At 71.8% G+C, this 54,747-nt stretch carries 60 protein-coding genes and 2 tRNA genes (1 of these 62 running past the window's edge); 42 read left to right on the forward strand and 20 right to left on the reverse strand.

Going from position 1 to position 54,747, the window contains the following annotated elements:
- Positions 1-9: 9 nt before the first annotated feature.
- Positions 10-438, reverse strand: a complete 429-nt coding sequence (locus tag ASF38_RS11370) for a class F sortase (RefSeq protein ID WP_235493007.1) — start codon at positions 436-438, stop codon at positions 10-12.
- Between the two features lie 151 nt (positions 439-589).
- Positions 590-1,399: a CHRD domain-containing protein gene (locus ASF38_RS11375; protein WP_056576146.1), complete on the reverse strand. Its 810-nt coding sequence runs from the start codon at positions 1,397-1,399 to the stop codon at positions 590-592.
- 217 nt (positions 1,400-1,616) lie between these two features.
- Between ASF38_RS11375 and ASF38_RS11380 the strand changes: the two genes are divergently transcribed.
- The 3 genes from ASF38_RS11380 to ASF38_RS11390 all read left to right on the forward strand — a co-directional run bounded on the left by ASF38_RS11380 (position 1,617) and on the right by ASF38_RS11390 (position 3,350).
- Complete coding sequence (locus tag ASF38_RS11380) at positions 1,617-2,123, forward strand: sigma-70 family RNA polymerase sigma factor (RefSeq protein ID WP_200914507.1); 507 nt, start codon at positions 1,617-1,619, stop codon at positions 2,121-2,123.
- Positions 2,120-2,839 carry a hypothetical protein gene (locus ASF38_RS11385; RefSeq protein WP_055965405.1) on the forward strand — a complete coding sequence of 240 codons (720 nt, stop codon included), beginning with the start codon at positions 2,120-2,122 and terminating at the stop codon, positions 2,837-2,839. Before ASF38_RS11380 ends, ASF38_RS11385 begins: the two co-directional genes overlap by 4 nt.
- An 85-nt stretch (positions 2,840-2,924) precedes the next feature.
- Positions 2,925-3,350: a hypothetical protein gene (locus ASF38_RS11390; protein WP_056555399.1), complete on the forward strand. Its 426-nt coding sequence runs from the start codon at positions 2,925-2,927 to the stop codon at positions 3,348-3,350.
- A 7-nt stretch (positions 3,351-3,357) separates the two neighbouring features.
- On the opposite strand, the gene ASF38_RS11395 is transcribed toward ASF38_RS11390, so the two are convergent.
- A complete protein-coding gene (locus ASF38_RS11395; RefSeq protein ID WP_055965411.1) occupies positions 3,358-4,074 on the reverse strand; it encodes an IclR family transcriptional regulator in 717 nt (238 codons plus the stop codon).
- A gap of 85 nt (positions 4,075-4,159) precedes the next feature.
- Between ASF38_RS11395 and leuC the strand changes: the two genes are divergently transcribed.
- Genes leuC through ASF38_RS11415 form a run of 4 tightly spaced genes read left to right on the forward strand, consistent with a single transcriptional unit; the run spans position 4,160 to position 8,243 of the window.
- Entirely contained in the window at positions 4,160-5,584 is a 1,425-nt protein-coding gene (gene leuC / locus ASF38_RS11400) for a 3-isopropylmalate dehydratase large subunit (protein ID WP_055966407.1), read from the forward strand.
- A 5-nt stretch (positions 5,585-5,589) separates the two neighbouring features.
- On the forward strand, positions 5,590-6,189 hold the full coding sequence (gene leuD / locus ASF38_RS11405; protein ID WP_055965413.1) for a 3-isopropylmalate dehydratase small subunit: 600 nt from the start codon (positions 5,590-5,592) through the stop codon (positions 6,187-6,189).
- Positions 6,190-6,229: 40 nt separating this feature from the next.
- Entirely contained in the window at positions 6,230-7,753 is a 1,524-nt protein-coding gene (locus tag ASF38_RS11410; protein ID WP_156366903.1) for a hypothetical protein, read from the forward strand.
- A gap of 10 nt (positions 7,754-7,763) precedes the next feature.
- Positions 7,764-8,243 carry a hypothetical protein gene (locus tag ASF38_RS11415; protein ID WP_056576152.1) on the forward strand — a complete coding sequence of 160 codons (480 nt, stop codon included), beginning with the start codon at positions 7,764-7,766 and terminating at the stop codon, positions 8,241-8,243.
- On the opposite strand, the gene ASF38_RS11420 is transcribed toward ASF38_RS11415, so the two are convergent.
- Positions 8,240-8,518 (reverse strand): hypothetical protein, encoded by a 279-nt coding sequence (locus ASF38_RS11420; protein WP_056576155.1) that lies wholly within the window; start codon positions 8,516-8,518, stop codon positions 8,240-8,242. The two genes, ASF38_RS11415 and ASF38_RS11420, sit on opposite strands and share 4 nt — an antisense overlap.
- Before the next feature lie 107 nt (positions 8,519-8,625).
- On the opposite strand from ASF38_RS11420, the gene ASF38_RS11425 reads away from it, so the two are divergent.
- A complete protein-coding gene (locus tag ASF38_RS11425; RefSeq protein ID WP_082480700.1) occupies positions 8,626-9,465 on the forward strand; it encodes a 1-acyl-sn-glycerol-3-phosphate acyltransferase in 840 nt (279 codons plus the stop codon).
- Complete coding sequence (locus ASF38_RS11430) at positions 9,465-10,466, forward strand: NAD(P)H-dependent glycerol-3-phosphate dehydrogenase (RefSeq protein ID WP_055965428.1); 1,002 nt, start codon at positions 9,465-9,467, stop codon at positions 10,464-10,466. Before ASF38_RS11425 ends, ASF38_RS11430 begins: the two co-directional genes overlap by 1 nt.
- A gap of 21 nt (positions 10,467-10,487) precedes the next feature.
- Here ASF38_RS11430 and ASF38_RS11435 read toward each other — a convergent pair whose 3' ends face one another.
- Positions 10,488-11,552 carry a PLP-dependent aspartate aminotransferase family protein gene (locus ASF38_RS11435; RefSeq protein ID WP_055966410.1) on the reverse strand — a complete coding sequence of 355 codons (1,065 nt, stop codon included), beginning with the start codon at positions 11,550-11,552 and terminating at the stop codon, positions 10,488-10,490.
- Between the two features lie 111 nt (positions 11,553-11,663).
- Between ASF38_RS11435 and ASF38_RS11440 the strand changes: the two genes are divergently transcribed.
- A complete protein-coding gene (locus tag ASF38_RS11440; protein ID WP_055965431.1) occupies positions 11,664-12,755 on the forward strand; it encodes a D-alanine--D-alanine ligase family protein in 1,092 nt (363 codons plus the stop codon).
- Positions 12,756-12,959: 204 nt separating this feature from the next.
- On the opposite strand, the gene ASF38_RS18105 is transcribed toward ASF38_RS11440, so the two are convergent.
- Positions 12,960-13,427, reverse strand: a complete 468-nt coding sequence (locus ASF38_RS18105) for a DUF3515 domain-containing protein (RefSeq protein ID WP_055965434.1) — start codon at positions 13,425-13,427, stop codon at positions 12,960-12,962.
- A 2-nt stretch (positions 13,428-13,429) separates the two neighbouring features.
- On the reverse strand, positions 13,430-13,666 hold the full coding sequence (locus ASF38_RS18110; protein WP_055966413.1) for an Lrp/AsnC family transcriptional regulator: 237 nt from the start codon (positions 13,664-13,666) through the stop codon (positions 13,430-13,432).
- A gap of 81 nt (positions 13,667-13,747) precedes the next feature.
- Here ASF38_RS18110 and ASF38_RS11455 point away from each other — a divergent pair, with 81 nt between their 5' ends.
- On the forward strand, positions 13,748-14,737 hold the full coding sequence (locus ASF38_RS11455; RefSeq protein ID WP_056576159.1) for a thiamine-phosphate kinase: 990 nt from the start codon (positions 13,748-13,750) through the stop codon (positions 14,735-14,737).
- A gap of 103 nt (positions 14,738-14,840) precedes the next feature.
- Here the strand turns inward: ASF38_RS11455 and ASF38_RS11460 are convergent, their stop codons facing one another.
- Together ASF38_RS11460 and rpmB are read right to left on the reverse strand one after the other, a co-directional pair.
- Positions 14,841-16,277 carry an amidase gene (locus ASF38_RS11460; RefSeq protein ID WP_235493008.1) on the reverse strand — a complete coding sequence of 479 codons (1,437 nt, stop codon included), beginning with the start codon at positions 16,275-16,277 and terminating at the stop codon, positions 14,841-14,843.
- Positions 16,247-16,432, reverse strand: a complete 186-nt coding sequence (gene rpmB, locus ASF38_RS11465; RefSeq protein ID WP_055965440.1) for a 50S ribosomal protein L28 — start codon at positions 16,430-16,432, stop codon at positions 16,247-16,249. The genes ASF38_RS11460 and rpmB overlap by 31 nt, the downstream gene beginning before the upstream one ends.
- Before the next feature lie 166 nt (positions 16,433-16,598).
- Here rpmB and ASF38_RS11470 point away from each other — a divergent pair, with 166 nt between their 5' ends.
- Genes ASF38_RS11470 through coaD form a run of 4 tightly spaced genes read left to right on the forward strand, consistent with a single transcriptional unit; the run spans position 16,599 to position 21,429 of the window.
- The gene (locus ASF38_RS11470; protein ID WP_055965445.1) at positions 16,599-18,194 is read left to right on the forward strand and encodes a DAK2 domain-containing protein; all 1,596 of its coding nucleotides are present in this window, start codon (positions 16,599-16,601) and stop codon (positions 18,192-18,194) included.
- 10 nt (positions 18,195-18,204) lie between these two features.
- Positions 18,205-20,385, forward strand: a complete 2,181-nt coding sequence (locus tag ASF38_RS11475; protein ID WP_056576160.1) for an ATP-dependent DNA helicase RecG — start codon at positions 18,205-18,207, stop codon at positions 20,383-20,385.
- Positions 20,382-20,936, forward strand: coding sequence for a 16S rRNA (guanine(966)-N(2))-methyltransferase RsmD (rsmD, locus tag ASF38_RS11480; RefSeq protein WP_055965453.1), 555 nt, complete (start codon positions 20,382-20,384; stop codon positions 20,934-20,936). Before ASF38_RS11475 ends, rsmD begins: the two co-directional genes overlap by 4 nt.
- A 13-nt stretch (positions 20,937-20,949) precedes the next feature.
- A complete protein-coding gene (coaD, locus tag ASF38_RS11485) occupies positions 20,950-21,429 on the forward strand; it encodes a pantetheine-phosphate adenylyltransferase (protein WP_055965456.1) in 480 nt (159 codons plus the stop codon).
- A gap of 15 nt (positions 21,430-21,444) precedes the next feature.
- Here coaD and dinB read toward each other — a convergent pair whose 3' ends face one another.
- Positions 21,445-22,647 (reverse strand): DNA polymerase IV, encoded by a 1,203-nt coding sequence (gene dinB / locus ASF38_RS11490; protein ID WP_056576163.1) that lies wholly within the window; start codon positions 22,645-22,647, stop codon positions 21,445-21,447.
- 302 nt (positions 22,648-22,949) lie between these two features.
- Between dinB and ASF38_RS11495 the strand changes: the two genes are divergently transcribed.
- The 4 genes from ASF38_RS11495 to mutM are packed head-to-tail and all read left to right on the forward strand — an operon-like array spanning position 22,950 to position 25,171.
- The gene (locus ASF38_RS11495) at positions 22,950-23,408 is read left to right on the forward strand and encodes a DUF177 domain-containing protein (RefSeq protein ID WP_311209400.1); all 459 of its coding nucleotides are present in this window, start codon (positions 22,950-22,952) and stop codon (positions 23,406-23,408) included.
- Positions 23,409-23,411: 3 nt separating this feature from the next.
- On the forward strand, positions 23,412-23,597 hold the full coding sequence (rpmF, locus tag ASF38_RS11500; RefSeq protein WP_055965465.1) for a 50S ribosomal protein L32: 186 nt from the start codon (positions 23,412-23,414) through the stop codon (positions 23,595-23,597).
- The gene (gene rnc, locus ASF38_RS11505) at positions 23,575-24,309 is read left to right on the forward strand and encodes a ribonuclease III (RefSeq protein WP_156364829.1); all 735 of its coding nucleotides are present in this window, start codon (positions 23,575-23,577) and stop codon (positions 24,307-24,309) included. Before rpmF ends, rnc begins: the two co-directional genes overlap by 23 nt.
- A gap of 7 nt (positions 24,310-24,316) precedes the next feature.
- Positions 24,317-25,171: a bifunctional DNA-formamidopyrimidine glycosylase/DNA-(apurinic or apyrimidinic site) lyase gene (gene mutM / locus ASF38_RS11510; protein ID WP_056576166.1), complete on the forward strand. Its 855-nt coding sequence runs from the start codon at positions 24,317-24,319 to the stop codon at positions 25,169-25,171.
- 135 nt (positions 25,172-25,306) lie between these two features.
- Here the strand turns inward: mutM and ASF38_RS11515 are convergent, their stop codons facing one another.
- The gene (locus ASF38_RS11515; RefSeq protein WP_055965471.1) at positions 25,307-26,062 is read right to left on the reverse strand and encodes a metallophosphoesterase; all 756 of its coding nucleotides are present in this window, start codon (positions 26,060-26,062) and stop codon (positions 25,307-25,309) included.
- A gap of 62 nt (positions 26,063-26,124) precedes the next feature.
- On the opposite strand from ASF38_RS11515, the gene ASF38_RS11520 reads away from it, so the two are divergent.
- The 4 genes from ASF38_RS11520 (at position 26,125) to ASF38_RS11530 (ending at position 30,039) form a co-directional block, all read left to right on the forward strand.
- Positions 26,125-27,354, forward strand: a complete 1,230-nt coding sequence (locus ASF38_RS11520; RefSeq protein WP_056576170.1) for a deoxyguanosinetriphosphate triphosphohydrolase — start codon at positions 26,125-26,127, stop codon at positions 27,352-27,354.
- A 23-nt stretch (positions 27,355-27,377) separates the two neighbouring features.
- A complete protein-coding gene (gene dnaG / locus ASF38_RS11525) occupies positions 27,378-29,258 on the forward strand; it encodes a DNA primase (protein ID WP_055965478.1) in 1,881 nt (626 codons plus the stop codon).
- Positions 29,259-29,370: 112 nt separating this feature from the next.
- The gene (locus tag ASF38_RS17255) at positions 29,371-29,976 is read left to right on the forward strand and encodes a sigma-70 family RNA polymerase sigma factor (RefSeq protein WP_082480703.1); all 606 of its coding nucleotides are present in this window, start codon (positions 29,371-29,373) and stop codon (positions 29,974-29,976) included.
- Positions 29,967-30,039 (forward strand) — tRNA-Asn (locus ASF38_RS11530). Before ASF38_RS17255 ends, ASF38_RS11530 begins: the two co-directional genes overlap by 10 nt.
- 65 nt (positions 30,040-30,104) lie before the next feature.
- Here the strand turns inward: ASF38_RS11530 and ASF38_RS11535 are convergent.
- Both ASF38_RS11535 and ASF38_RS11540 read right to left on the reverse strand, forming a co-directional pair.
- The gene (locus tag ASF38_RS11535) at positions 30,105-30,662 is read right to left on the reverse strand and encodes a hypothetical protein (protein WP_056576171.1); all 558 of its coding nucleotides are present in this window, start codon (positions 30,660-30,662) and stop codon (positions 30,105-30,107) included.
- Between the two features lie 37 nt (positions 30,663-30,699).
- Positions 30,700-31,449, reverse strand: coding sequence for a PIG-L deacetylase family protein (locus tag ASF38_RS11540; RefSeq protein WP_055965481.1), 750 nt, complete (start codon positions 31,447-31,449; stop codon positions 30,700-30,702).
- A 35-nt stretch (positions 31,450-31,484) separates the two neighbouring features.
- Here ASF38_RS11540 and ASF38_RS11545 point away from each other — a divergent pair, with 35 nt between their 5' ends.
- Entirely contained in the window at positions 31,485-31,700 is a 216-nt protein-coding gene (locus ASF38_RS11545; protein WP_056576174.1) for a DUF4287 domain-containing protein, read from the forward strand.
- A 24-nt stretch (positions 31,701-31,724) separates the two neighbouring features.
- On the opposite strand, the gene ASF38_RS11550 is transcribed toward ASF38_RS11545, so the two are convergent.
- Complete coding sequence (locus ASF38_RS11550) at positions 31,725-32,402, reverse strand: GntR family transcriptional regulator (protein ID WP_162237352.1); 678 nt, start codon at positions 32,400-32,402, stop codon at positions 31,725-31,727.
- A 208-nt stretch (positions 32,403-32,610) separates the two neighbouring features.
- Between ASF38_RS11550 and ASF38_RS11555 the strand changes: the two genes are divergently transcribed.
- From ASF38_RS11555 to ASF38_RS11595, 9 genes are all read left to right on the forward strand, one after another.
- Positions 32,611-33,909 carry a substrate-binding domain-containing protein gene (locus tag ASF38_RS11555; protein WP_055965492.1) on the forward strand — a complete coding sequence of 433 codons (1,299 nt, stop codon included), beginning with the start codon at positions 32,611-32,613 and terminating at the stop codon, positions 33,907-33,909.
- A 5-nt stretch (positions 33,910-33,914) separates the two neighbouring features.
- The gene (locus ASF38_RS11560) at positions 33,915-34,859 is read left to right on the forward strand and encodes an ABC transporter permease (protein WP_056576179.1); all 945 of its coding nucleotides are present in this window, start codon (positions 33,915-33,917) and stop codon (positions 34,857-34,859) included.
- Positions 34,860-34,869: 10 nt separating this feature from the next.
- Complete coding sequence (locus tag ASF38_RS11565) at positions 34,870-36,414, forward strand: sugar ABC transporter ATP-binding protein (RefSeq protein ID WP_055965498.1); 1,545 nt, start codon at positions 34,870-34,872, stop codon at positions 36,412-36,414.
- A complete protein-coding gene (locus ASF38_RS11570) occupies positions 36,411-37,379 on the forward strand; it encodes an ABC transporter permease (RefSeq protein WP_055965501.1) in 969 nt (322 codons plus the stop codon). The genes ASF38_RS11565 and ASF38_RS11570 overlap by 4 nt, the downstream gene beginning before the upstream one ends.
- The gene (locus tag ASF38_RS11575) at positions 37,376-38,254 is read left to right on the forward strand and encodes a carbon-nitrogen hydrolase family protein (RefSeq protein ID WP_055965504.1); all 879 of its coding nucleotides are present in this window, start codon (positions 37,376-37,378) and stop codon (positions 38,252-38,254) included. The genes ASF38_RS11570 and ASF38_RS11575 overlap by 4 nt, the downstream gene beginning before the upstream one ends.
- 2 nt (positions 38,255-38,256) lie before the next feature.
- On the forward strand, positions 38,257-39,228 hold the full coding sequence (locus tag ASF38_RS11580) for a cyclase family protein (protein ID WP_056576182.1): 972 nt from the start codon (positions 38,257-38,259) through the stop codon (positions 39,226-39,228).
- Between the two features lie 29 nt (positions 39,229-39,257).
- The gene (locus ASF38_RS11585; protein WP_200914508.1) at positions 39,258-39,992 is read left to right on the forward strand and encodes an SDR family NAD(P)-dependent oxidoreductase; all 735 of its coding nucleotides are present in this window, start codon (positions 39,258-39,260) and stop codon (positions 39,990-39,992) included.
- Positions 39,993-39,994: 2 nt separating this feature from the next.
- Complete coding sequence (lhgO, locus tag ASF38_RS11590; protein ID WP_056576188.1) at positions 39,995-41,185, forward strand: L-2-hydroxyglutarate oxidase; 1,191 nt, start codon at positions 39,995-39,997, stop codon at positions 41,183-41,185.
- 65 nt (positions 41,186-41,250) lie between these two features.
- Entirely contained in the window at positions 41,251-42,984 is a 1,734-nt protein-coding gene (locus ASF38_RS11595; protein WP_055965515.1) for a dihydroxy-acid dehydratase, read from the forward strand.
- Between the two features lie 104 nt (positions 42,985-43,088).
- Here ASF38_RS11595 and ASF38_RS11600 read toward each other — a convergent pair whose 3' ends face one another.
- Positions 43,089-44,318 (reverse strand): heparan-alpha-glucosaminide N-acetyltransferase domain-containing protein, encoded by a 1,230-nt coding sequence (locus ASF38_RS11600; protein ID WP_056555429.1) that lies wholly within the window; start codon positions 44,316-44,318, stop codon positions 43,089-43,091.
- Positions 44,319-44,451: 133 nt separating this feature from the next.
- Here ASF38_RS11600 and ASF38_RS11605 point away from each other — a divergent pair, with 133 nt between their 5' ends.
- The 6 genes from ASF38_RS11605 to ASF38_RS11630 all read left to right on the forward strand — a co-directional run bounded on the left by ASF38_RS11605 (position 44,452) and on the right by ASF38_RS11630 (position 47,404).
- Positions 44,452-44,784, forward strand: coding sequence for a helix-turn-helix transcriptional regulator (locus ASF38_RS11605; RefSeq protein ID WP_056555431.1), 333 nt, complete (start codon positions 44,452-44,454; stop codon positions 44,782-44,784).
- A complete protein-coding gene (locus ASF38_RS11610; protein WP_056576191.1) occupies positions 44,781-45,476 on the forward strand; it encodes a cation transporter in 696 nt (231 codons plus the stop codon). Before ASF38_RS11605 ends, ASF38_RS11610 begins: the two co-directional genes overlap by 4 nt.
- Positions 45,477-45,726: 250 nt before the next feature.
- A complete protein-coding gene (locus tag ASF38_RS11615) occupies positions 45,727-45,963 on the forward strand; it encodes a hypothetical protein (protein WP_056576194.1) in 237 nt (78 codons plus the stop codon).
- A gap of 6 nt (positions 45,964-45,969) precedes the next feature.
- Entirely contained in the window at positions 45,970-46,446 is a 477-nt protein-coding gene (locus ASF38_RS11620; protein ID WP_056576197.1) for a hypothetical protein, read from the forward strand.
- A 2-nt stretch (positions 46,447-46,448) separates the two neighbouring features.
- On the forward strand, positions 46,449-46,856 hold the full coding sequence (locus ASF38_RS11625) for a hypothetical protein (RefSeq protein WP_162237353.1): 408 nt from the start codon (positions 46,449-46,451) through the stop codon (positions 46,854-46,856).
- 314 nt (positions 46,857-47,170) lie between these two features.
- Positions 47,171-47,404, forward strand: coding sequence for a hypothetical protein (locus ASF38_RS11630; protein ID WP_056576203.1), 234 nt, complete (start codon positions 47,171-47,173; stop codon positions 47,402-47,404).
- A gap of 835 nt (positions 47,405-48,239) precedes the next feature.
- Here ASF38_RS11630 and ASF38_RS11635 read toward each other — a convergent pair.
- Positions 48,240-48,316: transfer RNA gene (locus ASF38_RS11635), tRNA-Ile, on the reverse strand.
- A gap of 36 nt (positions 48,317-48,352) precedes the next feature.
- Here ASF38_RS11635 and ASF38_RS11640 point away from each other — a divergent pair.
- Positions 48,353-48,781 carry a hypothetical protein gene (locus tag ASF38_RS11640; protein WP_056576206.1) on the forward strand — a complete coding sequence of 143 codons (429 nt, stop codon included), beginning with the start codon at positions 48,353-48,355 and terminating at the stop codon, positions 48,779-48,781.
- A 6-nt stretch (positions 48,782-48,787) separates the two neighbouring features.
- Here ASF38_RS11640 and ASF38_RS11645 read toward each other — a convergent pair whose 3' ends face one another.
- Complete coding sequence (locus tag ASF38_RS11645; protein ID WP_056555437.1) at positions 48,788-49,093, reverse strand: GNAT family N-acetyltransferase; 306 nt, start codon at positions 49,091-49,093, stop codon at positions 48,788-48,790.
- Positions 49,094-49,271: 178 nt separating this feature from the next.
- Here ASF38_RS11645 and ASF38_RS11650 point away from each other — a divergent pair, with 178 nt between their 5' ends.
- Complete coding sequence (locus ASF38_RS11650; RefSeq protein WP_082480739.1) at positions 49,272-49,766, forward strand: DUF3145 domain-containing protein; 495 nt, start codon at positions 49,272-49,274, stop codon at positions 49,764-49,766.
- Between the two features lie 18 nt (positions 49,767-49,784).
- Here ASF38_RS11650 and ASF38_RS11655 read toward each other — a convergent pair whose 3' ends face one another.
- Positions 49,785-50,624 (reverse strand): acyl carrier protein, encoded by an 840-nt coding sequence (locus tag ASF38_RS11655; RefSeq protein WP_056555439.1) that lies wholly within the window; start codon positions 50,622-50,624, stop codon positions 49,785-49,787.
- Between the two features lie 75 nt (positions 50,625-50,699).
- Here ASF38_RS11655 and ASF38_RS11660 point away from each other — a divergent pair, with 75 nt between their 5' ends.
- Positions 50,700-51,653 carry an alpha/beta fold hydrolase gene (locus ASF38_RS11660; protein WP_056576213.1) on the forward strand — a complete coding sequence of 318 codons (954 nt, stop codon included), beginning with the start codon at positions 50,700-50,702 and terminating at the stop codon, positions 51,651-51,653.
- Here ASF38_RS11660 and ASF38_RS11665 read toward each other — a convergent pair.
- Both ASF38_RS11665 and aceE read right to left on the reverse strand, forming a co-directional pair.
- A complete protein-coding gene (locus tag ASF38_RS11665) occupies positions 51,593-52,666 on the reverse strand; it encodes a phosphatase PAP2 family protein (RefSeq protein WP_055966427.1) in 1,074 nt (357 codons plus the stop codon). The genes ASF38_RS11660 and ASF38_RS11665 overlap by 61 nt on opposite strands.
- Positions 52,667-52,743: 77 nt before the next feature.
- Positions 52,744-54,747 carry part of the coding region annotated (aceE, locus tag ASF38_RS11670; RefSeq protein WP_369815198.1) for a pyruvate dehydrogenase (acetyl-transferring), homodimeric type on the reverse strand (this coding region is incomplete at its 5' end). 752 nt of the annotated region lie beyond the right edge of the window, so 2,004 of the 2,756 annotated nt are shown.

The raw sequence follows: 54,747 nt of genomic DNA on the forward strand, positions 1-54,747 counted from the left end.
TCTGAGGACTCAGACCTCGGAGGCGAAGACGACCCGGTTCTCGGTGTACCGGCCGATCCCGCGGTCGTAGGGTCCCGTGCAGGTGATGAGGCGGACCTGCGACCCCGCCGCCCTGCCGTAGACGTCCTCGGTGGGAAAGCGGCTGTCCTGCGGCACGTCGCGCACCTCGGTGACCTCGTAGGTGCGGCGCTGTCCGCGAGCGTCGAGGACGCTCAGCTGCTCGCCGACCTCCAGCTCGGTCAGCCGCGCGAACACGGCCGGCCCGGTGCGGGAGTCCTTGTGGCCCACGATGACGGTGGGGTAGGTCTCGCCCGGCTTGCCGCCGCCCGTGAACCAGCCGACGCGGGCCGGATCCTCGGGCACCTCGAGCTCGCCGGTCCCCGCATCGATGCCCAGGCCGACGAGCGACTCGTCCAGACCCAAGGGCGGGATCGTCACGCGGATCGGAGCTGCAGCGGCCCGCGGGGCCTGGCTCGTCGGCGCGGCCGTCGTGGTCGTCTCCGCCGGTCGCGGGGCAGGGGCCCGGTCCTGCCCGCCACACCCTGCGAGGAGCGTGACGAGCAGGACCAGGCCGGCCAGTCGGCGAATCTCAGGCACCCTGCCGACGACGTGCGGCGACGGCGCCCGCAGCAGCGAGTCCGACGAGCGTCAGGGCGACGTAGGGAGCGGTCGGGGTGGAGCCGGCGGTTCCGCCCTCCCCGGTGTCGACCCCGTTGCGCGGGACCACGCGATCCTCGTCGTCGGCGTTCTCCTCACCGGCGTCCTCGTCATCGGTCCCGCCGCTCTGCGGACCGCCGGCACCGTTGGCCTCGTCCAGGAGCTCCTGGCTGAAGGCCAGCTGACCGCGCACGGCGCCGGGGACGTTGGCGGCCGTGTGGGTGTCGGCCGAGAAGCCGGCGGGGTTCGCCTCGATCTGGTCGAGGGTGAAGCCCGTGCCGGTGTCCTGGCCTTCCGCGCTCAGGCCGGTCGTGAACGGTCCTTCGGAGCAGCCGCTGCTGTTGCGGATGTCGGAGTCCTCCGGGCCGGGGTTCGGGAACGACAGGCGCGGGGGCCCGTTCTGGCCGGCCGGCGTCTGGTGGATGTGCGTGGCGGTGCGGGCGGCGCTCTGGTACGGCGGTGCGACGCCCTCGGTGGTGATGTCCCAGCAGATGATCTCCTCGTCGGAGTTGATCAGGAAGATGAACGTGCCGGAGCCGTCCTCCTGGCCCACGCCGACCGTGCCGTCGGGTCCGACGACCTGGTCACCGGTCGCCTCGGCGACGAACGCGCTGGTGAAGGTCTCCGGGCGCTCGACCTGCTCCGTGGTGTCGGCTGTCGCGGTCGAGGCGAGTCCGCCGAGTGCCAGGGGCAGTGCGGCGGCGAGGCCGGCCGCTGCGGTCCATCGAGTCGATCGGGTCATGGTCGTCCCTTCGTCGTGTGGCGTCCGGCGACGCCGGTCGTGTCGGGATACGAGGCGGAGCGCCGGTGCGTTCACCAGGACGGCGAGGGATCTTCGCGAGAACGTTCGCGGCCGACGCGGCGTACACCTCTCCATGACCGCTTCCGTGACCGTGTTGCCGTGCCCCGGCGCGCCGACGGGCCTACCGTGGAGCAACCTCGCGAGAAGGGCGGTCCGGATGACGGCTGAGGGCTTCGACGTGCGCTCCGCGTACGCCGAGCACGGCCGTGACCTCCTGGGCTTCGCCGTGAACGCCGTGGGCGACCGGGGCCTCGCCGAGGAGTGCGTGCAGGAGACCTTCACCCGCGCCTGGCAGGCGCGCGAGCGCTTCGACGCCGCCCGGGCGTCGTCGAGGACGTGGCTCTTCGCGATCGCCCGCAACGTCGTGATCGACGCCCTGCGCCGCCGTGGGCGCCGCCCGATGACGCTGGTGCCGGACGTCCGGGAGCCGCGTGAGGTCCGACCGCCGGAGAGCGACCAGGTGGACGACCACGTCGGCCTGGTGTGGGCGCTGGCCCAGATCTCCGCGGACCAGCGCCGCGTGATCGTGGCGGTGCGCCTGGAGGGTCTCACCTACGATCAGCTGTCCGAGCGTGACGGGGTGCCGGTCGCGACGCTGCGCACCCGGATGTTCCACGGCCTGCGCGCCCTGCGCGCGCTGCTCGACGAGGAGGGAGCCTCATGACCACGCCCCAGGAGCGCATCGACCAGCTGCTCGCGGCCGCTGCCACGGGCGACCTCGACGAGGCCGAGGCCGCCGAGCTGGAGGCGTTGGTCGCCGAACGTCCCGAGCTGCGCGCCGAGCTCGACGCGCTGCGCAGCGCCGTGGGGACGCTCGACGAGTGGGCCCTCGCGGGCGGTGCGTGGAGCGACGTGCCGCCCTCGACCGCGCTCGACGCGGCGATCGGCCGGATCGGGGCCACCGGAGCAGCGCCCGTCGGGCCTGCGCCCCGTCCCCGGTCCGCTCGTCGTCGGCTGGGGCTGGTCGCCGCCGCCGTGGCGCTCGTCGCGGCCGGCTCGGCGACCACGCTCGGCGTCCAGGCCGTCCTGGGCGACGGCACCGTCGAGGGCCCGCCCGGCACGCTCGGCGCCGTCGAGCGGCTCGCTCCCTCGGTCAGCGACGACAGCCCGCTGCCCGGGCGCGTCGACGCGGCGTTCGTCGCCCACACCTGGGGCACGGAGGCCGTGCTCGACGTCGCCGGCACCCGGCCCGGGGAGGTCTACGTCGTCTACGTCGTGGACGAGCAGGGGCGCGACGTGGAGGCGGGCGCCTTCCTGGGCTCGGCGGTGGAGGTCCACTGCCGCATGAACGCCGCCGTGCTGCGCGAGGACGTCGCGGGCCTGCGCGTCGCGGACGCCTCCGGCGTCACGGTGGCGACCGCCACGGCACCCACGCTGTGAGCCGGAGCAGGGGTCCGTGCAGGTTCACCTCCGCGTCACCTCCGTCTGCCATGATTCGGCCGAGTCCGACCATGCGAGGAGCGAGATGGCCAAGGTGAAGAAGTCCGAGAAGGCGTCCGGCGGCGCGAAGAAGTCCTCGAAGAAGGGCGGCCCGAGCAGCGCGAAGGAGCTGGCCAAGGCGCAGGGGCAGGTCGAGAAGCTGCGTGGCTCGGTGGATCAGCTCGAGCGCAAGCTCGAGAAGGCCAAGGGCAAGGCGGCGCAGTGGAAGGCCGAGGCTCGGCAGGAGCGTTCCAAGGTGGCCAAGCTCGAGGCCAGGCTCCGTCGCGCCACCCGTGACGCCCCTGTCGACCACGCTCCGCCCGCGGAGCGCGGAGACCTGCCCGTCGAGGAGTCGCCCGTCCCCGACGAGTCCTGGACCGTGGTGCGGCTGCGCGCGGCGGCCCGCGAGAAGCAGGTCCCCGGTGCGTCCCGGATGACGAAGGGCGCCTTGCTCGAGGCCCTGCGCGGGTAGACGGAGGTCAGCCGGCGCGGCGCAGGCTCTGGCTGAGCCGTTCCGCGGCGGCGGCCACGGCAGGTGCGTGCATGCGCCCCGGCTGCCGGGTCAGGCGTTCCAGGGGACCGGAGACCGATACGGCGGCGACCACCTTGCCGGAGGGGGAGCGGACCGGGGCGGAGACCGACCCGACACCCGGCTCGCGCTCGCCGACGCTCTGCGCCCATCCGCGGCGACGCACGGCGGACAGCTCGGCGGCCGAGAAGGTGGCCTTGAGCAGCCCCTTGTTCATGCGCTCGGGGTCCTCCCACGCCAGCAGGATCTGGGCAGCGGACCCGGCTGCCATGGTGAGCTGGCCTCCGACGGGGATCGAGTCGCGCAGACCGGTCGGCCGGTCCGCCGCCGCCACGCACACCCGGAAGTCGCCCTGTCGGCGGTACAGCTGCGCCGACTCGCCGGTGATGTCGCGCAGACGTGCGAGCACCGGACCCGCGGCGGCCAGCAGGCGGTCCTCGCCGGCGGCGGCGGCGAGCTCGCCGAGCCGCGGTCCGAGCACGAAGCGTCCCTGCATGTCGCGGGAGACGAGCCGGTGGTGCTCGAGCGCCACGGCGAGCCGGTGGGCCGTCGGCCGCGCGAGGCCGGTCGCGGCGACCAGCCCGGCGAGGGTGGCGGGTCCGGGCTCGAGGGCCGAGAGCACGAGAGCGGCCTTGTCGAGCACACCCACTCCACTGGCGTTGTCCATGCCTTGATACTGCCGTATCGTATGGTGAGACGCAAGTGCTAGGCTGACGCCGCACTGACGACGACGCAGAGGAGAGATGATCGCGATGGGCAGGACGCTCGCGGAGAAGATCTGGGACGACCACGTCGTCCGCACGGCCGAGGGCGAGCCCGACCTGCTCTACATCGACCTCCACCTCATCCACGAGGTCACGAGCCCGCAGGCGTTCGACGGCCTGCGGCTGTCCGGCCGTCCCGTCCGCCGGCCCGACCTGACCCTCGCCACCGAGGACCACAACATCCCGACGACGGACCTCGACAAGCCGATCGCCGACCCCGTCTCCCGCACCCAGGTCGAGACGCTGCGTCGCAACGCCGAGGAGTTCGGCGTCCGCCTGCACCCGATGGGCGACATCGACCAGGGCATCGTCCACGTGGTCGGACCGCAGCTGGGCCTCACCCAGCCGGGCATGACCATCGTGTGCGGCGACTCCCACACCTCCACCCACGGCGCCTTCGGGTCGATCGCCTTCGGCATCGGCACGAGCGAGGTCGAGCACGTGCTCGCCACCCAGTCGCTGTCGCAGGCCAAGCCGAAGATGATGGCCGTCGACGTCGACGGCACGCTGCCTCCCGGGTCGACGGCCAAGGACCTGATCCTCGCGCTCATCACGCAGGAGACGACCGGTGGCGGCCAGGGCTACATCGTCGAGTACCGCGGCGAGGCGATCCGTGCGCTCTCCATGGAGGAGCGCATGACGATCTGCAACATGAGCATCGAGTGGGGAGCGAAGGCCGGGCTCATCGCTCCGGACGAGACCACCTTCGAGTACATCCAGGGCCGCCCGCACGCTCCGCAGGGCGAGGCGTGGGACGAGGCCGTGGCGTACTGGACGAGCCTCACCACCGACGACGACGCCCACTTCGACAAGGTGATCCGGATCGACGCGTCCGAGATCACGCCCTTCGTCACCTGGGGGACGAACCCCGGCCAGGGCGCCCCGCTCTCGGGCACGGTGCCGGATCCGGAGAGCTTCGAGGAGCCGACCGAGCGCGAGGCCGCCGCGAACGCGCTCGCCTACATGGGTCTGGAGGCCGGCACGCCGCTGCGTGACATCAGCGTCGACACCGTGTTCGTCGGCTCGTGCACGAACGGCCGGATCTCCGACCTGCGCCGCGCCGCCGAGCTCATCGAGGGCCGCACGGTGGCCGAGGGCACGCGCATGCTCGTCGTGCCCGGCTCGGTGAGGGTTCGGCTGCAGGCCCAGGAGGAGGGTCTCGACCGGATCTTCACCGACGCCGGCGCGGAGTGGCGCGGAGCGGGATGCTCCATGTGCCTCGGCATGAACCCCGACCAGCTGACCCCGGGGGAGCGCAGCGCCTCCACGTCCAACCGCAACTTCGAGGGACGCCAGGGCAAGGGCGGCCGCACCCACCTCGTCTCGCCCGACGTCGCCGTGGCCACGGCCGTGCTGGGCCACCTGGCCAGCCCGGCCGACCTCGAGCCCGTCCCCGCGACCGCAGGAGCCTGATCACGATGGAGAAGTTCACCTCGCACACCGGCGTCGGCGCCCCGCTGCGGCGCAGCAACGTCGACACCGACCAGATCATCCCCGCCGTCTACCTCAAGCGCGTCACGCGCACCGGCTTCGAGGACGGACTGTTCGCGGCCTGGCGCAACGACCCCGAGTTCGTCCTGAACCGCGACGCCTTCCGCGACGCGACCGTGCTGGTGGCCGGTCCGGACTTCGGCACCGGCTCGTCGCGCGAGCACGCCGTCTGGGCCCTGCAGAACTACGGCTTCAAGGCCGTGATCAGTTCACGGTTCGGTGACATCTTCCGTGGCAACTCCGGCAAGGCCGGGCTGCTGGCCGCCCAGGTGGACGACAAGGTCGTGCAGCGCCTGTGGGACCACCTCGACGCGAACCCGGGCGCGACCGTCACGGTCGACCTCGAGTCGCGCACGGTGCGTGCCGGTGAGGGTCCCGACGCCATCGAGGACTCGTTCACGATCGACGACTACACGCGCTGGCGCCTGCTCGAGGGTCTCGACGACATCGCGATCACGCTCTCGCACGACGACGACATCGCCACCTACGAGAGCCGGCGCCCCGCGTTCAAGCCCGCCACGCTCTGACGGAACGCCCCGAGCGGCACCGGGGCGCTACTCTCCGTCCATGACGACGGGGGTGGTCCGGAGCAGGACCAGGCGTGCTGCCTCGACGGTCCTGGCAGGTCTCGTGGCCGCGGCGGTGCTGACGGGCTGTGGCGTCGACGACGACGACGTGGCCGCGCTCGAGGAGCTCGCCGGCGTCGAGCGAGCGAGCTCCAGCTGCGAGCTGGGGCGCTGCAGCGTCCGCGTGGAGGTCCGCCCGACCATCCGCGCTTCGCAGCTCACCACGGTGTTCGGCGAGGCTCGCGACACGGGCGCCACCACCGTGGAGGTCGTCGAGGGAGAGGCCGACGACGCTGCGTCGTCCGAGCCGCGTGGCTCCGACCCCCGCGTCTCGGTGTCGCTCGACGAGGACAGCGAACGATCCGCGGACGCGGCCACGGCGCGCCTCGCCGTGGCCAGCTTCGAGCTCGCCGGTGTCTCGTCGTGGGGCCTGACGCGTGCCGCCGACCGCAGCACGCTCACCGCGTCGGTGCAGGAGTCGCCCGATCTGCAGTGGCCGACGGGCCGTGACCTCTGGGACGGCGTCGCGACGCTCCCGAGCCCGGGCATGGTCCTCACGACCCGGCCGGAGAACCGTTCCGGGGCCAGCCGGCTCGTGGTCTCCGAGGAGTACCCCGAGCGTGCCGTCGCGTTCACGGTGGCGGTGGCCGAGGAGTTCGGGGCGTCCCGGCTCACCGGCGTGAGCATCGGGTCCCGGCCCGAGGACGAGGAGCAGGACGGCACGGGCGTGCTCCTCGGGGTCCGGTCCGCCTCCGACGCGACGGCGCTGGAGGCCCTCCTCGACGACGCTCGTGGCGGGGACGGCCTCGCCGTCTCCGTCGTGGTGGCTGACAACGTGCTCGCCGCCCGTCCCGACCCGACGCAGGATCCCGACGGCGGCGACACCGGCACGGAGGCCGACCGCCGCGCCCTGCTCAGCAGCCTCGAGGACGAGCCCGCCGTGAGCGCCTCGGTCCAGGCCAACACGCTCCGGGTGCGTGCCCTGGGTCCGCTCGACGAGGTACGTGCGGCCCTCGAGCGCGCCCGCCGCGCACATCCCGACTCCTACGCGCGCGTGCCGGTCACGGTCGAGCCCGACACGGTGCCGTCCGGTACCGGTTCGGGCGACCCGGAGGAGCAGGAGATCGACCTGTCGACGGTCGGCAGCCTCGACCTGCTCGACCTCGTGGCCGACCTCGGCGAGGTCGACGGCGCAGGTGCGGTCGGGGTGCAGGCCCACGGCGAGAAGTACGACTACCTGAAACCTCCCTCCGACACCGACGCCTTCGTCTCCGTCCGGGCGCAGCGGCCCGGCATCGACGAGCTGGACGCGCTCGTGCAGGACGTGGCCCGGGTGCTGTCCCGCTGGAAGGGCCCCGAGACGTCTCTCAGCATGTCGATCGGCGTCGAGGACCCGGAGGGGCGTCAGGCCTCGGTGGTCCTGCGCATCGACCGGCGCTCGGGCACGTGGGTCGCCAGCTCGTCGGAGCGCGGGACCGAGGACAGGATCGCGAGCGGCATCCGCGCGTGGACGTCTGCGTCGTGAGCGCACCGCGATGACCAGGGTCGTCGTGGAGGTCTCCTCCGTGGTGCCCGCGCCGCAGGAGGTGGTGTGGGCTCGTGTGGCCTCGGTCGAGGGCATCGACCACGAGCTGGGCCCGTGGCTCTCGATGACGCTGCCTCGCGGCGCGAGAGGGCTCGACGTTCACTCGCTCCCGGTCGGGGTTGCCCTCGGGAAGGCGTGGATCCGTCTGTTCGGGGTGCTTCCCGTCGAGTACGACGACCTCACGGTGGTCGAGCTCGACCACGGCCGTCGGTTCCACGAGGTCTCGCGGATGCTCAGCGCGCGGCGGTGGGAGCACGAGCGCACGCTCACGTCCGGCCCGGACGGAGGCACGCACGTGCACGACCGACTCACGGTCGAGCCGCGGCTCGCGCTCGCGGCTCCCGTGGTCCGTCGGCTCGTCGGCGCGCTGTTCGGCCACCGGCACCGGCGTCTCGCGCGGTGGTGCGCCACGCGGTCGACCGGTCCCTAGGGCTGCTTCGTGACCGCCGCGTGGATCTGGGCGACCTGCTGGGCGATGAGCGGCACCTGGTGCAGCAGCTCCAGCTCGGACTGCAGCTCCGCGAGGAGGTTCTTGACCTCACCGAGGGCCTGCCGGGTCTCGGCCAGCGTGACGTCGACCGTGCCGAGGGTCGTGTCGACGCTGCCGAGCGTGCCGTCGACACGACCGAGCACCCCGTCCACGTTCTTCAGCGCAGTGTCGGCGCGGTTGAGCACGGCGGCGGGATTCGCGGGGAGGAGGGCCATGCACGACCAACGAGCCGAAGGGCTTCTCGTCACCCCGGGCGCCGACACGGTCCCCACCGCGGGGACCGCGACGCCGAACGAGCCCCTCTCGTCATAGGCTCGCCCCCATGGATCGCCCTGCGGATCGCCTCGTGCTCCCGAGAGCCACGCGGTGGATCGTCCGGATCCTCCGTCCGTTCCTCATGGTGGCGACGAAGCGGGACTGGCGCGGCGTCGAGAAGCTGCCGACGGACGGTGGCTACGTGCTCGCCCCGAACCACCTCTCGCACCTCGACCCGATCCTCATCAGCCACTTCATGGTCGACCACCAGGTCGCGCCTCGGTTCCTGGCGAAGGACACGCTGTTCTCGGTGAAGGGGCTGGGCGCGATCCTGCACGGCGCGGAGCAGATCCCGGTCCACCGCAGCACCGAGGGTGCGGCCGAGTCGCTGCGCTCGGCCGTGGCCGCCGTCGAGTCGGGCAAGGTCGTCACCATCTACCCCGAGGGCACGATCACCCGCGACCCCGAGCTCTGGCCCATGAGCGGACGGACCGGGGCCGTGCGCGTGGCCCTGGCCACCGGTCGACCGCTCGTGCCCATGGCGCAGTGGGGGGCCCAGAAGATCCTGTGGCCCTACACCAAGGTCCCGAAGTTCCTGCCGCGCAAGACCATCCACGTCGTGATCGGCGACCCGGTCGACCTGTCCGACCTCAGGGACCGGCCGCTCACCGAGGAGGTCCTGCGCACCGCCACGGGTCGACTCATGGACGCGCTCACGGCGATGGTCGGCGAGATCCGCGGTGAGCTGCCGACGGGGCCCCGCATCGACGTGCACACGCTGGCCCGGCCGCGCAGCGACTTCCGGGCGCCCCTCGAGGGCGGCCCCGCCCCCGCACCGAACGACCCCGCACCGCATGACGTTGCACCCGCCGATCCCGGCGGTGCCGACACCCCGAAGGAGCCGTGATGGTCAGGACTGCCGTGATGGGAGCAGGATCGTGGGGCACCGCGTTCGCCCTGGTGCTGGCCGACGCCGGCAACGAGGTGCGGCTGTGGGGACGCCGAGCCGAGCTCTGCGACGCGATCAACGCCACCCACGAGAACGCCGACTACCTGCCGGGGATCGAGCTGCCCGAGGCCATCCGGGCCACGAACGACCCCCGGGAGGCACTCGACGGCGCGGAGGTGGTCGTGCTGGCCGTCCCGTCGCAGCAGCTGCGCGCCAACCTCGGGGACTGGGGCGCCGCGATCGGTGACGACGCCGTCCTGGTGAGCCTCATGAAGGGTGTCGAGCTCGGGACCCACCTGCGGATGAGCGAGGTCATCGCCGAGCTCACCGGTGCGGGCCCCGAGCGCATCGCCGTGGTCACCGGGCCCAACCTCGCCAAGGAGATCGCCCGCCGCGAGCCGGCGGCCAGCGTGGTGGCCTGCGCCGACCAGGCCGTGGCCGAGCGCCTCCAGCAGCTCTGCCACACCGCCGCCTTCCGTCCGTACACCAACACCGACGTCATCGGCTGCGAGCTGGGCGGCACCACGAAGAACATCATCGGCCTGGCGGTCGGGGTGTGCGTGGGACTCGGGTTCGGCGACAACACCAAGGCGTCGGTGATCACGCGCGGGCTGGCCGAGACCGCCCGCCTGGGCATCGCGATCGGCGCCGACCCGCTCACCTTCTCCGGGCTCGCCGGCATGGGCGACCTGGTCGCGACCTGCTCGTCCCCGTTGTCCCGCAACCGCAGCTTCGGCGAGAAGCTGGGCCAGGGGCTCAGCGTCGAGGAGGTCACCGCGCAGACCCGTCAGGTCGCCGAGGGCGTCAAGTCCTGCCAGTCGGTCGCCGAGCTCGCCGCCGCGCACGACGTCGACATGCCGATCGTCGCCCATGTCGCCGCGCTCATCGCCGGCGAGATGGACCCGGAGAACCTGGTCAAGGCCCTCATCTCGCGCGAGGCCAAGCCCGAGGTGCGCTGACGCGGACGTCGCCCCGAGGCGTCAGATCGACGCGAGGGAGCGTTCCACGTCGTACCAGATGTCCTCGACGTCCTCGATGCCCACGGACAGCCGCACGAGGTTCTCCGGCACGCCGGACGGCTCCTGCTCGTGGCGCCGTCGCCGCTCCCACGTGGACTCCACGCCGCCGAGGCTCGTGGCGTAGGTGATGACGTCGGACAGCTCGGTGACCTTCTGCGCCGTCTCGGGACCACCCAGGACCTCGAAGGAGACGATCGTGCCCCAGCCGGGGTAGCGGACGCCGGTGACGACCCGCGACGTCTGCAGCCGGGTGGCGATCTCGCGGGCGTTGGCCTCGGCGCGGTCCAGGCGCACGTGCAGGGTGCGGATGCCGCGGGTGGCGAGCCAGCACTCGAGTGCGCCGGGGATGGCACCGAGGTTCGCGCGCCGTGCCTCGATGGCCCGGTGCGCGCGGTCGTTCCCGGTGACGACCGCGCCCAGGATCACGTCGCTGTGGCCCGAGATCAGCTTCGAGGCCGAGTGCACCACGAAGTCGGCCCCGAGCTCGAGCGGCTTCTGGCGGAGCGGCGTCGCGAAGGTGTTGTCGACGGCCACGGCCGTGCCGGACCGCGCGGCCTCGCTCGCGATGCGCTCGATGTCGGCCACCTCCAGCAGCGGGTTGGTGGGCGACTCCAGCCACACGAGGGCGGCGTCGTCGGCGGCGTCGATCACGGCCTGGGTGTCGGTGACGTCGACGAGGCGCAGGTCGATGAGTCCGCGCCGGGCACGCTCGCGCAGCTGCACGAGGGTGCCGGAGTAGGCCGCCGCGGGCGCGACGACGGCCGCCCGCGCGGGCACGAGGTCGAACACCGCGGTCGTGGCGGCCTGGCCGGAGGCGAACGCCAGGGCGCGTCCGCCCTCGAGGGCACCCAGCACCTCCTCGAACGCGGTCCAGGCCGGGTTGCCGTGCCGCCCGTACTCGGAGTCCCCGCCGGGCACGAGCGCGCTCGCGAGCGTGATCGGTGCGTTGAGTGGTGCCCCCGGGGTGCGAGCGGGTCGACCGGCTCCGACGGCGATCGTCGAGGAGGAGAGGTCGGGTCCGTGCATGGCCACCATTGTGCCCCGCCGGTCCGCATCGGCCCAGGGCCCGGGGACCCCCTTCCGTCGGTGACGTGGCGCACGCTCGGGACAGGGGTGGCCGGGCTAGGCTGTCGTGCGATGAACTCCAGCGCACCGGCAGTGACTCCGACGGGGGACTCGACCGCTCGACCCAGGGTCGCCGTCGTGTTCGGCGGTCGGTCCAGCGAGCACGGGGTCTCGTGCCTCACCGCCCGCAACGTGGTGTCCGTGATCGACCGGGGTCGGTACGACGTGACCACCGTGGGGATCACCCCCGACGGACGATGGGTGCGCGACGACCTCGGGGGCGTCGTCCCCGACGGTGGTCTGCCGCACGTCGATCCCGACGGGGCGCCGTTCGCGTGGGAGGAGTTGCGTGACGTCGACGTGGTGCTGCCGCTGCTGCACGGCCCGTGGGGCGAGGACGGCACGATCCAGGGTCTGCTGGAGATGGCGGGAGTCCGGTACGTCGGCGCCGGGGTGCTCGCGAGCTCCGTCGGCATGGACAAGCCGTTCACCAAGACCGTGTTCTCGGCCGCCGGGCTGCCGCAGATCGCCTACGTGACGATCACCCCGCGCCAGTGGGACCTCGAGCGCGAGAAGGTGCTGGACCGGGTGCGGGCGCTGCGGCTCCCCGTCTTCGTGAAGCCCGCACGCGCCGGCTCCAGCTCGGGGGTGACGAAGGTCGACGACCCCTCGCAGCTCGTGGCCGCGGTGGAGGCGGCCCGTGAGCACGATCCGAAGGTGATCGTGGAGGCGGCCGCGATCGACAAGCGCGAGCTCGAGGTCGGCGTGGTGCAGCGTCTCGACGGCACGGCCGAGGCGAGCGTGGTGGGCGAGGTCCGCAACGACGACGCGACCCACGACTTCTACGACTTCGAGGCCAAGTACCTCGACGGCTCGAGCGCCAACCTCGTGCCCGCCGACATCTCCGACGTGCTGTCCGAGCGGATCCGCGCCTACGCGATCCAGGCCTTCGAGGCGCTGGGCTGCGAGGGGCTCGCCCGCGTCGACTTCTTCCTCACCGGCACGGCCCCGGACGGTCTCGTGGTCAACGAGATCAACACCATGCCGGGCTTCACCTCCACGTCGATGTTCCCCGTGCTGTGGGAGGCCAGCGGTGTCTCGTACGCCGACCTGGTCGACCGCCTGCTGCAGCTGGCCCTGCAGCGCGAGCCCGGTCTGCGCTAGGCCGGTCTCGGCCGAGTGGCCGCGGCGAGGGTGGTGCCGGACTCACGCACGATTCTGCCTTCGGGAGTGAACCTCCGAAGGATTCTGCAGTCGCGACGGGATCCCGTCGCGAACGCAGCCTCGTTCGAGCTTCCGTGCACGAACGCAGAATCGTGCGTCACTCTGGCGGCGCTCCGGGTGCTCGCCTGGTTCCGGACCCGACGCTCAGCCGCGGCAGGGCTGCTCGACCGGCAGGTGCTTGTCGATGCTCTCGGCGAGGTCGACCAGCACGTCGGCCGCGGGGTCGTGCACGGCCGGGACGTCGACCTCGACGTTCGCGCGTCGGCCGACGGTCGTGAAGCGGAAGCCGTTGGCCGTCTGCTCGTCGAACCAGTCGACCCCGTCGACGAGCTTGCACTCGGAGGTGGGCTCGAACGCCTCGGGCGTGGGGACGCCGCAGCGCAGCACCACGGGCGGGTCGCCCCACGCCGCGGCGGGGACGTCCTGCTCGAGGGTGCGTCGGTCGAGGCCGTCCACTGACGAGGGCAGGTCGGCGATCAGTGCCCCGCAGTCGACGTCGGTGCCCGGTGCGGTGGGGTAGGCGTCGACGAGCACGCCGCTGCCGCAGGCCGCGAGCGGGACGAGGCTCGCGGCGACGACGAGGCCGAGACGACGCCCGGCGTGGCGGGGCACCGTCAGATCTTGACGACGGGGCAGGTCAGCGTGCGGGTGATGCCGGGGACCTTCTGGATGCTCTGGACGACGAGCGTGCCGAGCTGGTCCATCGAAGGACCTTCTGCGCGGACGATCACGTCGTACGGGCCGGTGACGTCCTCGGACACCGTGACACCCTGGATCGCGGCGATCTCCTGCGCGACCTGGGAGGCCTTGCCGACCTCGGTCTGGACGAGGATGTAGGCCTGGACCGTCATGCTGACCTCCGTGCTCGGGAACCTCGACACCATACTCGACCTCGCAGGTGGGTCGCCGCCCGGCTGGTCCACAATGGGCGGGTGCCAGCACAGGAGCAGGGAGCGGCCGACGCCTCGAGTCCGTCGTCGGTGTCCGACGTGGGCGAGTTCGGCCTCATCGACCAGGTGCAGGCGGCCGCGGGATCGCACCCGCGGGTGCTGATCGGACCCGGTGACGACGCTGCGCACGTGCGGACCCACGACGGGACGTTCGTGGTCTCCACGGACCTCCTCGTGGAGGGTCGGCACTTCCGGCGCGACTGGTCCTCGGCGCTCGAGATCGGCCGCAAGGCCGCCGCGGCGAACCTGTCGGACGTCAACGCCATGGGGGGTGTGGCCACGGCGCTCACGGTCGGGCTCGGCGTCCCCGCGGACACTCCGTCGGCCTGGGTCGTGGAGCTGGCGAAGGGGTTCGAGCAGGAGGCCGCTCTCGTCGGTGCACACGTGGTGGGCGGTGACATGACGGCCAGCGACGTCGTGGTGGTCGCGGTCACCGTCATGGGCGACGCGCCGCGACCGGTGCGCCGGTCGGGTGCCCTGCCCGGCGACGTCGTGGCGGTGGCAGGACGGCTGGGCTGGTCCGCTGCCGGGTACGCCGCGATGAGCCGCGGGTTCCGCTCGCCGAAGGCTGCGGTGGAGGCGCACCGCTGCCCCCGGCCTCCGTACGCGGCGGGTCCGGCGGCCGCCGATGCCGGCGCGACGGCGATGATCGACGTGAGCGACGGTCTCCTCGCCGACCTCGGCCACGTCGCCGTGGCCAGCGGGGTGCTCATCGACCTGCGGTCGTCGACGCTCGCGATCGACGAGCCCGTGCGCACCGTGGCGGAGGCGCTCGGCACCGATCCGCTCGCGATGGTCCTGACCGGGGGCGAGGACTTCGCCCTCGCTGCCACGTTCAGCTCGGCGACCGAGCTGCCGGCCGGGTGGTCCGTCATCGGCTTGGTGCGCGACGTCGCGGGGGAGGAGTCGCCCGCGGTGCACGTCGACGACGCCCCCTGGGACGGCGACACCGGCTGGCAGCACTGGCGCTGACTCGCGCCGTACGACCATCCGCTGACCGAGTAGCCGCCCCGGCGACGAAGGAGCACGGGGTGGTGTGTCGAGATCGAGGCCTTGGCGCCGCCGAGCGGAAGCGTCAGTCCTGGATGCGCGCGAACGGCTGGGCGGCCTCGAGCTCGTAGGACAGCTCGAGCAGCGTGCGCTCGTCGCCGTGCAGCGCCTGGAGCTGGACGCCGATCGGCAGGCCCTCGGCGGTGCGGCCGAGCGGCAGCGAGACGGCGGGGGAGCCCGTGGCGTTGTTGAGTGGGGTGAACGCGGCGTACCGGACCAGGCGGTCGAACATCTCCGGGAACGCGCCGTTGGGTGACAGGTGCCCCAGGCGCGGCGTGGTGTGCGCCAGCGTGGGGGAGAGCGCGGCGTCGAGACGGTTCTCGGCGAAGTGCTCGCGCAGCTCGTGCTCGCTGCGCTTGAGCGTACGGATCGCCCCCGGCGTGCGCCAGAACGAGCGGGCGAAGCGGCGCGCCAGGTGCTGCGTGAGGGGGTCGGTGGCCGACTTGTCGAACTGCGGGTGCATGACCCGCTTGCCGAAGTGGTGGGTCGAGAAGGCCAGCATCGCCCAGTAGTGCTTGAACGCCTCGGCGAAGGCGTCGGCCGCGGGCAGCGGCACCTCCACGACCTCGTGCCCGAGCGACGTGAGTCGATCCGCCGTGGCGAGCACCGCCGCGCGGGTCTCGTCGTCGGTCGGCGTGTCGGTGAGCGAGTCGAGCACCAGGCCGATGCGCAGACGACGGTCGCCCGGTCCCTCGACGAGGCCGACGAGGGGGAGCCCCGGGGCCGTGCGGTGCGCCTCGGCCGCGGCCAGGAAGTGGGCGGTGTCGCGCACGGTGCGCGTGACCACGCCGTTGCAGACGACGTCGACGGGCATCTGCTCGGCGTGGGCGTCAGGCGCCAGCCGTCCCCGGGTCGGCTTGAGCCCGACCAGGCCGCACGCGGCGGCGGGGATGCGGATGGAGCCGCCACCGTCGTTGGCGTGGGCGATCGGGACGACGCCGGACGCGACGAGCGCTGCTGCGCCGCCGGAGGAGGCGCCGCTGGAGAAGTCGGTGTCCCACGGGTTGTGGGTGGCTTCCCACTGGTCGAACTCGGTGCTGGCGCTCCAGCCGAACTCCGGGAGGGAGGACTTGCCGAGCGGGACGAGGCCGGCGGCGCGCAGCTGCGTGGTGAACGGCGCGTCGGCCGCGGCCGGTGTCGGCGGGATGGCGCGCGAGCCCTGCCGCGTGGGCAGGCCTGCGACGTCGGTGTTGTCCTTGACGAACGTCGGGACGCCGGCGAGTCGACCTGTCAGGGGGCCGGACGCCAGGGCGAGCGCACGCTCGAAGTCGTCGACGACGATCGCGTTGAGGTGCGGCTCGACCGCGGCTGCACGGGCGACGGCAGCCTGAGCAGCCTCGACCGCGCTGATGCTTCCATCGGCGATCGAGGCCGCCACGCCGACGGCGTCGAGCTCACCGAGAGCATCGTCGCCGAAGGCATGGACGTGCTTCAGCGGCTGACCTTGCCGGCCTTGAGGCACGACGTGCAGACGTTCAGGCGCTTGGGCGTGCCGTCGACGACGGCGCGCACGCGCTGGATGTTGGGGTCGAAACGACGCTTCGTGCGTCGGTGCGAGTGGGACACGTTGTGGCCGAAGCCAGGTCCCTTGGTGCACACGTCACAAACCGCTGCCACAGTGACCACTCCTGCTAACTCGATACGGGGATTCGTCGGACGACGAAAGATGAGGGGCGCCCGCACGGCGGGCAACCGCTCAAGGATAGCCGATGCCCACCGGGCGGGGCCAATCGCCCGTCGCGGGTGCCACCGGTACGTCCTGGGGCCACGCTAACCTCACCCCATGGTCCTGCGCCTGCGTCCCGACGCCTTCCGTGCGTGGACCCAGCTGTGCGTGCAGGCGCTGTCGGCCACCCGGGCCGAGATCGACGCGCTCAACGTGTTCCCGGTCCCCGACAGCGACACCGGGACCAACGCCTACCTGACCTTCGTGGCCGGGGCCGACGCGGTGGCGGCACTGCCCGACGACGTCGCCCTCGCCGACCTCGTCCGCGCCCACACCGACGGCCTGCTCACGGGAGCCAAGGGCAACAGCGGCGTCATCCTCTCCCAGCTCGTGCGCGCCACCTTCCACGACCTGTCCCTCGACGCCCCCGTCGAGCCCGCCGACGTCGCGCGGTCCTTCCGGGCCGCGTCCGATGCCGCGCACGCCGCCGTGGGTCGGCCGGTCGAGGGCACCATCTTGTCGGTGGCCCGGGCGGCGGCCGAGGGGGCCGAGCACGCGGTGGAGTCCGGCGCGGAGGCCCGCGACGTGTTCGCCCTGGCTGCCGCGTCGGCGCGGGTCGCGCTGGCCAGGACGCCCGAGCAGATGCCGAGGCTCGCCCAGGCCGGCGTGGTCGACGCGGGCGGTCGCGCCCTCGTGGTGGTGCTCGACGCCACCGAGCGCGCCCTCACCGGCCGCGCCCCCGAGCCGGCGGCCCACCACGTGCCGCGCCCCGTGGCGCCCGCCGGCGACGACTTCGTCGAAGGGGGTCCGGGCTACGAGGTCATGTACCTGCTCGACGCCGACGACAGCGAGATCCCCGCACTGCGCACCGCGCTCGACGGCCTGGGCGACTCGCTCGTCGTCGTGGGCGGCGAACGGCTGTGGAACGTCCACGTGCACGTCGACGACGTGGGCGCCGCGATCGAGGCCGGCATGCAGGCCGGCCGGCCGTACCGCATCGCCGTCACCCACTTCGCCGACCAGATCGCCCGTCAGCGGGGCGAGGCCGCGGTCGGTCGTGCCGTCGTGGTGGCCGCCACCGGCGCCGGGCTGGCCGACCTGTGCCGCGAGGCCGGGGCCCACGTCCTCGAGTTCACCCGTGACCGGCCCGTCGACGTCGCCACGATGCTCGGGACGCTGCGCTCCCTCGACGTCGCGGAGATCGTGGTGCTGCCCAACAACCAGCGCTACGTCGGCCTGTTCGACGCGGCGGCCAAGCAGGTGCGCGCCGACGGCGTGCGCGTCGCCGTCATCCCCACCCACGCCCAGGTGCAGGGTCTGGCGGCACTGGCGGTCCACGACCCCGGCCTGGACTTCGACGAGGACGTCGTCGCCATGTCGAGCGCGGCCGCCCACACCCAGCACGGCGCCGTCACGGTGGCCACCGAGCCGGGCATCACGATGGCCGGCCCGTGCGACGTCGGCGACGTGCTCGGCGTCGTCTCCGGCGACTTCGCGGTGGTCGGTCACGACGTCGCCGAGGTCGCGGGTGCGGTCCTCGACCGGCTCGTGTCCCCGGCGGCCGAGCTGGTCACCCTGGTCGTCGGCGACGGAGCCGACGACGACGTCGCGCAGGAGCTGTCCCGCCGCCTCCGGGCCGAGCGGGTCGACGTCGACGTGGTCGTCTACCAGGGCGGCCAGGAGAACTACCCGCTGTTCGTCGCGGTGGAGTAGGAGTGGGGCAGTGAGCACGACCCCCGCAGGCACGCCGACCAACCCGCCGCACCGTCGGCTGCGCTCGGTCGTGGGCGACGCGACGGCCAAGAAGCTGGCCACGCTCGGCCTCGAGACCATCGACGACCTGCTGCGCCACTACCCGCGGCGCTACGTGTCGCTGGGCGAGATGACCGACCTCGCGGCGCTCCAGGTCGGCCAGTACGCCACGGTCATGGCCCGCGTGGTCGAGGCGGTGAACCGGCGCTTCGGGCCGGGCGGGCGCAAGACCCGCACGGAGGTGACCATCACCGACGGGAACGCGCGGATCACCCTCACCTTCTTCTCCCAGCCGTGGCGGCAGGCGCAGCTGGCGCCCGGCACCGTCGGGCTGTTCGCCGGCGAGGTCGGGGCCTTCAACGGCCGTCTCCAGCTCACCCACCCGTTGTACGAGCCGCTCGAGGGCCCCGACGCCATGGAGGGGCGGATCGCGCGCGGCATCATCCCGATCTACCGGGCGAGCGCGAAGATCCCCTCGCTCGCCATCGAGCGCTCCGTCGAGACGGTGCTGGCGATCGCCGACGTCGAGGACCCGGTCCCGGCCGGCGTCCGGGCGTCCCGGGGCCTGCCGGCCGCCGCCGAGGCGTTCGAGATGATCCACCGGCCCCGCTCCACCGAGCAGTGGCAGCTCGCGCGCGACCGCTTCCGCTTCGAGGAGGCGTTCGTGCTGCAGACGGTGTTCGCCCAGCGTCGGCACGCCGCCCTGGGCCAGTCCGCAGCACCGCGACCCCGTCGCGTCGGCGGTCTGCGCGACGCCTTCGAGGAGCAGCTGCCGTTCACGCTCACCGACGGCCAGCGTTCCGTGGTGGCCGAGATCGAGGCCGATCTGGCCCGCGAGCACCCGATGCACCGGCTGCTCCAGGGCGAGGTCGGCTCGGGCAAGACGATCGTCGCGCTCCTGGCCATGCTCCAGGTCGTCGACGACGGTGCGCAGGCCGTGCTCCTGGCGCCCACCGAGGTGCTGGCCGCGCAGCACCACCGCGGCATCACGGCCATGCTCGGGGCGCTCGCGCAGGGCGGGATGCTCGGGGGAGCGGCCGAGGGCACGCGGGTGCGGCTGCTCACCGGGTCCATGGGGGCCAAGGCGCGCAAGGAGGCCCTGCTCGACGCCGCGTCCGGTGCCGCCGGGATCGTCATCGGCACCCACGCGGTGCTGCAGGACACCGTGCAGCTGGCCGAGCTCGGGCTCCTGGTGATCGACGAGCAGCACCGGTTCGGCGTCGAGCAGCGCGCCGTGCTGGTCGACCGCACGGAGGTCAAGCCACACGTCCTCGTCATGACGGCCACGCCCATCCCGCGCACGATCGCGATGACGGTGTTCGGCGACCTCGAGACCTCGACGTTGAGCGAGCTGCCCGGCGGACGTCGGCCCGTCCAGACCACCGTGGTCCCGGCGGCGGAGCGGCCCGACTGGCTCGCCCGGGCCTGGGACCGGGTGCGCGAGGAGGTCGCCGAGGGCCGCCAGGCCTACGTGGTCGTGTCGCGGATCGGTCAGGACGCCGAAGGGGCAGCGGTCGAGGCCGCCGACCCCGACGCCCCACCGACCCGGTCCCTGCTCGACCTGCACGACGAGCTGGCCGCCGGGCCGCTCGAGGGCCTGCGCCTGGGCATGCTGCACGGACGCCAGCCGGCCGACGAGAAGGACGCCACGATGACCGCCTTCGCGCGGGGCGAGATCGACGTGCTCGTGGCCACGACGGTGATCGAGGTGGGGGTCGACGTGCCCAACGCCACGGTGATGGTGGTCGTCGACGCCGAGCGGTTCGGGGTGTCGCAGCTGCACCAGCTGCGCGGACGGGTCGGGCGTGGTGGCCACCCCGGCCTGTGCCTGCTGGTCACCTCGGCGGAGGAGGAGTCGCCGTCGCGCGAGCGTCTCGACGCGGTCGCGTCCACGTCCGACGGCTTCGCCCTGTCGCGGCTCGACGCCGAGCAGCGGCGCGAGGGCGACGTGCTGGGCGCCGCCCAGTCGGGCATCCGCAGCAGCCTGCGCCTGCTGTCGGTGGTCAAGGACGAGAAGGTCATCGCCGACGCGCGTGAGGTCGCGACCGCCTTCGTCGAGTCCGATCCCGCGCTCGACTCGGCACCGGACCTGCGGCTCGCCGTCGACCGGCTCGAGGAGTCCCGGCAGGCCGACTACCTGGAGCGCACGTGACGCGGGTGATCGCCGGTCGGTGGGGCGGTCGCCGGCTCCGCACGCCCCCCGGCGACGGCACCCGTCCCACGTCCGACCGTGTGCGCGAGTCGCTCTTCGCGTCGTTGGTCTCGCTGTTCGGGGGCCTGGACGGGCTCCGGGTGCTCGACGTCTACGCCGGGTCCGGTGCGCTCGCCCTCGAGGCGCTGTCGCGTGGTGCTGCCTCGGCCGACCTGGTCGAGTCCGACCGTCGGGCAGCGCAGGTGGCACAGCAGAACGTCCGCGACCTCGGCGCCGAGGCCGTCGTGCACCGCACGAGCGCGGCGAGCTTCGTCGGGTCGGCGACGGGTCCCTACGACCTGGTCCTCCTGGACCCGCCCTACGCCGTCGGCACCGACGACGTCGCGGCCGTCGTCACCGGGCTCCACGCGGTGCTGGCCGACGACGCCGTGGTGGTGGTGGAGCGCTCGACCCGCACGCCGTTCGCGTGGCCGCCGGGCTTCGAGGGCTTCCGGGAGCGGGCCCACGGCGAGACGACCGTGTGGTTCGGAGCCCGCAGCGACGAGCCCTGATAGCGTCGGCGCCGTGACCCGTGTCGTCTGCCCCGGCTCCTTCGACCCGGTGACCAACGGTCACCTCGACATCGTGCGCCGGGCTTCCCGGCTGTTCGACGAGGTGGTCGTGGCCGTGCTGGTCAACGAGAACAAGAAGAGCCTGTTCTCGCTCGAGGAGCGCATGGACCTGCTCGCCCGAGCCACCTCCGACCTGCCGAACGTGTCGGTCGACTCCTTCCAGGGCCTGCTGGTCGACTTCTGCACCGAGCACGACGTGTCGGCCATCGTGAAGGGCCTGCGGGCGGTCTCGGACTTCGACTACGAGCTGCAGATGGCCCAGATGAACGGCAGCCTCACCGACGTCGACACCGTGTTCATCCCCACCAGTCCCGAGTACTCCTTCCTGGCCTCGAGCCTGGTCAAGGAGGTCGCGAAGGGCGGGGGAGACGTGAGCGGGCTGGTGCCCGACTTCGTGCTCGCGCGCCTGGACGAGGTCTTCGGCCGCTCCTGAGCTCCGGCGGACGGCTCAGTCGTCCGGCAGCGTCGGCATGGCGGGCCGCTCGCCCCGCCCGAGCTGGGCACCTCGACGCACCGCGAGTGCTCCGAAGCGATCACGGACGGCGTCGACCGCCGAGTCGAGCCCGGGGTCGTCGGCGGCCGTGAGCGGGAGCAGCAGCTGCTCGCCGTGGTCGTCGAGGCCGGCGGCCTGGAAGCCGACGAGGGTGATGCCCCGCCGAGCGATCTCGCCGTGACGCGACCGCAGCAGGTGCATCACCGCCTCGAGCAGCACCTGGGTGTGGGCGCTCGGCCGGGGCAGCGTGTGCGAGGTGGTGGAGCTGGTGAAGTCGTCGAACCGCACCCGCAGCACCACGGTCGACGCCGTCCGCCCCGCCGAGCGCAGACGCCGCGCCACGCGGTCGACGAGGCCGAGGAGCACCACCTCGACCTCCTGAGGGGTCCGTTCACCCCGGCCGAGGGCGTGCTGGGCCCCCATGGAGCGCCGCGACGGACGGGCCCGCACGCGCCGCGGGTCGTGGCCCGAGGCGAGCGCGTGCAGGTGTGCGGCCGCACCGACACCGACCAGCGAGGCGAGCTCACCTCGCTCCAGGGCGGCGACGTCGGCGATGGTGCGGATGCGGGCGGCGTGCAGCTTCTCGGTGGTGCGCGGCCCGACGCCCCACAGGGCCTGGACCGGCAGGGAGAGCAGGAAGCGGCGTTCGTCGTCGAGCGGGATCACGAGCAGGCCGTCGGGCTTGGCCATGGCGCTGCCGACCTTGGCGAGGTACTTGGTGCGCGCGACGCCCACCGAGATGGGCAGCCCGACCCGCTCGCGCACGTCGGCGCGCAGCTGCGTGGCGATCTGCGACGGTGCGCCCCGGATGCGGCGGAGGCCGCCGACCTCGAGGAACGCCTCGTCGATCGAGACGCCCTCGACCAGCGGGGTGGTGTCGTCGAAGACGGCGAACACCTCGCGGCTGGCCTGCGTGTAGGCCGCCGGACGGGGCGGCACCACCACCAGGTCGGGGCACAGCCGGAGGGCCTGACGCAGCCCCATCGCCCCCTTCACACCTCGGGCGCGTGCCTCGTAGGAGGCCGCCATGACCACGCCCCCGCCGACGGCCACCGGACGACCGCGCAGCGCGGGGTCGTCGCGGATCTCGACGGAGGCGAAGAAGGAGTCGAGGTCGGCGTGCAGCACCGTTCCCTCGCGCTCCGCCGACGTCTCCACGGCTCGAGGGTCCCACCATCCACCGACATACGGGGGCCCGTCGCTCCGGGGGAGCCCCGGAGGGCCCGGGCGGGTCGGAGGGTGCAGGTACGCGATTGGTGTCGCGGCGCGGGCACCGGTTATGATGGACGGCGGCCTGCTTGCAGGCTGTGATCTGCTGTGCACATCGACGGACGGACGTGAACGTGCAACCGGGCCCCTTGGTCTTCGACACCCAGGTGTTGGGACGCCGACCAGGGACCGAGCGTACGTTCACCAGGACCATCGAGGCGCCTGCGGATCTGGGCCACGACGTCTACGGCGTGCCCGAGGGATCGTCCATCGATCTCGAGCTCCGGCTCGAGGCCGTCATGGACGGGGTGCTGGCCACCGGCACCGCCTCGGCGCGAGCAGTGGGCGAGTGCGTCCGCTGCCTGGACCGGCTCGACGACACCGTCGTGGTGGACCTGCAGGAGCTGTACCTGTACGACCCGATCGGCGCCGGCGACGGTGCTGAGGAGGACGGGGAGGAAGACGAGCTTCCGGCCCTCGAGGACGACCTGCTCGACCTCGAACCCGTCCTGCGGGACGCGGTGGTGCTCGCACTGCCGCTCAACCCCGTGTGTGATCCGGAATGTCCGGGACTGTGCCCCGAGTGCGGGGCGCGCCTCGCGGACGATCCAGACCACACACACGGCGATCCGATCGACCCCCGCTGGGCGTCGTTGGGCCGCTTGACCCAGAACCTCCCGGGCGATGTCCCGGGGCCGAACAAGGAGTAGATCGTGGCAGTTCCGAAGCGGAAGATGTCGCGCAGCAACACGCGCCACCGCCGTTCGCAGTGGAAGACCACGGCGACCACCCTCGTCGACTGCGCCAACCCCGCCTGCGACTCGAAGGTCGTCCCGCACCGTGCGTGCGGTGAGTGCGGCCAGTACGGCGCGCGCGGTGAGCGTCGACAGGTCCTCTGATCCTCAGGGCCACGAAGCCCTGAGGGAGGTGCTCGGCGTCCCCGACCTGGACGCCGATCTCCTCGAGCACGCCCTGACGCACCGCTCGTACGCGTACGAGAACGGTGGACTGCCCAACAACGAGCGCCTGGAGTTCCTGGGCGACTCGGTGCTGGGTCTCGTCGTCACGGACGCGCTCTTCACCAACCACCCCGACCTCGCCGAGGGGCGGCTCGCCAAGCTGCGGGCCGCCGTCGTGAGTGCCAAGGCGCTCGCCGAGGTCGCGCACACCCTCGACCTCGGCTCCCACATCCGTCTGGGCCGCGGCGAGGAGGCCACGGGCGGACGCAACAAGTCGTCGATCCTCTCCGACACCGTCGAGGCCGTCATCGGGGCGATCTACGTGCAGTTCGGCATCGAGCGTGCCTCGGAGGTCGTGCACACGGTCTTCGACCCGTTCATCGCCCGTGCCGCCGACCTGGGCGCGGGTCTGGACTGGAAGACCTCGCTGCAGGAGATCGCCGCCAACCACGACCTCGGCGTGCCGCGCTATGCGATCGAGAGCGAGGGCCCCGACCACGACAAGACGTTCGCGGCGGCCGTGCTCGTCGGGGACCGGCGGTACGAGGGCGGCACCGGTCGTTCCAAGAAGGAGGCCGAGCAGCAGGTCGCCGAGATCGCGTGGCGGGCCATCACGGCCGAGGTGAGCCCGGCCGACGCCGTCGAGGTCTGAGCGGTTCGTGCCTGAGCTGCCCGAGGTCGAGGTCGTCCGGCGGGGCCTGGACACCCATGTCGTCGGCCGCACGGTCACGGCCGTCACGGTGCACGACGTGCGCTCGCTGAAGCGCCACCTGCCCGGCGCCGCCGACTTCGTCCCGCGGCTCGTCGGCCGGCGCGTCGCGTCGGCGCGGCGTCGGGGCAAGTACCTGTGGCTGGTGCTCGACGGCGACGAGGCGCTGCTGTGCCACCTCGGCATGAGCGGGCAGATGCTCATCAGCGACGCCGACGCCCCCGCGCCCAGGCACCTGCGCATCGTGCTGGACCTGGACGACGGTCGGCAGCTGAGGTTCGTCGACCAGCGGATCTTCGGCGGCATGATGCTCGCCGCCGTGGACGACGAGCAGGTCCCGACGACCATCGGCCACATCGCCCGCGACCCGCTCGACCCCTCGTTCGACCCCGACCTGTTCGCCGCGCGCCTGCGCCGACGCCGCACGGGCGTCAAGAGGGCGCTGCTGGACCAGACGCTCGTGTCGGGGGTCGGCAACATCTACGCCGACGAGTCGTTGTGGCGCGTGCCGCTGCACTACGCACGCGCCACCGAGAACCTGAGGGTGCGCGAGGTCGAGTCGCTGCTGGGCCACGTCGTCGACGTGATGGGTGAGGCGCTCGAGCAGGGCGGCACCTCCTTCGACGCGCTGTACGTGAACGTGAACGGCCAGAGCGGCTACTTCGACCGCTCCCTCGCCGCCTACGGCCAGGAGGGCGAGCCCTGCCCGCGCTGCGGCACCCCCATCCGCCGCGACGCGTTCATGAACCGCAGCTCCTTCACCTGCCCCCGCTGCCAGCCCCGCCCCCGCAACGGCCGCTTCTGACCCGGTCCGCGCCTCCGGGGCTGGACCAGCGATTCCCATCAGCTGATGGGAATCACGAGCTCACCTCGGTCTTCTGCAACTCAACCTGGCGTGCCCGCCGAGGTGGGTGGGGGAGAACCAGGGTCAGTGCGGGCCTCAGCGTCCGTCGCGGGGGCCGAAGGTGGTGAGGGCCTCGACGTCGCCGGCTGGGCGGAGCAGCGTCTCCTCGGCCCAGGCCGCCACCCCCGACCAGCTCGATCCCGCGACGACGTCGCGCACCAGCTGGTCGTGGTCGAGGGCGGTCCGCCCGAACGTGACCTGCCCGCCCGACAGCACTGCCCAGCTCGCGCCGTCGTGCCCGTACGGGAGCCCGACGCTGCCGGGGTTCACGACCAGGCGACGGTCGACGAGCCGCAGGTACGGCATGTGGGTGTGGCCGCAGACGACCGTGCGGACGTCGTCGGGCAGGTCGACGAGCACCTCGGCCCACCGCTCGAGCCGGCTGTCGACGAGCACGACCTCCTGGTCGTCGCGGGGTGTGGCGTGGCAGAAGCGGACGGGACCGAACCCCTCGATCTCCAGCGTCACCTGCTCCGGCATCGCGTCGAGCAGCTCCTGGTGCGCCGCGGTCATCTGGCCGGCTCCCCACACGGAGAGGGGGTCGTCCGCGAGGCCGACGTCGATGCCGCGCGACATCTGCAGCAGCTCGCGGTCGGCATTGCCGCGCACCAGCAGGACCGCCGCACCGAGGCCCCGGAGCCGGTCGAGCACCTCGGCCGGCTGCGGCCCCCACGTGTGGTCGCCGGTGACGACGACGAGGTCGGCGTCGGCCACGCCCGGCTCGGCGAGCACGGCCTCCAGCGCGGGCAGCACGCCGTGGACGTCGGAGAGCACCGCGACCGTGGAGAGCACAACGACAGCCTGGCACGCCGTGCGCTGCCGCCGTGGCTGCACCACGCGGTAGCGTTCCCGCCGTGGAGAGTCCGTACGGCATCGAGTCGCGGGCGCGGGTCGTCGCGGAGCCGACGAAGCGGGCCGGACGCACCCCGTTCGAGCGCGACCGCGGACGCGTGGTGCACTCCGCGGCGCTGCGCAGGCTCTCGGCCAAGACCCAGGTGATGGGCGCCGGGTTCGACGACTTCGTCCGCAACCGGCTCACCCACACCCTCGAGGTCGCGCAGGTGGCGCGCGAGCTGGGCGCCACGCTCGGCTGCGACCCCGACGTCGTCGACTGCGCGGCCCTCTCGCACGACCTCGGGCACCCGCCGTTCGGTCACAACGGCGAGGTGGCCCTGGACCTGGCCGCTCGCGACGTCGGCGGGTTCGAGGGCAACGCCCAGACGCTGCGCATCCTCAGCCGGCTGGAGGCCAAGACGGTCGACGCCGACGGCCGGAGCGTGGGACTGAACCTCACGCGCGCGACCCTGGCTGCCTGCGTGAAGTACCCGTGGGCGCGCGGGGACGCGCCGGACGGCGGCCCGAAGTTCGGCGTCTACGCCGACGACCGGCCGATCTTCGACTGGCTGCGGCTCGGTGCTCCGGAGGGTCGACGCCCGGTCGAGGCGCAGGTGATGGACCTGGCCGACGACATCGCCTACTCCGTGCACGACGTGGAGGACGCCGTGGTGGGCGGGTGGTTCAGCCTGCTGCCCGGGCGTCTCGACCTGGCGAACGTCTACCACGTGGCGCGCGACTGGTACGACCCCGACGCCGACGACGACCGTCTCGGTGCGGCACTCGAGCGACTGCGCGCGATGCCGGAGTGGCCGCGCGAGGACTTCGACGGGAGCCGTGAGGCGCACGCGGTGCTGAAGAGCCTGACCAGCGGGCTGATCGGCCGGTTCGCGGTGTCCGCGGAGAGAGCGACGGTCGAGCGCTGGGGGCCGGGCCCGCTCACCCGCTACGGCGCCGACCTGGAGGTGCCGGCCGACACCCGCGACGAGATCGTCGTGCTCAAGTCCATCGCGGCGCACTACGTGATGCGGTCGGACGACCGCGCTCGGCAGCTCACCGCCCAGCGCGAAGCGCTCGGTTCGCTCGTCGCGCTGCTGGTGGCCACGGGCGACGAGCACCTGGAGCCGGAGTTCCGCGCCGACCTCCTGCGTGCCGAGGACGACGCGGCGCGCACCAGGGTCGTGATCGACCAGGTGGCCGGCCTGACCGACGTGTCGGCCCGGCTGTGGGCCGACCGGCTCCTCGGTTGACGGCCACGGCCTAGGATCGTCTCGTGGCGGGACTGATCAACGACGAGGACATCCAGCTCGTCCGTGAACGCGCCCGCATCGACGAGGTCGTCGAGCAGTACGTCACGCTGCGCCGGTCGGGCGGGACCATGAAGGGCCTGTGCCCGTTCCACGACGAGAAGACCCCGTCGTTCCACGCCAACCCCGCGCGCGGCACCTTCCACTGCTTCGGCTGCGGCGAGGGCGGCGACGCGATCGCCTTCATCCAGAAGATCGAGGGCCTGAGCTTCGTCGAGTCGATGGAGCGGTTGGCGGCCAAGTACGGCATCCAGCTGCGCTACGAGGAGGGCGAGTCGCGCGGGCCTCGTCGCGACCCCCAGCAGCGTCAGCGGCTCCTCGAGGCCCACCGCCTGGCCGGCGAGTTCTACGCGCAGACCCTCGCCTCGGCCCCCGAGGCGTCGCCGGGGCGCCAGTTCGTGACCGACCGTGGCTTCGACCAGCGCGCGGCCGAGACGTTCGCGATGGGCTGGGCCCCGAGATCGGGCACCGCCCTCATCGCCCACCTCAAGGGCAAGGGCTTCACCGACGACGAGCTGGTGACCGGTGGGCTGGCCCGGCGCTCCAGCCGCGGGCTGTTCGACGCCTTCCAGGGCCGGCTGCTGTGGCCCATCCGCGAGATGACGAGCGAGATCATCGGGTTCGGTGCCCGGCGGATGTTCGAGGACGACTTCATGCAGGGCAAGTACGTGAACACGTCCGAGTCGCCGATCTACAAGAAGAGCCAGGTGCTCTACGGGGTCGACCTCGCACGGCGCCAGATCTCCTCGGAGAGCCGGGCCGTGGTGGTCGAGGGCTACACCGACGTCATGGCCTGCCACGAGGCCGGTGTGCGCACCGCCGTGGCCACCTGTGGCACGGCGTTCGGCGAGGGTCACGCCAAGGTGCTGCGACGCATCCTGCTCGACGACGGTGCGATGCACGGGGAGGTCGTGTTCACCTTCGACGGCGACGAGGCCGGCCAGCGTGCCGCGATGAAGGCCTTCGAGGGCGACCAGCAGTTCGCCGCGCAGACCTACGTCGCGGTGGAGCCGCGGGGGATGGACCCGTGCGACCTGCGCCTGGCCGACGGCGACGCCGGCGTGCGCGCACTCGTCGACGCGCGCATCCCGCTGTACCGGTTCGTGCTCGACAACGTGCTCACCCGGTACGACCTCGACCGCGCCGACCAGCGCGTCGACGCCGTGCGCGAGGCCGTCGGCCTGGCCACGTCCATCCGCGACAAGAGCAAGGTCGAGGAGTTCCTGCGCGAGGTGGCCACGCGCGTCGGCGTCGACGTCGACCAGGTGCGCACGGAGCACCGTCGGTACAAGCCGGCGGTCAAGCCGGAGCGTCGGGTGCCGACGCAGCAGGCCGAGACGCCCGCGCCGGCCCCGCCGCCGCAGCCCTTCGTCAGCTTCGGGGCGCGCCAGTTCGCCGACGAGCGCGAGGCGCTGAAGGCCCTCGCGCAGCACCCTCACCTGGCTCGCGTCCCGGCCGAGAGTCTCGACGACGACGACTTCACGCACCCGGTGGCACAGGAGATCTGGCGCACCATGCAGAAGGTCGGCCTGCCGGAGCAGACCGACCCCACGTTCGTGCCGCGGGTCTCCGACGCGCTGGTCTCCGACGACCTGCGCCGGGTGCTGAGCCTGGCCGCCATGGAGCCGTTGAGCTCCACCGAGGGTTCCACGGCGCGCGTGGTGACCGCGGTCATGGCCCGGCTCCGTCTGCTCACGGTGGGGCGTCTGGTGGAGGACCTGCGGTCCAAGCTGCAGCGCACCGACCCGGCGGAGCAGCCGGACGAATACCGCGAGGTGTTCAGCCAGCTGCTCGCTCGCCAGGGCGAGTTCCGCGAGCTGCGCGACAAGACCTTCGGCGGCGAGTAGCTCCAGCGGCTCGTCCCCAGCCGCGGGTCGGGTCGGGAGTGGTCCCGCACCGCCGTCCACAGTCGCTCTGAGCACCCTGGATCCCTTCGTCTCCGCGCAGCACGGTGGAGCCATGGACCTGGTGCGTCGTCTCCTGCAGGAAGCGCCGCTGGCGCCGGGGGAGGAGCGACGGCTCGCGCTGGCGTCCCGCTCCGGCGACCTCCAGGCGCGCGAAGCGCTGGCGCGTGGCTCGTTGCGCCTGGCGGCGATGCGGGTGCGGGCCCTCGGATTCGGACCGGGCGAGATCGACGACGCCTTCCAGGTCGGCGCGATGGCCCTCCTGGCCGCCGTGGCCCGCTTCGACCCCGACCGCGGGGCCCGCCTTGCGACGTACGCCTGGCCATGGATCACCCGTGCGCTGCAGGAGCACCGCCGGGCCCGCCTCGAGGTGCCGCACGAGGTGGTGCCGGAGCCCGCGTCGGCCGCGTGTGGACCGGAGAGCCCGGCGGTCCTCGACGACCTCGCAGCCCTGACGACGCAGGAGCGCGACGTGCTCCTCCTGCGGTACGCGAGGGCTCCCGACGGGACCTGTCCGACGCCCTGGGCCGACGTGGCGCAGCACCTCGGCATGAGCGTCTCGACGGCACGACGCACGGGGGACCGGGCTGTGTCACGACTGCGCCAGGAGGTTGGTAGAGTATGCGATCGTGCTCCCCAAGTGGGAGCCATTCCCCCGTAGCTCAATTGGCAGAGCATTCGACTGTTAATCGAAGGGTTATTGGTTCGAGTCCAATCGGGGGAGCACGATGAGCCCGGCGTCCCACAGGACGGCGGGCTCTCTGCTTGTCAGGGCAGCGTGGTCGCGGTCTAGCGCCCCAGCAGGGCGTCGAGACCCACCGCGAAGGCGGCGGCCAGCCGCACGTCCACACGGGGGTCGGGGACCGAGACCTCGTAACGGTCACGCACCGACGCCGCGCGCTCGACCGACATCAGCGGTGATCCGGTGGCGTCGTCGACGACGTCGAAGTGGAAGCGCAGGAACGGCACGTCGGTGAAGCGCCGCAGCACGGCCACGAGCTGGCTGCGCTCCTGCCCGGTGCCCGTGAACCCGTCGCCCTCGAGGACGAACGTGGTGCGCATGAGGCTCTGGCCGAAGAGCTTGCGGAACGAGCCGAGCGAGGCGCCCTCGGCGTCGACCACGTCGTAGCCGCCACCGAGATCCATCACGTTGCGCGCGGTGAAGGAGAAGGCGGGCCGGGTGCGCCCCTCGTCGGCGAAGAACGTCACCTTCTCCTTGAGGGCCATGCGCTTCTGCTCGGCGAAGCCGACGGGCGTGCCGTCGGAGGCGACCACCTCGTAGCGGTTGGTGGTCATCGCGAAGCGCTGCGCGACGGTGAACGAGGGCACGTGCTGCACGGAGGTCACGCTCGGAGCCTACGACGGCCCGTGGCGACGACGCGGGTCATTCGCCCCAGGTCATCGAGACGACCTCGAAGGCGGCGCCGTGGGTCACGCCCAGGCGTGAACCGGTGGGGCGCGACATGCCCTCGAGGAACTCGGCGGCGTCGAAGTGCTCCCAGCCCAGCCCGTCGATGTAGGCACGGTGCGCCTCGAGCGAGGCGACGCCACGGTCGAACGTGGCGGTCGTGTCGACGCCGTGCCCGGCGACGGGGGAGCCCGCCACCCAGACCTGACGGACGTCGCCCCACGGCTCGAGCCCGTCGGTCAGCTGCTCGCGGTGGATCCAACGGTTCCCCGCGTCCTGCACGGCGTGGATGGTGGCCCGCCCGACGGCGATGTGGTCGGCCTGGTTGGGCGAGCTGCCGCCCCAGGTGTCGTGGTGGTTGCCGGTGACGACCACGTCGGGACGGTGTCGGCGCACCTGCTCGGCGATGGCGGCGCGCAGGGCGATCGTCGGCTCGACGACGCCGTCGGGGAAGCCGAGGAACTCCACGACGTCGACGCCGACCACGCGCGCGGACTCGATCTGCTCGGCCTCCCGCACCGTGCGGCACTCGTCCGGCGGGAGCGCGTCGATGCCGGCCTCGCCGCTGGTGACCATGCAGTAGACGACGGTCTTGCCCTGGTCCGTCCACCGGGCGACGGCGGCCGCGGCACCGAACTCGACGTCGTCGGGGTGGGCGACCACCACGAGAGCGCGCTCCCAGTCCTCGTCGAGCGGCGTGAGCGGTGCGGGAGCGTCGTCGACCATGGCCTCAGGCTACGTCCGAGGCCTACGCTCGGGCCATGGCTGAGCAGGAGTGGCCCACGAAGGGCCCCGCGTCGTACTTCCCGTCGATCGAGAGGACCTGCGGGAAGTCGATCGACCACTGGATGGGTGTCATCAGCGCGCTGGGCGACGCGAAGCACATGGAGAAGGTGGCGGTGCTGAAGTCCGAGCACGGCCTCGGGCACGGCCACGCGAACGCGCTCGTGGCGTGGCACAAGGAGCACCCCGCCTGACGGACCCGCGGTGTGGGACGTCGCCTACGTGGCCCCGAACCGTCCGAGCACCTCGTCGAACGCGATGCTCTCGTCCTCGCCGAACTCCTGGCCGATGAGCTTGCGGGCCGTGTGCAGCAGGTGCTCACGCATGGAACGCGCGGCGCCGTCGGCGTCGTGGGCCCGCACCAGCCCGAGGATCTCGACGTGCGGCTGGAGGATCTCCTCGATCGACTCCGTCCGGTTGGCGGTCGAGACGCCCGTCCCCAGGACCACGTTGCGCAGGCCGTCGACGAACTCGGCGAGTCGGTCGTTGCCGCTGATGGTGAGCAGAGTGCGATGGAACTGACGGTCCGCCCTCAGGAACGTCTCGGCGTCGTCGGCGTCGCGCGCCTCGCGCATGCGGCCGATGTCGGCCTCGAGCGCCGCGATGTCGGCGTCCGTGGCCGCGAGCGCCGCGGCCCGTGTCGCGGGGACCTCGAGCAGCAGGCGCAACGAGAAGATCTGGCGCAGGTCCTCGGCCGAGGTGTGCAGCACGACGAAGCCCCGGTTGCGCTGCACCCGCACCAGGCCGTCGGCGGCGAGCCGGATCAATGCCTCGCGCACGGGGGTGCGTGAGACCCCGAGGCTGTCGGCGACGGTGTGGACGGCGTGCAGGGTGTCGGGCTCCAGGTCGCCGTTGAGGATCGCGGTGCGCAGGGCCGACGTGGCGCGGTCCGCCATCGATCCCTCGTGGGCCAGCGGCTTCATCCTGCTCCGTTCAGTCGGGCCGTCCGCTGAGGTCGCGGTCGGCCGGGCCTTCGTCCGTGCGCCGATCGTAACGGTCGTGTTTCATTTCGCGATTCTCGTTGACGAGAGCGGCATGTGGCATGTTGTATGTTACACACCAAACAGTGTGCGCTACGTCACGCGCTATCCCGCTAGGAGCACCATGAACCGACTCACGACACGCCTCCCGCGCCCCCGTCGCGGGAAGAAGGTGGCGCTGGCCGCGACCGTCCTCGGGCTGCTCGTCGCCCTGACCGCGTGCGGCGGACTGTCCGCCGACGACGGCGACGACGCAGCAGGGACGGGGGCGTACACCAAGCTCAACACCGGCGGCAAGGAGTCGGCGGCCGACAAGGAGGCGCTCGACGCGCTGCCGGAGTCGGTCCGCGACACGTACGCGGGCTTCTGGCACGCGACCCGCGTCGGCCCCAACCCGTACGCCGACTGGGAGCCGGGCGAGGCGCCCTACAAGTTCTGCTACTCCAGCGCCTACCAGGGCAACTCCTGGCGTCAGGAGGGCCTGACGGTCGCGAAGAACATCGTCGCCCAGCTGGAGAAGAAGGGTGTGGCCAAGGGTGGTCTCACGGTGAGCGACGCCAACAACAACGCGAGCCTCCAGGCCACGCAGATCACCTCGATGGTCCAGAAGGGCTGCGACGTCATCCTGGTCATGCAGCCGCCGACCGTGGGTGTCTGCAAGGCGTTCGACACCGCCCAGAAGGCCGGAACGCTCGTCGTCGTCATGCAGACCGGCACCGACTGCACGAACGTCATCCAGTCCGACTTCGGCGCCTACGACGCCGGCAAGAAGTCGGCCGAGTGGCTGATCGACAAGGTCGGTGACACCAAGGACACGGTCGTCATGTGCGACGGCATCCCCGGCGTCGCCGCGGCCGAGGCTCGCCAGGCCGGAGCGGCCGACGCGTTCGAGAAGGCCGGCCTGAAGGTCGACCACATCACAGGGGAGTGGACCACCTCGACGATCAAGTCGCAGATGCTCAGCTACCTCAGCACGCACCAGGGCAGCATCGCGGGCGTCTGGGACGGCGGCGTGTGCGCGGTCCCGGTCACCCAGGCGTTCCAGCAGGCCGATCGTGACCTGCCGCCGGTCACCGGCTTCGAAGGTGCCTGCTCCTGGCTCGCCAGCTGGAAGCAGACCGGCGCCGACTCCTTCGGCTTCGCCGGTGGTGCCGGCCAGGGCGTGAACGAGGCCTTCCGCGTCTCGTTGCGCATGCTCGCCGGCCAGAAGCCGAAGCACAACACGCTGCTCTACCCGCTCGCGCAGATCGACGGCTCCAACGTCGACCAGTACTACAAGAGCGGCATGAAGCTCAGCAGCGCGTGCAACGCCCAGCCGGTCGACGGCGAGTCGGTGCCCGCGTCGTACTACGACGACCTGTTCACCGGCTCCGGAGAGCCGGAGACGTTCGACGCCGGGCTCGCCGAGCTCCCGGTCAAGTAGGTCCGATGTCCATCACGACCTCACCCGAGGTGACGTCCGCCCCGGTGGCGATGTTCCTGGTCCTGGCGGTCGCCACGCCCGAGGTGCTCTCGCGCTCGGGGATCATGTCGCTGCTCGTGCTGTCGGCCGTGCTCGGGATCGCGGCCGTCGGCCAGACCTGGGCCGTCATGATCGGCGGCATCGACCTGTCCATCCCCGCGACGATCGGCATGGCGAACGTGCTGCTGCCGACGCTGTACGCGAAGGGCTGGGGCTTCGGCCAGATCGTGCTGCTCGTGCTCGTCCTGTCGATCGCCATCGGTCTGGCCAACGGCGTGCTGTCGAGCCTGTTCGGGCTGCACCCACTCGTCGTGAGCCTCGGCGTGGCCTCCATCGTGACCGGCGGCGTGCTCATCTCGGTCGACGGCAACACCGGTGGTGACGTCCCCGGCTTCATCACCTCCTCCGTCTCCCCGAACGGCTCGTTCCTGGGCTTCGGCATCCCCGCGGCCGTCGTCGTGTGGGTGCTCGTCGCCGCCCTCGTGATCGTCGTCGAGCGCCGCACGGTGATCGGGCGGCAGATCTACGCGCTCGGCTCGAACGTCACGGCCGCGCGCCTGGCGCTCGTCCGTCCGATGCTGGTGCGGGTCGTCGTCTACACGGTCGGTGCGGTGTGCGCGAGCACGGCCGGCCTGCTGCTCGGCGGTTTCAGCGGTGGCGCCTCGGTCGACATCGGCGCGCCCTACCTGTTCTCCACCATCACGGCCGTCGTGGTCGGCGGCACCTCGCTGCTCGGCGGCGCCGGCGGCTACGCCCGCACGATCGCGGGTGTCCTCGTGACCACCGGGTTCACCACGCTGCTCATCGGCTTCTCCGTGGGGCCGAACATGCAGCAGGTGATGCTCGGCATCGCGATCCTCGTCCTGATCACCGTCTACGGCCGCGACCGCCACGTCGCGCAGCGTCTGTGAGGACCGACCCATGACTGCACACCCCCTGGTCGAGCTGGCCGGGATCACCCACCGCTACGGCGCGACCGTCGCGCTCGACGGCTGCCACCTGCAGGTCCGGCCGGGCGAGATCCACGGGCTCGTCGGCGAGAACGGCTCCGGCAAGAGCACGGTCGTCAAGCTGTTGAGCGGCATCATGCGCCCGACCGAGGGCCAGGTCCTCGTCGACGGCGAGGCGGTCGGGCTGCGCTCGCCCGCGCAGGCGCAGCGCAACGGCGTCGTCACGGTGTTCCAGGAGACGCTCATCTCCGACGAGTGCTCGGGCCTGGAGAACGTGTTCGCCGGCACCGACGGCCTGTTCCGCCGCGGGCGCTCGCGCTCGGACGAGCTGGCCGCCGCGACCGAGGTCGTGGAGCGGCTGGGAGCATCACCGGCGATCCTCGAGGCGTCGCCCTACAAGCTGTCGCTCGCCGAGCGCCAGGTGCTGACCCTGGTGCGTGCGCTCGTGCGACCGTGGCGCCTGCTCATCCTCGACGAGGCGACCTCGGCGCTCGACCTGGCCACCCGCGACCGCTTGTTCGCGCTGCTGATGGACGAGCGCGAGAACGGCCGCAGCGTGCTGTTCGTGTCGCACCGGATGGACGAGCTCGAGATCCTCATCGACCGGGCGACGGTCCAGCGGTCGGGCCGGACGATCGGGACCGTCGAGCGGGCCGAGGCGACGCCGTCGCGTCTGCTCAGCATGATGGACGGTCGCAGCGAGGCCGAGCACCGCTCGCACACGACGACCGCCCGGGAGCGGGTCGACCGCGGCGTGGCCGCCCGGCTGCGTGCCGTCACGCTCGACACGGGCGCCCGCCCGGTCGACCTGGAGGTGCGCCGCGGGGAGATCCTCGGCGTCGGAGGGCTCGACGGGCACGGCGGCGTCCCGCTGCTGGAGACCCTCGCGGGCGTCCGGTCCGCCGTCGGTGGCGAGGTCGAGGTGGACGGTCCCGACGGACCGGTCACCCCTCAGGGGTATCGCGCCGCCGTGGCGGCAGGTGTGGCCTACGTGCCCGGCAAGCGCCAGGAGGAGGGGCTGTTCCGCACGCTCGACGTCCGCGACAACCTGGCCATGGCGACCTACGGCCGTCGGTCCCGGTTCGGCTTCCTACGGGGAGCGGCCGTCACCGAGCTCGTCGCCTCCTCCATGCGCCGCCTCGGAGTCCACCCGGACGACCCGAGCTACCCGATCACGGGACTCAGTGGCGGCAATGCCCAGAAGGTGCTCGTCGGACGGTGGATCGCCTCCGAGCCCGACCTGCTCGTCCTGAACGACCCGCTCCGCGGCGTCGACATCGGCACGAAGCGCGACTTCTACGCGCTGCTGCGCGAGCTCACCGACGACGGCATGACGGTCGTCATGCTGTCGACCGAGATCGAGGAGCTGCTCACGGCCTGCGACCGCGTCGCCGTGTGCCACGACCAGTCGGTCGAGGCCGTGCTCGAGGCCGACGAACTCACGTACGACGCGGTCCTCTCCGCGATGTTCGGCCAGGAGGCCGGCCTCGCCCTTCCCGGAAGGCAGGACGCATGACCACGGTCGACCTCGGACCGGTGCGCACCGCGCGCCAGGTCCCGTACTTCCTCCCGGCGCTGATCGCCGTCGTCGTGATGGCGGTGGTGACGGTCACCAGGAGCAGCGAGTTCATCGACGGCGGCTGGAAGCTCGTCCTCGTGTACGCCTCGCCCCTCGTGCTGCTGGCCATGGCCCAGACACCGGTGGTGCTGAGCGGCGGCGGTGGCCTCGACCTGTCGGTCGGGCCGGGCGCCGGTCTGGTCAGCGTCGTCCTGGCGGCCGGACTCATCGCGAACGACATCTCGGTCGCCTGGATCGTCATCCTCGCGGCGCTGGTGGTGGGGGCGGCCATCGGGGCGCTCAACGGCACCCTCGTCGCCATCGTGCGCATCCCGCCGATCATCGCGACGCTGGCCACCTACCTGGTGTTCGCCGGCATCGCCACGCAGGTGCTGTCGTCGCCCACCGGCTACCTGCCGGCCTGGATGTCCTGGTTCACCGACGTCGACGGCGTGGTGCCGAACATCCTCTGGGTCATCCTCGGCGTCGGTGGTGCCTGGTGGCTGCTGAGCCGCACGGCCTACTGGCGCAACCTGCGGATGGTCGGGTCCAACGACCGCGCGGCCTACACGGCCGGCGTCCCCGTCACCGCGGTGCGCTTCACCGCCTACGTCCTGACCGGAGCGATGGTCGGCATCTCCGGGCTCGTCCTCACCGCCGTGCTCGGCGGGGCCGACGCGAAGGTGGGGCCGACCTACACCCTGCTCGCCATCGCGGCGGTCGCCCTCGGCGGCATCAGCCTCGCCGGCGGCCGCGGCGGCCTCCTCGGCGCTGCCTGCGGGGCCGCGCTCCTGTTCCTGATCCAGAACTACCTGACCCTCACCGAGGCGTCGTCGTTCGTGCTGCAGGCGGCCTACGGGGTCGTCCTCGTGGTGGCCATCGTCATCAACGGCGCGTGGGACCGAAAGAGGAAGAGCTCATGACCACCACTGCACACACCGTCCGCGTCGCGGCGGGACAGTTCGGCTCCGTCCCGGGCGAGGCCGACAAGAACTCGCGCCGGACGGCCGAGATCATGGCCGAGGCCCGGGAGCAGGGCGTCGAGCTGCTGGTGCTGCCCGAGTGCGGGCTGACCGGGTACGTCTTCGACACCCCGGAGTCCGCCCGAGCCGCGGCGGTCCGGATCGACGGCCCCGAGGTGGCTCGGGTCGCGGAGGCGGCCACGTCGCTCGACCTGCACGTCGTGATCGGCTTCCTGGAGCTCCTGGACGACGTGCTGCACAACACCGCGATGCTGCTCGCACCGGACGGCACGTCGGGCGTCTACCGGAAGACGCACCTGCCCCACCTCGGCGCAGACCGCTTCGTCACGCCGGGCGACAACGAGCCGGTCCTCGTCGAGACGCGGCTGGGTGTCGTGGGACTGAGCATCTGCTACGACCTGCGCTTCCCGGAGTGGGCGCGCTGCCTCGCCCTCGGGGGTGCGGACATCATCGCCAACCCGACGAACTGGCCGGCACCCGCCGAGCGGGTCGCGGAGCTGTTCACGCGGGTCCGGGCGGCCGAGAACCACGTGTTCGTCATCGCCGCCAACCGCGGCGACCAGGAGCAGGGTGCCCAGTTCATCGGCCGCAGCCAGGTGATCGACCCGACCGGTACCGTCTTGGCCTCGGTCGAGCGCGAGGACGGACTCATCGTGGCCGACATCCAGCCGAGCCTGGCCAGGACCAAGGACGTGCGCCTGCCCGAGGTGAACTTCGCGATCTCCCTGTTCGGCGACCGCCGCCCCCAGCTCTACGGAGCCCTCAGCACGACCCCCGAGAACAGCCGGGACGCCGGCGCAGACGAGAGGAACTGACCATGTGTGGAGTCAACTTCGTGGACGAGGGAACGGCGCAGAAGATCGCCGCGGCGTCGGCGACCTTCCGCCAGATCACCGAGAGCCCGTTCGGTCCGGACGACGAGATCGGCATGCTCAACCTGATCACCCCCGACATGGCACGGTCGGTCGTCTCACGCGCGGACGCCGGGCACACGCTCGACCTGAGCGTCGACTACTTCCTCGGCATGCCGTCGTTCACCGCGGCCGGCCAGCCGCCGTACCAGATCTGGATGACGAACACCCCGCGCGGCACCGCCAACGACGACGCGACCGGCTTCGGCGAGCAGAACCAGCTCGTCGGGTACTCCGGTGACGCCGTCTCGATGTACACGCACTGCGGGACGCACATCGACACGCTCAACCACTTCGGCTACGGCCGCAAGATCTGGAACAACTTCGACGCCGACGAGTGGCTCGGCGCCCGGCACTGGATGTGCGCCGGCGCCGACAAGCAGCCGCCGATCATCACACGCGGGGTGCTGCTCGACGTCGCGGCGCTGCACGGCGTCGACGTCCTGCCGCAGAGCTACGGCATCGGGTCGAAGGACCTCCAGGACGCCGCCCGTCGTCAGGGTGTCGAGGTCCGGCCCGGGGACGCGGTGCTCATCCGCTCCGGCCAGATGACGCTGTGGGACGACCCGCAGGCGTACATCACGAACGAGTCCGGGGTCGACCGAGACGGCGCGGAGTGGCTCGCGAGGTCGGGCGCCGCGCTCGTCGCGTCGGACAACCTGTCGTTCGAGCAGATCCCCTCCGCCGAGGAGGGCAACTGGCTGCCCGTCCACACCTACCTCTTCGCCGAGGCGGGGGTCCCGATCATGGAGGTCGTGGACATGGAGGGCCTCTCGCAGGAGCAGCTGTACGAGTTCTGCTTCATCGGGGCCGGCATCAAGCTGCGTGGCGCGACGGCGGCTCCCATGCGTCCGCTCGCCATGCCCCTGCGCGACTGATGCCGGGCCTTCCGTCCGGTGCCCCCTCGGTGATCATCACCGGGGCCGGCATCGGGATCGGTGCCGCCTGCGCCGCCGCGTTCGCTCGTGCCGGGTACCGCACCGTGCTCACCGACGTGCTGGACGCGGGGGAGTCGGTCGCTGCCTCGTTGCGCGAGGAGGGCCACGACGCGGTCTTCCACCGGCTCGACGTCACGAGCACGGACCAGGTGCGGGCGGTCGTCGAGGAGTCGCAGGGCGACGGCTTCGACGCCGTCGTCGCCAATGCAGGGATCGCGCGACGACGAGCGTTCGTGGACCTCGAGGACGCCGAGTGGGAGAACGTGCTGGACGTCGACCTGCAGGGTGAGATGCGAGTCTTCCGTGCTGCCGCGCCCGCCATGGTCCGACGCGGTGGAGGGTCGCTGGTCGCGCTCTCCTCGGTCAGCGGCTCGACCTACGGGTGGGGCGAGCACGCGCACTACTCCGCAGCCAAGGCCGGAGTCCTCGGGCTCGCGCGCGCCCTGGCGGTCGAGCTCGGTCCGCACGGGGTGCGCGCCAACGCGGTGGCACCGGGCTTCATCCGCACGGCCCAGTCCCTCGACGACGAGCACTCGATGGGGGCCGCTGCACTCGACGCATCCGCCTCGGCCGTGCCGCTCGGACGGGTGGGGGATCCTGCCGAGGTCGCGGACGTGGTGCTCTTCCTCGCCTCCGAGGCGTCCCGCTACGTCACGGGCCAGGTGCTCGTCGTCGACGGCGGCCTGACGGTCCGGCAGGGGTAGGGATGCCACGTCACGAGGTCGTGGTGGTCGGGGCGGGCATCGTGGGCCTCGCGACCGCGCACCGTCTGGCCGGGCGCGGTCACCGCGTGACCGTCGTCGACAAGGAGCCGACGCTCGCCGCCCACCAGACCGGGCGCAACTCCGGCGTCGTGCACTCCGGGCTCTACTACCGCCCGGGGTCGTTGAAGGCGCGGCTCGGCACGGCGGGCGCCGCGTCCATGGTCGAGTTCGCGTCGCGGCACGGCATCTCGGTCGACCGGTGCGGCAAGCTCGTCGTCGCCACGGACGGAGCACAGCTGCCGGCCCTGGACGAGCTGGTGCGCCGCGGCGTCGCCAACGGCGTCCCGTGCCGTCGGGTCGACGCCGACGAGGCGCACGAGCTGGAGCCGTACGTCAGCGCGCTGGCGGCGGTGCGGGTCGAGAGCACCGCGGTCGTCGACTACGTGGGCGTCTGCGTGGTGCTGGCCGACCTGGTCGGACGGGCCGGCGGCGACGTCCTGCTCGGCCGGGAGGTGCTGTCGGTCGAGGACGACGGTCGCGGCCTGCGCATCGGGACGAGCGGGGGCGAGCTGCGGGCGGACCGTCTCGTGAACTGCGCCGGACTGCACAGCGACCGCGTCGCACGCCTCGCGGGTGTGGACCCGCAGGTGCGCATCGTCCCGTTCCGCGGTGAGTACTTCGAGCTCGCACCACACGCTCGACACCTCGTCAACGGGCTCGTGTACCCGGTCCCGGACCCGGACCTGCCGTTCCTCGGCGTCCACCTCACCCGGATGTTCGACGGCTCGGTGCACGCCGGGCCCAACGCCGTGCTGGCCGGGGCCCGCGAGGGCTACGACTGGCGCACCGTGCGCGTGCGCGACCTCGCCGACGCTGCGCGCTGGCCCGGCACGTGGCGGCTGGCCCGACGGTGGTGGCGCACCGGTGTGGACGAGGTCCTGAGGTCGCTGTCCCAGCGGCGCTTCCTCGAGAGCCTGCGCGAGCTCGTGCCGTCGCTGCAGTCCGGGGACCTCGTGCCCAGCGAGGCGGGTGTCCGCGCCCAGGCCGTGGACCGTTCCGGCGCGATGGTCGACGACTTCCTGCTGCGTCGAGCACCCCGGCAGCTGCACGTGCTCAACGCGCCGTCGCCGGCCGCGACGGCGGCCCTGGAGATCGGCGACCACGTCGCCCGCGAGCTCGAGGCCGTGCGGTGAGGCTCGACGCCATGCCCTGGAGCCAGTCCGCCGGCGACCATCCAGACCCTGCAGTGAGGACCACGATGCACGACGACACCCCGACCGGGCTCCGCTCGAACCTGACCAGCTACGGCGACCCGGAGTTCGCCCTGTTCCTGCGCAAGGCCTTCATCAAGGGCGCGGGGTACGGCGACGACGCGCTCGACCGACCGGTCATCGGCATCGTCGACACGGAGAGCGGCTTCAACCCGTGCCACGGCAACGTCCCCCAGCTGATCACCGCCATCGAGCGAGGCGTCATGCTGGCCGGTGGCCTGCCGATCAGCTTCCCGACGATCTCGGTGCACGAGAGCTTCGCCCACCCCACGAGCATGCTCCTGCGGAACCTCATGTCGATGGACACCGAGGAGATGCTCAAGGCGCTGCCCGTGGATGCCGTGGTCCTGATCGGCGGGTGCGACAAGACGGTGCCGGCCCAGCTCATGGGCGCGGCCTCGGCCGGCAAGCCCGCGATCCAGCTGGTGACGGGCTCGATGCTCACCGGCAGCCACCGCGGACGGACGGTCGGGGCGTGCACCGACTGCCGCTTCTTCTGGGGGCGCTACCGCGCGGACGAGATCGACGCCGACGAGATCGCCGAGGTCAACGGCCGGCTCGTCGGCAGCGTCGGCACGTGCTCGGTGGCCGGCACCGCCAGCACCATGGCCGCCGTCAGCGAGGCCATGGGGATCGCGCTGCCGGGATCGGCCTCCCCGCCGGCCGTGACGGCCGACCGGATGCGGATCGCCGAGGCCACGGGGACCCGTGCGGTCGGCCTCGCCCGGGAGCGCCTGACGATCGACCAGATCCTCACGCCGGCCGCGTTCGACAACGCCTTCCGGGTGCTGCTCGCCCTCGGCGGCTCGACGAACGCGCTCGTCCACCTCGCCGCGGTCGCCGGCCGCCGTGGCTACGCGCTCGACCTGGAGGCGTTCGACCGGATGGGCCGCGAGACGCCCGTGCTGGTCGACCTCAAGCCGTCGGGGTCGCACTACATGGAGGACCTGCACCGTGCCGGTGGTGTGCAGCGACTCATGCTCGAGATCCGCGACCAGCTCGACCTGGAAGCCCTGACGGTGACGGGTCGCACGCTCGGCGAGGAGCTCGCCGACGCCCCGGCTCCGTTCCCGCAGGAGGTGGTCCGTCCTCTGGCGGACCCCGTGCACCGGGGCGGCAGCATCGCCGTGCTGCGCGGCAACCTGGCGCCCGCAGGAGCCATCATCAAGCAGTCCGCGGCGTCCCCGGCCCTGCTCGAGCACCGGGGGAGGGCGGTCGTGTTCGAGGACGCGGCCGACCTGGCCGAGCGCATCGACCGCGACGACCTCGACGTCGAGGCGGACGACGTGCTGGTCCTGCGCAACATCGGTCCCGTCGGGTACCCCGGCATGCCCGAGGCCGGCTACATCCCGATCCCGCGCAAGCTCGCCCGGGCCGGTGTGAAGGACGTGGTGCGCATCAGCGACGGCCGCATGTCCGGCACGGCCGCCGGCACGATCGTCCTGCACGCCTCGCCCGAGGCGGCGGTCGGGGGACCGCTGGCCCTCGTGCGCACCGGAGACACGATCGCCCTGTCGGTCAGCGGTCGCTCCCTCGAGCTGGAGGTGGGGGAGGAGGAGCTGGTCGCCCGTGCCGCCGAGGTGGCCGACCGCGTGCGTGACGTTCCGCAGCGGGGCTACGCGAAGCTCTACGTCGACGAGGTCACCCAGGCCGAGGAGGGCTGCGACTTCCGCTTCCTGCAGGGCACCGAGGTCGTGGGCAGCGTCCCGCGTCGTCGCTGAGGTCCACCCGCGACCAAGACGGCCTCGCCGGGTGTTGGTGCACCACGGCGAGGCCTTGACCTGAAGTCCTCTAGATAGGGAGGAGCAACAGGCCCACGACGACTTTACCGCGACGCGTCGGCGTCTTCCGGCGCGGGAGTCGCGCCCGGTCCGGGCGGGAGGGCGCTCACCCTGGCGACGAGGCGTTCGAGGGGTCCGCGGCCGACGAGCGCCACCCAGCCGGTCGCGATCACGACCATCGCGAGCGACGTCCAGCCCCACAAGGTGTTGGTGGGGTCGTCGTAGCCGCCGAACGGGCCGCCGGCGAGGCCCACCGCCAGGAGCAGGTGCCCCGTGTACGCGGTCAGCGGCATCGAGCCCAGCGCTGCGAGCGGGAGCAGCAGCAGCCGCAGCGGTCGCGCGAGGAGCAGGCTGAGCCCGGTGACGGCCACGGCGAAGCCGCCGGACCCGACGATCTCGGGCGCCCCGCCCGTGTGAGGCTTGTACTGCATCGCCGTGCTCCACACGCGCTCGATCTCGTCGGACTCCCGCAGACGGGTGAGGTAGCCGGGCTCGTTCGTCGCGTTGCCGTCCTCGTCGGTGTAGTCCGGTCCGAAGAGGTAGGCGACGGGCTCGTCCCGGTCCGACCCGATGAGGTGGCCGGCCCCGTACCCGAACGCGGCGAGCACGATCCCGCCGAGCAGCAGCGCGGCGCCGGTGCGGACGTCGGTGAGCTGCAGCCGTCCGATCGCCATCCCGGCGAGGAGCATGGCAAGCCAGGCCGTGACGGGGTACAGCCCGAAGAGCGTCAGGTTGAGCCCTGGACCGTAGGCGTCGAGGCTCAGGGCGTGCAGCAGGGCCACCACGAAGGGGCCGAGGACGGCCAGTGACGCCGACACGACCCAGAGTCGACGTGTGGTCCAGTGCAGCACGAGGGTGGAGAGGACGAACAGGATCCCGTACAGCGGGAGGATGACGGCCACGCCGGTGTTCAGCAGCTCGATCACCAAGCCGATCGCCAGCACCGCCAGGCCGCGGCGCACGAGGGTCACCTGCAGACGGTGGTCGTCCCGACGCACCCTGCCGCGGCTGATGAGCGTGATGGAGACGCCGGCGAGCATCGCGAACAGCAGCGACGAGCGACCGTCGACGAGGCCGTCCCAGGTCGACGGGTCCGACCAGGTGACGTCGTCGGGGGTGTCGCCGAGGTGGGCTCCGACCATCCCGAGCACGGCGAGTCCCCGCGCCACGTCGATCCCGAGGAGCCGCGGCGGGCGCCCGAACGCCCGCAGTCGCTGCACCGGACCCACACGCCGGCGTGACGTCGTGCTCTCGTCGACCACGGTCGTCGTCACCTCACTGCCTCGTCCCTGACACGCCTGGGCAGAGCATGCACCACCAAGGTGCGACGAAGGCGCAGGCACGACCGGGCCCGCAGCGTCGGGCCGGACCTTCTCATACGTCAGCAACCGCTGTACTGTTCAGCGCATGCTGACGCTCGAGAGCCAGGTCGACGTGATGGCGCGGCTCGGTCGCGCCCTGGCCGATCCGACCCGTGGCCGCATCCTCCTCGCGCTGGCTGAGAGTCCTCGGTACCCGGCCGCCCTCGCCGGCGACCTCGGCCTCACGCGCTCCAACGTCTCCAACCATCTCGCGTGCCTTCGTGGGTGCGGCCTCGTCGTCGCCACGCCGCAGGGTCGCCACATGCGCTACGAGCTCGCCGACGTGCGTCTGCGCGACGTGCTGGCGCTGGTCTTCGAGCTCGAGCTCGTCGTCGAGTGCGCCGACGACTGCACGCCTGACGCAGGACCTGTCGCGTGAGCGTCTCCGTCGATCTCCTCGCGCCGGGGCGGCGAGCCGTCCTCGTCCGGAGGGTGCAGGTTCTCGTCGCGTGCACCATCGCCTACAACGTGGTCGAGGCCGTCGTCGCGCTGGTGTCCGGAGCCGCCGCCTCCTCGATCGCCCTCGTCGGCTTCGGCCTCGACTCCGTCGTGGAGGTGGCCTCGGCGGTCGCCGTCGCCTGGCAGTTCTCGGCGAGGACGGACGCCTCGCGCGAGGCACGGGAGCGTCGGGCGCTGCGGGTCATCGCCATCTCGTTCTTCGCCCTGGCGACCTTGGTCACGGTCGGTGCCGTGAGCGCTCTCCTCGGCGCCTCGGAGCCGCAGCACTCCACCGCGGGGATCGTGCTTGCCGCCCTCAGCCTCGCCATCATGCCGGCGCTCTCCTGGGCCCAACGGCGGACGGGACGCGAGCTCGGCTCGCTCAGCGCCGTCGCCGACTCCCATCAGACGCTCTTGTGCACGTATCTGTCCGGCGTCCTCCTGGTCGGGCTCGTCCTCAACAGCGTCTGGGGGCTCGGGTGGGCAGACTCCGTCGCAGCCCTGGTGATCGCGGCCGTCGCCGTAAAGGAAGGGCGCGAGGCGTGGCGCGGGGACTCGTGCTGCAGCCCCGTCCCGGCGCTGGGCGTCGCCCCGTCGGCAGACCGTGGGTGCCACGACGGGTGCTGCGTCTAGGTGACCCGCGAGCGCGTCCACAGCGCGTCGGCGTCTCGCCCGGCGCGGTCACCTGTCGGGCCCCACGACCCGTTCAGCCGCCTCGAACAGGCTGCTGCAGGTGGTCTCCGCCTCGGCGAGCAGCATGTGACGGGCCCGGTCGGGCGTGATCTCGTGTCGCGCTAGCGCGCCGGCGCAGTCAATGTGCCAAGCGGACCGTGGTGTCACCGCTGGCCACTACCGTTCACCTGGACCCACGAAAGGACCGAACATGACCCTCACCGGAAGCGATCGAGCCGTCCTCGACGCCACCATGCGCCTCGCTGGTGGTGGGTCGGCTGATGCCATCCAGGCCTCCGCCGTGGCTACCGAGACCGGGCTCGACCCGACAGGTATCGCCGCATCCGCCCGGCGCCTTGAGAGCCTCGGACTCATCAGCACGCTCTCGAGCGCGCAGGCGCTCCTACGCTTGCGCCTCACCCAAGCCGGCATCGACATGGGGAGCTGACCAGACGTGACCAAACCGCTGCCGGACACCTGGTACTCACGCGAGTTACCCGTGCTGCGGTACATCGTGAGCCAGTCCGAGTCCGAGCGCCCGCGGATCTCCGCGGGATGGATGTCGATGGAAGTGCGAGCAGCTGACGGCAGCAACTTCGGCATCGACGGAGTCGTCCGGGCCCTCCGAGCTCTTGAACGAGACTCGCTCATCCAGATGCAGTGGTTCGAGAACTCTCCCAATTCACCCACCGTAGGAGTGATGGACTCGTACGTCATCGACTTCTCTGCCGAGGCGTATCGAATCGTTGGCCAGTGGCCAAACCCCGAGTCCGCGGCTGACCGGATGATCGCCGCCCTCGAGCAGATCGCCGAAGACGGCACCGAAGACGAGAAGACCCGCGCGCAGAAGATCCTGGCGGCCTTCGCCGGGGCCGGCCAACAGATTGCCGTCGGAGTTGCCACGGCAATGATCACAGGGCGGACGGGGTGAGCGTGGACGCAGCAACCCTCGGCGTCTTCGTGACCGCAGCCCTTGGAGTCCTCGCCCTCACACGCGCGCCCGACCCGAGACTGACCCGTCTCGACGTCGAAACGCAGATCCTCGAGCGCCTCGCCCCCGACAGTGAAGCGGCCGCCGCGATGCGCAACGTTGTCGACGAGCACACCGGACAGCTACGCGACGACGTTCACCTGCGCCGCGACTGGCGGGGCGCAGGTGTCTTCGGAGGGGGTTACTTCGTGCTCGCCATGGTGGGTCTCGGGACGATCGATCGCACCGAATCGGTGTGGTGGCAGGTCGCAGGGATCCTCACCCTCGCCGCCGCACTCGTCTCCATGGGTCTGGCCCTCCGCCAGGCCGACCGCCGCCCCCGCAACCGAGACGGAAGCCCACGAGACTGACCGGGCAGCGCTGACCTGCAGCGCTCCTATCATCAGAGCATGTCCGAGACTGCGGCCGCACTCACGGGCTCCCTGATCGGCGCTGGCCTTGCCGGGGCGCTGATCGTCCAAGCGATAAGAAATCGGGACGAACGGACGACCCGCCTCGCCACGCTGGCGGCGCAGCTGAGCGCCGGCGCTAGGCGTCCCGTATTGCTGACGGCCGTTAGCAGAAGCCACGTTTCCCTAGGTCAGACACATGCCGGGGGATTGGTCCTCCCTTGCTCCGGTCATTCTGAATCCCTCCTGCCGAGCGCGCGGCATAGGGTCTGGTCATGCTTCGAGCCGAGGATGGGTACTGGGACCGGCGCATCGACATGTTCGCGGACCCGGTCTTCTGGCTCTTCGCAGTACCTCTAGCCGTTCTGTGGGGACTATGGGACAGGCACGCGGCGAAGAAGCGAGGCCGGCCCCTGACGCTCGCCGAGCACTGGGGTCAATTCCTCGTGGTGTTCCTGGTCCTCGTGTCCGGTGCGGGTGTGGTGTTCGTGGTGCTCGAGATGACCTGACGCAGGCCCAGTCACGGGGCAGCCCATTCGTGGGTCCTGCCGCGAGGGGGGCTCTCCATAGGTCCGCGCCTGTCCATGGGGTCCGAGGATCGCGGGGGTCGTCCATGGGGTCCGTTTCCGCTGAAGGATCGCAACACCTCGGGCACTACGACCGGGATCAGGGGCCGCTGTCGGGCACCCAGCTCGAGCCGGTCGAAAATCGTCCGTAACGCCGCGGCCACCATCTGACGGTGCGCTTCGGTCCGACTGATGCGCCGCTCCTCGATGCAGGCGGCAACAACGAGCTTCGAGATCGCGCCGCCCGATCCACCCAGTCACCCAGCGCCGTGGAATCAGCGACCGTGACCGGGTCGTCCGCAATGTTCGTCCTCAACCGCTGTAGAGGAGCGTGGGAGTCTTTCATGGCAGAGGTGAGAGCTTCGGCCGCTGTCTGCGGCGCGTCGAGCGCGGCGTCCGCCGCCACGACGCGCCTCACGCGCGTCCTTCACCTGAGGCACGTTTCCGCCATGCAGCAGACACGCGCCACCACCGACCACGATCCGAGCACACCGCCGACGGGTGCCCTTCGCGGCCGCGGTGCACTGCTCACCGGCGATCGTCCCGGTCACGATCCCGGCTCCATGATGTCCGAAGTTCCGTGAGGCCGCCGAAGCTGGGCCCTCTGTTCACGAAGCTCGCGCGGCCCTGGTTCAGGGGCTGATCGAGCACCTCCGCAGCGTGGGGTGCTTCTACCGCGCGGCGAGCAGGAGGGACCCAGATGCGAAGGAGTAGCAAATCGTAAGCAGCGGCTGCTGTTCAGCGACCTGGCGCACAAGCCGCTGACCTGCAACAACGCTGGTGGGGCGGGTGGGGCTCGAACCCACGACCCAAGGATTATGAGTCCTCTGCTCTGACCGGCTGAGCTACCGCCCCGGGACGCACAGCCTAGCGAGACGGCACACTGGGGCCATGACCGACGCCGTGATCGCCGACCTCGACGGAACGCTGGTCGACGTGTCCTCGATCCGCCACCTGGTGGAGGGGGAGGACCGCGACTTCCACGCGTTCCACGCGGCGTCGAAGGACTGCCCGCCGAGGTCCGAGGTGGTCGACGCCGTGCGTGCCGCGCACGCGGCGGGTCGTGCCGTCCTGGTGGTCACGTCGCGCGAGTTCATCTGGCGCGACCTCACTCTGGACTGGCTGGCTCAGCACGACGTGCCCTACGACCAGCTCGTCATGCGCATCGTCGGCGACTACCGGCCCGACCACGTGGTGAAGGCCGAGATGCTCGACACCCTCGAGGCCGACGGATTCGCAGTGCTCGAGGCGTGGGAGGACAGTGACGACATCGTCGAGCTGTGGCGCTCGCGCGGCGTCACGGTCCACGTCGTGGACTGAGCGGGCCTACAGGCCGAACGTCGGTCGCTCGTCGACGGGCACGAGGTCGAGGTGCTCGGGGTGGTCGCGGATCACCTTGGGCACGAACGGGCAGTAGGGGAGCACCTGGCCGCCCCGCTCGGAAATCTGCTCCAGTGCCCCAACGATCAGCTGGGAGCCGATGCCGCGACCTTCGAACGCCGGCAGCACGCGTGTGTGGGGAAGGGCGTAGACGTCGCCGTCCACGCGGTAGTCGACCCAGCCCGCGAGATCACCGTCGACGGTGATCTCGAAGCGTGACGACGACGGGTTGTCCAGCACCTCGGTGGTCATGGAGCCATCGTCACACGACTCGCCTCTCTCGGCGCGCGACGCTCCAGACCGGCGGAAACCCGTACCAGTGGTGCGCGAGGGGCTCATGGGGCTAGCATGGTCACGACGCGGAACGATGACGCGTGGCTCCGTGAGGTCGCTGGGGAAGGCGGATCTCGAGCTAGGAGGCACGATGAGCATCCCCACCCGTGGAGTTCTGTATGTCCACTCCGCGCCCTCGGCCCTGTGCCCACACGTCGAGTGGGCCGCTTCCGGCGTGCTCGGCGGCTCCGTCGACCTCGACTGGCAGCCGCAGCCTGCGGAGGCGGGGACCTACCGCGCCGAGCTGTCCTGGCAGGCCCCGGCGGGCTCGGCTGCCTCCATCGCCTCGGCGATGCGCGGCTGGGACCGCCTGCGCTTCGAGGTCACCGAGGAGCCGACCGCCTCGAGCGAGGGCGCGCGCTTCTCGTGCACGCCGGGCCTCGGCATCTTCCACGCGATGACGGGCCTGCACGGCGACGTGCTCATCCCCGAGGACCGCATCAAGGCGTTCCGGGTCAAGGCCGCGCTGGGCGAGATCACGATGGACGAGGCACTCGACGGACTGCTGGGCGTCAAGTGGGACGCCGAGCTCGAGCCGTTCCGCCACGCGGGCGAGGGCGCTCCCGTGCGCTGGCTCCACCAGGTGGTCTGAGCGGCTCGCGACGCCAGGTCAGCCGATCGTCACCTTGGCGGACGGCGACTCGGTGTCGCTGCCCTCGTGCACGACGCGGAACTCTCGCTCGCCGGTGCGCGACGTGTAGATCTTCGTCTCGAAGCGGCCACCGTCGCGGGTCTGCACCGAGACCGGGAAGTCGTCCCAGCTGCCGCCGGGGTCGCGCACCTGCACCTGGAGCACCTCGCCGTCGTCGAGCGAGGGGAAGCGGCCGGAGATGGTGAAGCGCTGACCGGGTGCCACGCGATCGCTCTCGACGGAGAACGTCGGCTTCTCCTCCTGGTCGTCGGTGGTGGCCGTGGGAGTGGGGGTGGGCGTGGGCGTGGCCGACGGGGTCGCGCTGGGCGTGGGCGAGGTGATGGGGGGCAGGTCCACGCCACCGAGGCCGGTGGCCCGCACCACGGTGGCTCCGGCGAAGCCGAGCGCGCCACCGATGGCCAGACCTGCGACCACGAACCAGAGTGCGAGGCGCCAGAAGGCGTCGGTGCGTCCGCGGCCGCCCTCGTCGTCCGTGCGCGACTTCTCCCGCGCGGGTGGGCGTCCCTCGGAGGCGAGCGAGACCGGCGCCGTGGGTGTGCGGCGCCCCCGTGCCGTGCCGGGCCGGTGGTCGACCACGGCGGCGACGGCGTCGGCCACGGTCACGAGCCCATCGACCGTCTCGTCGGCGAGATGGAGCCCGAAGCGACGTCCGAGCTCGTCGGCGACCTCGACGGCGGCGAGCGAGTCGACCCCGAGGTCGTCGAGCCGAGCGTCGTCGGTGACCTGCTCAGGAGTGCAGTCGACGACGCTGACGAGGATGTCGGTCAGCTGTGCGCGGACCTCGGCGGGGGTGGGCACGCCCCGAGTCTAACGAGGCGCACGTCATGGTCCGATGCGGCGCGGCCGAACCCGCGCACCTCCTACGATGGCCGGATGGACCGGGGAGACGAGCTGCAGTTCGTGGTCGTGCACGGCTACCGGCGCGCCTACCGGCGTCGCGGCTCCGGACCCGCCCTCCTGCTGCTCCACGGCCTGGGGTGCGAGTCGTCCACGTGGGAGCCGGTGATCGACGCCCTCGCCGAGCACTACACGGTCATCGCCCCCGACCTGCTCGGGCACGGTGAGTCCGACAAGCCCGACGCCGACTACTCGCTCGGCGGGTACGCGAACGGGATGCGCGACCTGCTCACCATCCTCGGGATCGAGAAGGTCACCGTCGTCGGCCACAGCTTCGGTGGTGGCGTGGCCATGCAGTTCGCCTACCAGTACCCGGACCGCACCGAGCGGATCGCGCTGGTCTCCTCCGGTGGACTGGGTCGGGAGGTCTCCCCGCTCATCCGCTTCCTGACCCTGCCGGGCAGCGGCACCGCGCTCTCGGTGGCCACGTTCCGACCGTGGCGTCGTGCCGTCGCAGCGGGCATGCGGGGGCTGTCGCGCACCGGTCTGGCGCCTCTGCGCGACCTCGGCGAGGTCGCCGCGATCTACGAGTCGTTCGCCGATCCTCGCGCCCGCCAGGCGGTGCAGCGCGTCACCAGCCACGTGCTGGACTGGCGCGGCCAGTACGTCACGATGACCGACCGCACCTACCTCGCGCGGATCGTCCCCGTGCTCGTCGTCTGGGGCGCCGACGACCTCGTCATCCCGGCCGCGCACGCCGACATCGCCCGCCAGCAGGCGTGGTCGGACGTGCACGTGCTCCCGCACTCCGGACACTTCCCGCACCGCGACCACCCGGGGGAGTTCGCCCGTCTGCTGCACGAGTTCGTCCGCGACACCGAGCCCGCCGCCTACCGGCGCGGCACGTGGCGCTCGATGCTGCGCCAGGGTCAGCCGGCGGTGGAGCCCGAGGCGTCCGACGGTCCGGGTGCGGTCACCGTGGCCGGCTGATCGGCCACCTCGGCCAGACGTCGCCTTCGCCGTCGTCCGCGGTTGCCCGACGCCCAGGCGCCGAGGGACACCGACGCCCAGCCGATGGCGATGCCGGCGACGTCGTCGGCGAGGTAGTGCCAACCGAAGTAGATGGTCGCCAGCACGGTGACCACGAAGAACGCCCACGTGATCACGCGGATGGCGAGCTTCTGCCCCGTCCGCTGCATGAACAGCGCGGCCGTGAAGGTGACCGACACGTGCAGCGACGCGAACCCCGCGACGCCGTGGATCTTCTCGCTGGCCCAGGGGTCGGTGAGGACGTCGACTCGGTTGCGGAACAGAGATCGTTGCAGCTCGGTCACGTCGGTGGCGGCGAGGTCCCAGTACATCGACGGCTGCGCGAACGCCGGGCCGAGCGTCGGCAGCGCGTAGTAGCTGATCACACCGAGGATCCAGTTGAGGCACAGCGCCGTCGCGTACCAGGCACCGATCGAGAAGTCGCGGTTCAGCACGAGGAACGCGCCGAGGGTGATCGGGATCAGCGGCAGGTAGGCGATGTAGGCGAACGACAGCACGTGGGCCATCACGTCGGTGCCCAGGAGGTCGTGCAGGACGGTCGCGGGGTTGTGGCCGAACATCAGCCAGTGGTCGAGCTCGAGCAGCTGGCGGTCGAACAGCACGCCCTCGCGGTACGTGGGCAGGTAGCTCTTGAGGTTGCGGTAGCTGACGTAGCTCGCGTAGAAGGAGATCAGGCCGGTCGCGATGTAGCCGACCCGCTTGAGCGTCCACTCCTCACGGACGACCTCGCGCGCCCCCTGCGGGATCTGCTTCCAGCCCCGACGTCGCACGGCGGCCGGCACGATGCCGGCCGCGAAGAACAGCAGGGCCAGGGCGGGCAGGCGCACGTAGGCGGGGCCGAGGAAGCCCTCGGGGTCCTTCATCGGAAGGCCGAGGTACCACGACGAGAACACCGCGGCGCCCGTCACGGCCACGGACAGAGCGACCGCGAACGTGTAGGGCCACTTGAGCATGCCGAACATCCTAGGGTGCCCCAACTTGGATTTACCTGAGACGTCGGTCGCTCCGACCGACGCCCCCGGGCCGCCCCTCAGGCGTCGCCGCCTTCCTGGACCACACCCTGCGTGGCCGTCGGGTCGTCGATCTTCAGCCGCGTGAACGCGTCGCGCACCACGGACTGCTCGACGAGCTCCTGCTGGGCCAGGCTCTGCAGCACCGACACCACGATCGACTCGGCGTCGATCTGGAACACGCGACGGGCCGCGGCACGCGTGTCGGCGAAGCCGAAGCCGTCGGCGCCCAGGGACTGCCACGGGCCGGGGACCCAGCGCGCGATCTGGTCGGGCACGGCGCGCATGTAGTCGCTCACCGCGAGCGTGACCGAGGCGTGGTCCATCAGCTGCGTGGTGATCCACGGGACCTTCTGGTACTCGCCCGGATTGTTGAGGTTCCACTTCTCGGCCTGCACGGCGTCGCGGGCGAGCTCGTTCCACGACGTGACCGACCACACGTCGGCGGCGACGTCGTAGTCCTCGGCCAGCATCTCCTGGGCGCGCAGCGCCCAGGGCAGGGCCACGCCGGAGGCCATGATGCGGGCCCGGTGCGAGCCCTTGGTGGCGGGGCGGTATCGGTAGGCGCCCTTCAGCAGGGCGTCGACGTCGAGGTCGTCGGGCTCGACCGGCTGCACGATCGGCTCGTTGTAGACGGTCAGGTAGTAGATGACGTCCTCACCCTGGGGGTGGTCGTCCGTGGAGCCGTACATGCGCTCCATGCCGTCGCGCACGATGTGGGCGATCTCGTACCCGAACGCCGGGTCGTAGTGCACCACGGCGGGGTTGGTCTGGGCGATCAGCGGCGAGTGGCCGTCGGCGTGCTGCAGGCCCTCGCCCGTCAGCGTCGTGCGGCCGGCGGTGGCGCCCACGAGGAAGCCGCGCGCGAGCTGGTCGGCCATGGCCCAGATGGAGTCGGCGGTCCGCTGGAACCCGAACATCGAGTAGAACATGTAGACCGGGATCATCGGCTCGCCGTGCGTGGAGTAGGCGCTGCCGGCGGCGATCGCCGAGGCCATGGCGCCGGCCTCGCTGATGCCCTCGTGCAGCAGCTGGCCCTGGGCCGACTCCTTGTAGGCGAGCAGCAGCTTGCGGTCGACGGCCTCGTACGTCTGGCCGGCCGGGTTGTAGATCTTCGCCGACGGGAACATCGAGTCCATGCCGAACGTGCGGTACTCGTCAGGCGCGATCGGCACGACGCGGCGCCCGATCTCCGGATCCTTCATGAGGTCGCGCAGGAGCCGCACGAACGCCATCGTGGTGGCGATCTGCTGCTTGCCCGACCCCTTCGACAGGGCCGAGTAGGAGTCCGGCTCGGGCAGCTTGACCGAGACGGGGTCGACGATGCGCTGGGGGAGACCGCCGCCGAGCGCGTCGCGGCGGGCGCGCATGTACTGCATCTCCTCGCTGTCGTGCCCGGGGTGGTAGAACGGCGCGAGGTCGTCGCCGTCGATCTGCTCGTCGGAGACGGGGATGTTCAACCGGTCGCGGAAGCCCTTGAGGTCGTCCTTGGTGAGCTTCTTCATCTGGTGGGTGGCGTTGCGTCCCTGGAAGGACTCGAGCAGCCAGCCCTTGATGGTGTGGGCCAGGATGACGGTCGGCTGGCCTGTGTGCTTCTGCGCCGCGTCGAAGGCGGCGTAGACCTTGCGGTAGTCGTGGCCACCGCGTGGCAGGCGCTCGATGTCCTCGTCGCTGAGGTGCTCGACCATGGCCCGCAGGCGCGGGTCGGGGCCGAAGAAGTTCTCGCGGTTGTAGGCGCCGGACTCCACCGAGAGGGTCTGGAACTCACCGTCGGGGGTGCGGTTCATCTGGTTGACCAGCACGCCGTCGACGTCGCGGGCGAGCAGGTCGTCCCACTCGCGGCCCCAGACGACCTTGATGACGTTCCACCCGGCGCCGCGGAAGTACGACTCCAGCTCCTGGATGATCTTGCCGTTGCCGCGCACCGGGCCGTCGAGCTGCTGCAGGTTGCAGTTGATGACGAAGGTCAGGTTGTCGAGCTCCTCGCGTGCCGCGAGGCCGATCGCCCCGAGCGACTCGGGCTC

Origin of the sequence: Aeromicrobium sp. Leaf272, assembly GCF_001422865.1 — a bacterium.
Classification (GTDB): Bacteria; Actinomycetota; Actinomycetes; order Propionibacteriales; family Nocardioidaceae; genus Aeromicrobium.

What these genes read in the sequence shown, in the direction of transcription:
- ASF38_RS11580 (WP_056576182.1), top strand. Translation starts at nt 38,257, where the DNA reads ATGTGTGGAGTCAACTTCGTGGACGAGGGAACGGCGCAGAAGATCGCC.
- ASF38_RS11470 (WP_055965445.1), top strand. Translation starts at nt 16,599, where the DNA reads ATGGTCCTGCGCCTGCGTCCCGACGCCTTCCGTGCGTGGACCCAGCTG.
- ASF38_RS18110 (WP_055966413.1), bottom strand. Translation starts at nt 13,666, where the DNA reads ATGACGGTCCAGGCCTACATCCTCGTCCAGACCGAGGTCGGCAAGGCC.
- ASF38_RS11550 (WP_162237352.1), bottom strand. Translation starts at nt 32,402, where the DNA reads ATGGCGGACCGCGCCACGTCGGCCCTGCGCACCGCGATCCTCAACGGC.
- ASF38_RS11560 (WP_056576179.1), top strand. Translation starts at nt 33,915, where the DNA reads ATGTCCATCACGACCTCACCCGAGGTGACGTCCGCCCCGGTGGCGATG.
- ASF38_RS11575 (WP_055965504.1), top strand. Translation starts at nt 37,376, where the DNA reads ATGACCACCACTGCACACACCGTCCGCGTCGCGGCGGGACAGTTCGGC.
- leuD (WP_055965413.1), top strand. Translation starts at nt 5,590, where the DNA reads ATGGAGAAGTTCACCTCGCACACCGGCGTCGGCGCCCCGCTGCGGCGC.
- ASF38_RS11440 (WP_055965431.1), top strand. Translation starts at nt 11,664, where the DNA reads ATGAACTCCAGCGCACCGGCAGTGACTCCGACGGGGGACTCGACCGCT.
- ASF38_RS11615 (WP_056576194.1), top strand. Translation starts at nt 45,727, where the DNA reads ATGACCCTCACCGGAAGCGATCGAGCCGTCCTCGACGCCACCATGCGC.
- ASF38_RS11435 (WP_055966410.1), bottom strand. Translation starts at nt 11,552, where the DNA reads ATGCACGGACCCGACCTCTCCTCCTCGACGATCGCCGTCGGAGCCGGT.
- ASF38_RS11660 (WP_056576213.1), top strand. Translation starts at nt 50,700, where the DNA reads ATGGACCGGGGAGACGAGCTGCAGTTCGTGGTCGTGCACGGCTACCGG.
- ASF38_RS17255 (WP_082480703.1), top strand. Translation starts at nt 29,371, where the DNA reads ATGGACCTGGTGCGTCGTCTCCTGCAGGAAGCGCCGCTGGCGCCGGGG.
- ASF38_RS11545 (WP_056576174.1), top strand. Translation starts at nt 31,485, where the DNA reads ATGGCTGAGCAGGAGTGGCCCACGAAGGGCCCCGCGTCGTACTTCCCG.
- ASF38_RS11390 (WP_056555399.1), top strand. Translation starts at nt 2,925, where the DNA reads ATGGCCAAGGTGAAGAAGTCCGAGAAGGCGTCCGGCGGCGCGAAGAAG.
- ASF38_RS11410 (WP_156366903.1), top strand. Translation starts at nt 6,230, where the DNA reads ATGACGACGGGGGTGGTCCGGAGCAGGACCAGGCGTGCTGCCTCGACG.
- ASF38_RS11640 (WP_056576206.1), top strand. Translation starts at nt 48,353, where the DNA reads ATGACCGACGCCGTGATCGCCGACCTCGACGGAACGCTGGTCGACGTG.
- lhgO (WP_056576188.1), top strand. Translation starts at nt 39,995, where the DNA reads ATGCCACGTCACGAGGTCGTGGTGGTCGGGGCGGGCATCGTGGGCCTC.
- ASF38_RS11540 (WP_055965481.1), bottom strand. Translation starts at nt 31,449, where the DNA reads ATGGTCGACGACGCTCCCGCACCGCTCACGCCGCTCGACGAGGACTGG.
- ASF38_RS11570 (WP_055965501.1), top strand. Translation starts at nt 36,411, where the DNA reads ATGACCACGGTCGACCTCGGACCGGTGCGCACCGCGCGCCAGGTCCCG.
- ASF38_RS11605 (WP_056555431.1), top strand. Translation starts at nt 44,452, where the DNA reads ATGCTGACGCTCGAGAGCCAGGTCGACGTGATGGCGCGGCTCGGTCGC.
- ASF38_RS11425 (WP_082480700.1), top strand. Translation starts at nt 8,626, where the DNA reads ATGGATCGCCCTGCGGATCGCCTCGTGCTCCCGAGAGCCACGCGGTGG.
- ASF38_RS11430 (WP_055965428.1), top strand. Translation starts at nt 9,465, where the DNA reads ATGGTCAGGACTGCCGTGATGGGAGCAGGATCGTGGGGCACCGCGTTC.
- ASF38_RS11375 (WP_056576146.1), bottom strand. Translation starts at nt 1,399, where the DNA reads ATGACCCGATCGACTCGATGGACCGCAGCGGCCGGCCTCGCCGCCGCA.
- ASF38_RS11665 (WP_055966427.1), bottom strand. Translation starts at nt 52,666, where the DNA reads ATGCTCAAGTGGCCCTACACGTTCGCGGTCGCTCTGTCCGTGGCCGTG.
- ASF38_RS11385 (WP_055965405.1), top strand. Translation starts at nt 2,120, where the DNA reads ATGACCACGCCCCAGGAGCGCATCGACCAGCTGCTCGCGGCCGCTGCC.
- ASF38_RS11395 (WP_055965411.1), bottom strand. Translation starts at nt 4,074, where the DNA reads ATGGACAACGCCAGTGGAGTGGGTGTGCTCGACAAGGCCGCTCTCGTG.
- ASF38_RS11630 (WP_056576203.1), top strand. Translation starts at nt 47,171, where the DNA reads ATGCTTCGAGCCGAGGATGGGTACTGGGACCGGCGCATCGACATGTTC.
- ASF38_RS11555 (WP_055965492.1), top strand. Translation starts at nt 32,611, where the DNA reads ATGAACCGACTCACGACACGCCTCCCGCGCCCCCGTCGCGGGAAGAAG.
- ASF38_RS11415 (WP_056576152.1), top strand. Translation starts at nt 7,764, where the DNA reads ATGACCAGGGTCGTCGTGGAGGTCTCCTCCGTGGTGCCCGCGCCGCAG.
- ASF38_RS11595 (WP_055965515.1), top strand. Translation starts at nt 41,251, where the DNA reads ATGCACGACGACACCCCGACCGGGCTCCGCTCGAACCTGACCAGCTAC.
- ASF38_RS11565 (WP_055965498.1), top strand. Translation starts at nt 34,870, where the DNA reads ATGACTGCACACCCCCTGGTCGAGCTGGCCGGGATCACCCACCGCTAC.
- ASF38_RS11645 (WP_056555437.1), bottom strand. Translation starts at nt 49,093, where the DNA reads ATGACCACCGAGGTGCTGGACAACCCGTCGTCGTCACGCTTCGAGATC.
- ASF38_RS11420 (WP_056576155.1), bottom strand. Translation starts at nt 8,518, where the DNA reads ATGGCCCTCCTCCCCGCGAATCCCGCCGCCGTGCTCAACCGCGCCGAC.
- leuC (WP_055966407.1), top strand. Translation starts at nt 4,160, where the DNA reads ATGGGCAGGACGCTCGCGGAGAAGATCTGGGACGACCACGTCGTCCGC.
- ASF38_RS11380 (WP_200914507.1), top strand. Translation starts at nt 1,617, where the DNA reads ATGACGGCTGAGGGCTTCGACGTGCGCTCCGCGTACGCCGAGCACGGC.